The sequence below is a fragment of the Flavobacterium amniphilum genome, assembly GCF_023634845.1.
Classification (GTDB): domain Bacteria; phylum Bacteroidota; class Bacteroidia; order Flavobacteriales; family Flavobacteriaceae; genus Flavobacterium; species Flavobacterium amniphilum.
On the sequence record NZ_JAMLJL010000018.1, the window covers coordinates 1 to 57671 of the forward strand.

52 protein-coding genes and 3 tRNA genes are annotated in these 57671 nt (G+C 34.2%); 30 read left to right on the plus strand and 25 right to left on the minus strand.

Features of this window, described 5'->3' with window-relative positions:
- The 12 genes from NAT51_RS16425 to NAT51_RS16480 all read left to right on the plus strand — a co-directional run.
- Positions 1 to 193: class I lanthipeptide (locus NAT51_RS16425; protein WP_250600607.1), on the plus strand; the 193-nt coding region annotated here is incomplete at its 5' end.
- 5 nt (positions 194 to 198) lie between these two features.
- A complete protein-coding gene (locus NAT51_RS16430; protein WP_250600609.1) occupies positions 199 to 387 on the plus strand; it encodes a class IIb bacteriocin, lactobin A/cerein 7B family in 189 nt (62 codons plus the stop codon).
- A 26-nt stretch (positions 388 to 413) separates the two neighbouring features.
- Entirely contained in the window at positions 414 to 599 is a 186-nt protein-coding gene (locus NAT51_RS16435) for a class I lanthipeptide (RefSeq protein ID WP_250600611.1), read from the plus strand.
- Between the two features lie 5 nt (positions 600 to 604).
- Entirely contained in the window at positions 605 to 793 is a 189-nt protein-coding gene (locus NAT51_RS16440) for a class IIb bacteriocin, lactobin A/cerein 7B family (RefSeq protein ID WP_250600609.1), read from the plus strand.
- Between the two features lie 27 nt (positions 794 to 820).
- Positions 821 to 1003, plus strand: a complete 183-nt coding sequence (locus NAT51_RS16445) for a class I lanthipeptide (RefSeq protein WP_250600613.1) — start codon at positions 821 to 823, stop codon at positions 1001 to 1003.
- 27 nt (positions 1004 to 1030) lie between these two features.
- Positions 1031 to 1216, plus strand: a complete 186-nt coding sequence (locus tag NAT51_RS16450; protein ID WP_250600615.1) for a class IIb bacteriocin, lactobin A/cerein 7B family — start codon at positions 1031 to 1033, stop codon at positions 1214 to 1216.
- Between the two features lie 84 nt (positions 1217 to 1300).
- Positions 1301 to 1468 carry a hypothetical protein gene (locus NAT51_RS16455; protein WP_250600617.1) on the plus strand — a complete coding sequence of 56 codons (168 nt, stop codon included), beginning with the start codon at positions 1301 to 1303 and terminating at the stop codon, positions 1466 to 1468.
- Positions 1469 to 1779: 311 nt separating this feature from the next.
- Positions 1780 to 2934, plus strand: coding sequence for an HlyD family secretion protein (locus tag NAT51_RS16460; RefSeq protein ID WP_250600619.1), 1155 nt, complete (start codon positions 1780 to 1782; stop codon positions 2932 to 2934).
- On the plus strand, positions 2927 to 5086 hold the full coding sequence (locus tag NAT51_RS16465) for a peptidase domain-containing ABC transporter (protein WP_250600621.1): 2160 nt from the start codon (positions 2927 to 2929) through the stop codon (positions 5084 to 5086). Before NAT51_RS16460 ends, NAT51_RS16465 begins: the two co-directional genes overlap by 8 nt.
- 17 nt (positions 5087 to 5103) lie before the next feature.
- The gene (locus tag NAT51_RS16470) at positions 5104 to 8241 is read left to right on the plus strand and encodes a lantibiotic dehydratase (RefSeq protein WP_250600623.1); all 3138 of its coding nucleotides are present in this window, start codon (positions 5104 to 5106) and stop codon (positions 8239 to 8241) included.
- A 6-nt stretch (positions 8242 to 8247) separates the two neighbouring features.
- Entirely contained in the window at positions 8248 to 9333 is a 1086-nt protein-coding gene (locus tag NAT51_RS16475) for an MDR/zinc-dependent alcohol dehydrogenase-like family protein (protein WP_250600625.1), read from the plus strand.
- A gap of 183 nt (positions 9334 to 9516) precedes the next feature.
- Complete coding sequence (locus NAT51_RS16480; protein WP_250600627.1) at positions 9517 to 10800, plus strand: hypothetical protein; 1284 nt, start codon at positions 9517 to 9519, stop codon at positions 10798 to 10800.
- Here NAT51_RS16480 and NAT51_RS16485 read toward each other — a convergent pair.
- Positions 10797 to 11147, minus strand: a complete 351-nt coding sequence (locus tag NAT51_RS16485) for a hypothetical protein (protein WP_250600629.1) — start codon at positions 11145 to 11147, stop codon at positions 10797 to 10799. The genes NAT51_RS16480 and NAT51_RS16485 overlap by 4 nt on opposite strands.
- 20 nt (positions 11148 to 11167) lie before the next feature.
- Positions 11168 to 12142 (minus strand): polyprenyl synthetase family protein, encoded by a 975-nt coding sequence (locus tag NAT51_RS16490; protein ID WP_250600631.1) that lies wholly within the window; start codon positions 12140 to 12142, stop codon positions 11168 to 11170.
- 206 nt (positions 12143 to 12348) lie between these two features.
- Between NAT51_RS16490 and NAT51_RS16495 the strand changes: the two genes are divergently transcribed.
- The 4 genes from NAT51_RS16495 (at position 12349) to NAT51_RS16510 (ending at position 19024) form a co-directional block, all read left to right on the plus strand.
- A complete protein-coding gene (locus tag NAT51_RS16495) occupies positions 12349 to 12948 on the plus strand; it encodes a TetR/AcrR family transcriptional regulator (protein WP_250600633.1) in 600 nt (199 codons plus the stop codon).
- Positions 12949 to 14292: a TolC family protein gene (locus NAT51_RS16500; RefSeq protein ID WP_250600635.1), complete on the plus strand. Its 1344-nt coding sequence runs from the start codon at positions 12949 to 12951 to the stop codon at positions 14290 to 14292.
- Between the two features lie 15 nt (positions 14293 to 14307).
- Complete coding sequence (locus NAT51_RS16505; RefSeq protein ID WP_250600637.1) at positions 14308 to 15447, plus strand: efflux RND transporter periplasmic adaptor subunit; 1140 nt, start codon at positions 14308 to 14310, stop codon at positions 15445 to 15447.
- A gap of 115 nt (positions 15448 to 15562) precedes the next feature.
- Entirely contained in the window at positions 15563 to 19024 is a 3462-nt protein-coding gene (locus NAT51_RS16510; RefSeq protein ID WP_250600639.1) for an efflux RND transporter permease subunit, read from the plus strand.
- A gap of 37 nt (positions 19025 to 19061) precedes the next feature.
- Here the strand turns inward: NAT51_RS16510 and NAT51_RS16515 are convergent, their stop codons facing one another.
- From NAT51_RS16515 to NAT51_RS16525, 3 genes are all read right to left on the minus strand, one after another.
- On the minus strand, positions 19062 to 20015 hold the full coding sequence (locus NAT51_RS16515; RefSeq protein ID WP_250600641.1) for a DUF3078 domain-containing protein: 954 nt from the start codon (positions 20013 to 20015) through the stop codon (positions 19062 to 19064).
- A gap of 84 nt (positions 20016 to 20099) precedes the next feature.
- Positions 20100 to 20173: transfer RNA gene (locus NAT51_RS16520), tRNA-Ala, on the minus strand.
- A 112-nt stretch (positions 20174 to 20285) separates the two neighbouring features.
- Positions 20286 to 20359, minus strand: a tRNA-Ala gene (locus tag NAT51_RS16525).
- 62 nt (positions 20360 to 20421) lie between these two features.
- Here NAT51_RS16525 and NAT51_RS16530 point away from each other — a divergent pair.
- From NAT51_RS16530 to NAT51_RS16565, 8 genes are read left to right on the plus strand one after another with little or no spacing between them, the layout of a single operon-like run.
- Positions 20422 to 20748, plus strand: coding sequence for a 2Fe-2S iron-sulfur cluster-binding family protein (locus NAT51_RS16530; protein ID WP_250600642.1), 327 nt, complete (start codon positions 20422 to 20424; stop codon positions 20746 to 20748).
- A gap of 49 nt (positions 20749 to 20797) precedes the next feature.
- Positions 20798 to 21160, plus strand: a complete 363-nt coding sequence (locus NAT51_RS16535; RefSeq protein ID WP_250600644.1) for an S-adenosylmethionine decarboxylase family protein — start codon at positions 20798 to 20800, stop codon at positions 21158 to 21160.
- Position 21161: 1 nt separating this feature from the next.
- Positions 21162 to 22406 carry a DUF4178 domain-containing protein gene (locus tag NAT51_RS16540; RefSeq protein WP_250600646.1) on the plus strand — a complete coding sequence of 415 codons (1245 nt, stop codon included), beginning with the start codon at positions 21162 to 21164 and terminating at the stop codon, positions 22404 to 22406.
- 11 nt (positions 22407 to 22417) lie between these two features.
- Positions 22418 to 22603, plus strand: coding sequence for a hypothetical protein (locus NAT51_RS16545; RefSeq protein WP_250600648.1), 186 nt, complete (start codon positions 22418 to 22420; stop codon positions 22601 to 22603).
- A gap of 16 nt (positions 22604 to 22619) precedes the next feature.
- Positions 22620 to 22835: a DUF350 domain-containing protein gene (locus tag NAT51_RS16550; RefSeq protein WP_250600650.1), complete on the plus strand. Its 216-nt coding sequence runs from the start codon at positions 22620 to 22622 to the stop codon at positions 22833 to 22835.
- Positions 22828 to 24345: a polyamine aminopropyltransferase gene (locus tag NAT51_RS16555; protein ID WP_250600652.1), complete on the plus strand. Its 1518-nt coding sequence runs from the start codon at positions 22828 to 22830 to the stop codon at positions 24343 to 24345. The genes NAT51_RS16550 and NAT51_RS16555 overlap by 8 nt, the downstream gene beginning before the upstream one ends.
- Positions 24323 to 25954 carry an FAD-dependent oxidoreductase gene (locus tag NAT51_RS16560; RefSeq protein WP_250600654.1) on the plus strand — a complete coding sequence of 544 codons (1632 nt, stop codon included), beginning with the start codon at positions 24323 to 24325 and terminating at the stop codon, positions 25952 to 25954. The genes NAT51_RS16555 and NAT51_RS16560 overlap by 23 nt, the downstream gene beginning before the upstream one ends.
- Positions 25932 to 26939, plus strand: a complete 1008-nt coding sequence (locus NAT51_RS16565; RefSeq protein ID WP_250600656.1) for a hypothetical protein — start codon at positions 25932 to 25934, stop codon at positions 26937 to 26939. The genes NAT51_RS16560 and NAT51_RS16565 overlap by 23 nt, the downstream gene beginning before the upstream one ends.
- 29 nt (positions 26940 to 26968) lie before the next feature.
- Here the strand turns inward: NAT51_RS16565 and bioB are convergent, their stop codons facing one another.
- The 3 genes from bioB to NAT51_RS16580 form a co-directional block, all read right to left on the minus strand.
- Positions 26969 to 28054, minus strand: a complete 1086-nt coding sequence (bioB, locus tag NAT51_RS16570) for a biotin synthase BioB (protein ID WP_250600728.1) — start codon at positions 28052 to 28054, stop codon at positions 26969 to 26971.
- 116 nt (positions 28055 to 28170) lie between these two features.
- A complete protein-coding gene (locus NAT51_RS16575; protein WP_250600658.1) occupies positions 28171 to 28614 on the minus strand; it encodes a hypothetical protein in 444 nt (147 codons plus the stop codon).
- 110 nt (positions 28615 to 28724) lie between these two features.
- A complete protein-coding gene (locus NAT51_RS16580; protein WP_250600660.1) occupies positions 28725 to 29648 on the minus strand; it encodes a bifunctional riboflavin kinase/FAD synthetase in 924 nt (307 codons plus the stop codon).
- A 125-nt stretch (positions 29649 to 29773) separates the two neighbouring features.
- Between NAT51_RS16580 and NAT51_RS16585 the strand changes: the two genes are divergently transcribed.
- The 3 genes from NAT51_RS16585 (at position 29774) to NAT51_RS16595 (ending at position 38952) form a co-directional block, all read left to right on the plus strand.
- Positions 29774 to 32473, plus strand: coding sequence for a zinc-dependent metalloprotease (locus NAT51_RS16585; protein ID WP_250600662.1), 2700 nt, complete (start codon positions 29774 to 29776; stop codon positions 32471 to 32473).
- A gap of 147 nt (positions 32474 to 32620) precedes the next feature.
- Positions 32621 to 35944: a zinc-dependent metalloprotease gene (locus NAT51_RS16590; protein WP_250600664.1), complete on the plus strand. Its 3324-nt coding sequence runs from the start codon at positions 32621 to 32623 to the stop codon at positions 35942 to 35944.
- 164 nt (positions 35945 to 36108) lie between these two features.
- Positions 36109 to 38952 carry a T9SS-dependent choice-of-anchor J family protein gene (locus NAT51_RS16595; RefSeq protein ID WP_250600666.1) on the plus strand — a complete coding sequence of 948 codons (2844 nt, stop codon included), beginning with the start codon at positions 36109 to 36111 and terminating at the stop codon, positions 38950 to 38952.
- Positions 38953 to 38996: 44 nt separating this feature from the next.
- Here the strand turns inward: NAT51_RS16595 and pth are convergent, their stop codons facing one another.
- Complete coding sequence (pth, locus tag NAT51_RS16600) at positions 38997 to 39620, minus strand: aminoacyl-tRNA hydrolase (RefSeq protein WP_250600668.1); 624 nt, start codon at positions 39618 to 39620, stop codon at positions 38997 to 38999.
- On the opposite strand from pth, the gene NAT51_RS16605 reads away from it, so the two are divergent.
- A complete protein-coding gene (locus NAT51_RS16605; protein WP_250600730.1) occupies positions 39562 to 39699 on the plus strand; it encodes a hypothetical protein in 138 nt (45 codons plus the stop codon). The genes pth and NAT51_RS16605 overlap by 59 nt on opposite strands.
- A gap of 54 nt (positions 39700 to 39753) precedes the next feature.
- On the opposite strand, the gene NAT51_RS16610 is transcribed toward NAT51_RS16605, so the two are convergent.
- Both NAT51_RS16610 and NAT51_RS16615 read right to left on the minus strand, forming a co-directional pair.
- Positions 39754 to 40359: a 50S ribosomal protein L25/general stress protein Ctc gene (locus NAT51_RS16610; protein WP_250600670.1), complete on the minus strand. Its 606-nt coding sequence runs from the start codon at positions 40357 to 40359 to the stop codon at positions 39754 to 39756.
- A gap of 107 nt (positions 40360 to 40466) precedes the next feature.
- On the minus strand, positions 40467 to 41408 hold the full coding sequence (locus NAT51_RS16615) for a ribose-phosphate pyrophosphokinase (protein WP_250600672.1): 942 nt from the start codon (positions 41406 to 41408) through the stop codon (positions 40467 to 40469).
- 244 nt (positions 41409 to 41652) lie between these two features.
- Between NAT51_RS16615 and NAT51_RS16620 the strand changes: the two genes are divergently transcribed.
- Positions 41653 to 41732, plus strand: a tRNA-Leu gene (locus NAT51_RS16620).
- A gap of 556 nt (positions 41733 to 42288) precedes the next feature.
- On the opposite strand, the gene NAT51_RS16625 is transcribed toward NAT51_RS16620, so the two are convergent.
- The 3 genes from NAT51_RS16625 to NAT51_RS16635 all read right to left on the minus strand — a co-directional run bounded on the left by NAT51_RS16625 (position 42289) and on the right by NAT51_RS16635 (position 46170).
- Positions 42289 to 44958 carry a TonB-dependent receptor gene (locus NAT51_RS16625; RefSeq protein WP_250600674.1) on the minus strand — a complete coding sequence of 890 codons (2670 nt, stop codon included), beginning with the start codon at positions 44956 to 44958 and terminating at the stop codon, positions 42289 to 42291.
- Positions 44959 to 45038: 80 nt separating this feature from the next.
- Positions 45039 to 45836 (minus strand): GLPGLI family protein, encoded by a 798-nt coding sequence (locus NAT51_RS16630; RefSeq protein ID WP_250600676.1) that lies wholly within the window; start codon positions 45834 to 45836, stop codon positions 45039 to 45041.
- A gap of 28 nt (positions 45837 to 45864) precedes the next feature.
- Complete coding sequence (locus tag NAT51_RS16635; protein ID WP_250600678.1) at positions 45865 to 46170, minus strand: hypothetical protein; 306 nt, start codon at positions 46168 to 46170, stop codon at positions 45865 to 45867.
- 494 nt (positions 46171 to 46664) lie between these two features.
- Here NAT51_RS16635 and NAT51_RS16640 point away from each other — a divergent pair, with 494 nt between their 5' ends.
- On the plus strand, positions 46665 to 47015 hold the full coding sequence (locus NAT51_RS16640) for a helix-turn-helix domain-containing protein (protein WP_250600680.1): 351 nt from the start codon (positions 46665 to 46667) through the stop codon (positions 47013 to 47015).
- A gap of 221 nt (positions 47016 to 47236) precedes the next feature.
- On the opposite strand, the gene NAT51_RS16645 is transcribed toward NAT51_RS16640, so the two are convergent.
- From NAT51_RS16645 to NAT51_RS16690, 11 genes are all read right to left on the minus strand, one after another.
- Complete coding sequence (locus NAT51_RS16645; RefSeq protein ID WP_250600682.1) at positions 47237 to 47470, minus strand: hypothetical protein; 234 nt, start codon at positions 47468 to 47470, stop codon at positions 47237 to 47239.
- 43 nt (positions 47471 to 47513) lie between these two features.
- Positions 47514 to 48743, minus strand: coding sequence for a glycosyltransferase (locus NAT51_RS16650; protein ID WP_250600684.1), 1230 nt, complete (start codon positions 48741 to 48743; stop codon positions 47514 to 47516).
- Positions 48744 to 49064: 321 nt separating this feature from the next.
- Entirely contained in the window at positions 49065 to 49310 is a 246-nt protein-coding gene (locus NAT51_RS19820; protein ID WP_394799707.1) for a DUF6371 domain-containing protein, read from the minus strand.
- A 12-nt stretch (positions 49311 to 49322) separates the two neighbouring features.
- Positions 49323 to 50213 (minus strand): hypothetical protein, encoded by an 891-nt coding sequence (locus NAT51_RS16655; protein WP_250600686.1) that lies wholly within the window; start codon positions 50211 to 50213, stop codon positions 49323 to 49325.
- Positions 50214 to 50381: 168 nt separating this feature from the next.
- Complete coding sequence (locus tag NAT51_RS16660; RefSeq protein WP_250600688.1) at positions 50382 to 51005, minus strand: hypothetical protein; 624 nt, start codon at positions 51003 to 51005, stop codon at positions 50382 to 50384.
- A 280-nt stretch (positions 51006 to 51285) separates the two neighbouring features.
- Positions 51286 to 51600 (minus strand): hypothetical protein, encoded by a 315-nt coding sequence (locus tag NAT51_RS16665; RefSeq protein WP_250600690.1) that lies wholly within the window; start codon positions 51598 to 51600, stop codon positions 51286 to 51288.
- Between the two features lie 182 nt (positions 51601 to 51782).
- Positions 51783 to 52784: a hypothetical protein gene (locus NAT51_RS16670; RefSeq protein ID WP_250600692.1), complete on the minus strand. Its 1002-nt coding sequence runs from the start codon at positions 52782 to 52784 to the stop codon at positions 51783 to 51785.
- 542 nt (positions 52785 to 53326) lie between these two features.
- Complete coding sequence (locus tag NAT51_RS16675) at positions 53327 to 54103, minus strand: hypothetical protein (protein ID WP_250600694.1); 777 nt, start codon at positions 54101 to 54103, stop codon at positions 53327 to 53329.
- A 159-nt stretch (positions 54104 to 54262) separates the two neighbouring features.
- Entirely contained in the window at positions 54263 to 54607 is a 345-nt protein-coding gene (locus NAT51_RS16680; RefSeq protein WP_250600696.1) for a hypothetical protein, read from the minus strand.
- Positions 54608 to 54616: 9 nt separating this feature from the next.
- Positions 54617 to 54979 (minus strand): hypothetical protein, encoded by a 363-nt coding sequence (locus NAT51_RS16685; RefSeq protein WP_250600698.1) that lies wholly within the window; start codon positions 54977 to 54979, stop codon positions 54617 to 54619.
- A 174-nt stretch (positions 54980 to 55153) separates the two neighbouring features.
- Complete coding sequence (locus tag NAT51_RS16690; protein ID WP_250600700.1) at positions 55154 to 57532, minus strand: ATP-dependent helicase; 2379 nt, start codon at positions 57530 to 57532, stop codon at positions 55154 to 55156.
- Between the last annotated feature and the right edge of the window lie 139 nt (positions 57533 to 57671).

Here is a 57671-nt window from a genome sequence, read left to right on the forward strand (position 1 = left end):
TAAGAAAATGAAAAAACAAAATGTAAACAACAAGTTGGCTTTCAATAAAGCTGCTGTTACAGAATTAAATGACGCAATGTTGGTAGACGTAAACGGTGGAGCTACTCCGTTGGTTATTTCTTGGGCTGCTGTGGAAGGATTTGCTCTTTCTGTTGGATTGTATTTAGCTACTAAAGAATTATTAAAAGACTAATTAAGATGAAAAAGCAAAATTTAAACGGAAAATTGGCTTTCAATAAAGCTGCTGTAGTAGAATTAAACGATTCAGATTTATACGATGTAAACGGTGGAGCTACTCCAATTGCATTGGCTGTTGCATCTTCGGCTACATGTGCTGCTTTTGCGAGTGCAGTAATCGGATCATTGGTAGCTTGGGCTTTAGACTAATAATCAATAAATAAAACTATAAGAAAATGAAAAAACAAAATGTAAACAACAAGTTGGCTTTCAATAAAGCTGCTGTTACAGAATTAAATGACGCAATGTTGGTAGACGTAAACGGTGGAGCTACTCCGTTGGTTATTTCTTGGGCTGCTGTGGAAGGATTTGCTCTTTCTGTTGGATTGTATTTAGCTACTAAAGAATTATTAAAAGACTAATTAAGATGAAAAAGCAAAATTTAAACGGAAAATTGGCTTTCAATAAAGCTGCTGTAGTAGAATTAAACGATTCAGATTTATACGATGTAAACGGTGGAGCTACTCCAATTGCATTGGCTGTTGCATCTTCGGCTACATGTGCTGCTTTTGCAAGTGCAGTAATCGGATCATTGGTGGCTTGGGCTTTAGACTAATAATCAAATAAATAAAACTATAAGAAAATGAAAAAACAAAATGTAAACAACAAGTTGGCTTTCAATAAAGCTGCTGTTACAGAATTAAATGACGCTTTATTGGTAGATGTAAACGGTGGAGCTACTCCGGTTATCGTTTGGGCAGCTGTAGAAGGATTTGCTCTTTCTGTAGGATTATATATGGCTACTAAAGAGTTAACAAAAGACTAATCAAACTAAATTAGAACTAAAAGAAAAATGAAAAAACAAAATGTAAATAACAAACTTGCTTTCAATAAAGCAGTTGTTGCAGAATTAAATGACAGTCAATTGTACGATGTAAACGGTGGTGCTACTCCGGCAACTATTATAGCTTCTTCAGCTCCATGTGCTGCTTTGGCAAGTGCAGTAGTTGGTTCAATCGTAGCTTGGATCATTGACTAACTCTTGGATAGTTAATAATATATAGGCTGCAATTCTGTAGCCTATATATTTCTTTTGAATGTATAAAATTAAAAATGATGTAAAATGGGAAATACTGTAAAATTATCAATAGCTGTTCTATTATTGGTTTTCGGATCTGCTTTAGTGGTATACTATTATTTTTTCAAAAATAATTTATCGAACTTAATGCCTATAATAGGATTTTTTACCATCGCGTTTGGTGCAAAAATGATGAAGGATTTAAATTCTTAATCATTTTTGGATAATTGCCAAATTCAGTTTTTAAACCTTTAACAGGTAAGTTTGGGCTATTTTTGTCCACTTAGTGATGTACTGTTTTACGGGATTTTGAATGGGTCAAACGTAGTTTTGAGCTATTTTTTCAGAGATATTAAGGGTTGCATAATTGCAACCCTTTTTTATTGTTTTTCATTATATGCATCTGTAAATCAAACTATTAATATTTATTTAATATTGCTTTTTTTATAAAATTAGGTTACTCCAGTTTTTCCGTTCGTTAAATATTAAGTTCATTTGCCCTGTTAATAATCCAAAAAATTAATATGACAGATAAGAACATTTTTCCAGAAGAGATTTTAAACAGTACGGTGGAAAATCATATCGTAAAGCACAGTAAAAAAACTTCGCTGCTTTTCCTGATTACTTTTGTTGCAGTTGCAACAGCTTTTGTGTCATTGCCGTTTATTGAAATTGATATTTATACAACGAGCCGTGGCACTATTATACCTCAAGATAAAAAATTAAATATCTACGCACCTGTTAGTGGACGCATCGCCTATTTTAATGTGGAAGAGAACAGAAAAGTAAAAAAAGGGGATACTTTACTGATTATTGAGCACAATGTTTTGAAAGAAAGAGAAAATCTGAATTCAATCCAAAGTTCTGAAAATTCTTCATACCTGAGTGATTTGTCAAACCTGATCAGTAAGAATTATTCAGCTGTTAAGTCAGACCATTACCAAAGAGAACTTCTTAAGCATCAGCAGGAGTTGTATAATATGGATGTGATCATTAAGAAGACCCAAAATGATTTCGACCGGACAGAACAGCTTTACAAAAAAGATGTAGTTGCAAAAGCCGAATATGAGAAGATGCTTCTGGAGCTGAATAAAATCAAAAACGACAGGGTTAATCTGATTAAACAAACCGAATTGGCCTGGCAGAAAGAATATACACAATTAAGCCAGACAAACCAAAATATACATTCCAGTCAAAAACAGTTGAAGGAAGAAGAAAACAACTATATCATTACGTCTCCCATTGATGGTGAATTAGTCAACATGCAGGGATTTCATAAAGGGAGTATAATTGCTCCAGGTAATTTAGTGATTGAAATTTCTCCCGATAAAAGCGTAATTGTTGAAACATTTGTTAATCCGGCTGACATCGGGTTCATAAAAGAAAAGGGAAAAGCAATTTATCAGGTGGATGCCTTTAACTCTAACCAATGGGGATTTGGAACGGGTGAAATTATCGAAATAGGCAAGGATGTCCTGGTGATGAACAATATGACTTTTTATAAAGTGAAAAGTTCATTGGATAAAGATAAATTAATGCTGAAGAATGGTTCCATAGGAAAATTAAAAAAGGGAATGACACTTACGAGCCGTTTTTTTCTGACAAAAAGATCTGCGTTCCAGCTGTTATTTGATGAGGTAGAAGATTGGTTTAATCCATATAACAACAAAAATGAGTAAGATAACGATAAAACAACATGATTTTTCTGATTGCGGGGCAACTTGTCTGGCTTCTATTTCAGAATACTATAACCTGAGTCTTCCTATTTCAAGAATCAGACAGTATGCCAATACTAATCAAAAAGGGACAACTTTATTAGGTTTGAGGGAAGCTTCGGTTAAATTAGGTTTCCTGGCTAAAGGGGTTAAACTGTCTCTTGATGGAGTAAAGGATTTACCGTTACCGGCTATTGCCCATGTAATGATTGTTAAAGACGGACATGAGTTTCCTCATTATGTGGTGATATATAAAGTGACCGATAAATATGTACAGATCATGGATCCGGCCATTGGAAAAATGGAGAAAAAGAAATGGTCTGAATTTGAAAGTATTTTTACAGGTTTTGCTTTGATTTTGATTCCTAATGAAGATATTTTCGTCGAGAAAAATGAAAAGTTTTCTAATTTCAAAAGAATCTCGTTTTTGCTGAGACCGCATAAATTTATTTTGGTTCAGGCAATTATCGGTGCTGTTTTGTATACCGTATTAGGTTTCTCTGTTTCGATATATGTAGGTAAAATTACCGATTTTGTTTTGGTCAGCGGAAATAAGAGTTTGCTTAACCTGATGAGTGTAATTGTGATTGCATGTTTGATACTTCAGGTGGTTTATAGTGTTCTGAAAGATGTTTTTATTCTGAGAACGAGCCAGCAAATTGATTCCAGGTTGATTTTAGGGTATTACAAACATTTGTTTACCATGCCACAGAAGTTTTTCGATACGATGAGAATCGGGGAAATCATGTCGCGTATTGGCGATGCGGTAAAAATCAGAACTTTAATCAATGAAACAGCTTTAAGTGTATCGGTAAATATTTTGATTGTAATTTTCTCTTTTATCCTGATGTTTACGTATTATTGGAAACTGGCATTAATCGTGTCTTTAATCATTCCTTTTTACATCGCGATTTATTTCATTGTAAATAAATTGAACAAGAAGGTAGAAAGGGAAATCATGGAGAAAAATGCTTTACTGGAATCCCAATTGGTCGAATCCATTAAAAACATCGGAACGGTAAAACGTTTGTCACTGGAAGATTTTTCAAAGACAAAAACCGAATTGAAGTTCATCGATTTATTGGGAAGTGTTTATAAATCAGGGATTAATGGTATTTTTTCCAGAACATCAACCGATTTTGTGTCAAGATTGTTTACTATCATCTTACTTTGGGCCGGTACTTATTATGCGATTGATGGTGAAATCACTCCGGGAGAATTGTTTTCCTTCTATTCCATTATAGGGTATTTCACAGGTCCGGCTTCACAGCTTATCGGAACAAACCAGGCTATTCAGAATGCAATGATTGCTGCTGAAAGATTGTTCGGTGTGATGGATTTAGACAGGGAAGAAATGGAATCGAAAATTAATCTGACTTCAAATTCACTTGGAGATATTCAGTTCAAGGACATTGATTTCTCGTATGAATTGGGAAGATATATTTTCAAAGATCTGAATCTGGAAATCAAAAAAGGAAGCTTCACGGCATTTGTAGGGGAAAGCGGAAGTGGGAAAAGTACGATTGCCTCTTTGATCCAAAGCATTTACCATCCGTCTGAAGGTAAAATATTGATTGGGGATTATGATTTAAAATATATCACTAAAGAAAGTATCAATAAATTGATTACAACGGTACCGCAAAATGTCGAGCTTTTCGACGGAACAATCGCCTTTAACATCGCAATTGGTGAAGCCGAGCCGGATATGGCCAGAATCATCGATGCCAGTAAAAAAGTTGGGGCTTACGAATTTATTGAAGCATTGCCTAACGGATTTGGTACTTATCTTGGGGAATTTGGAGCTAATCTGTCCGGAGGGGAAAGACAACGTATAGCTTTTGCAAGGGCATTATATAAAGATCCGGATGTTTTGATTCTTGATGAAGCAACTTCAGCACTTGACTCTGAATCTGAAATGGTAATCAAGCAATTGGTTGAAGATTTATCAAAACAAGGGAAAACCATTATCGTGATTGCACATAAACTACAATCCATTAAAAACGCCGATGTGATTTATGCTTTCAAAAAAGGGGAAGTGGTCGAAAGTGGTTCGCACGACACCTTAATGGAAAATAAAAACTATTACTATAAAATGTGGAATAATATAGCTGTTTAATAAAAAAATTTAACAAAATGAAAAACTACTCTTTTACAAAGACTGCTATTGTAAGAACTCCAATTGAGGAGAAGCAAACTAATCTTACCTGGGAAAGAATTCTTGAGATTTTTTCCAAAAAAGAAAACCGTGAAGCACTGTTCTTAGGTTCGCCTAATATCTATAAAGCTTTTGTTGCCTGGGAAAGAGGGGAAATGTTCCAGGAAGAAGAGGATTTGAAAAACCTTCAGGGATCTTTATACAAATATGCATCAAGACTGTCAAACCGAAGTACTCCATTTGGAATGTTTGCCACTGTAGCTCCGGTTACGATGAGCGGGGAAACAAATCTTGATGTAAAAAACAGCGAATTAGGCAGGGTAACCAAGTATGATATGTACTTTTTGGGCCATCTGGTTCCGATATTTACTAAAAACGAATCGGTAAAAAAAGCGCTGAAATATTTTTCAAATAATTCGATGTACAGAGTATTTGATAAATTCAGATATGTTGAATATTATTTCAAGGATAATGTAAGATTCCATAAAATTTCCGAGGTAGAGTTTACCGAATATCTTGATCTGGTTTTTGAGAAGGCTAAAAACGGAGCTTCAATAAGCGAATTGGCATCAGTATTGGTTTGTGATGATATTTCACTGGAAGACGCTGTGTCATTTATCGATACATTGATTGAAAGCCAGTTTGTTGTAAGCGAATTGGAATTTACGGTAACAGGTGAAGATTACTTCGAAAAAGTGTTGAAAATATTCTCTGAAGAGCGATTTGCTTTTTATGAGGCAGAAGTTATAAAAGATTTAATTACCAACTTAAAAACTAAAATAAATGATCTTGATAGAAATGGTGTTAATGATGCTTCGTTATATAATGACATTCATGAGCTAGTTAACGAGCAAATCAGTAATGTTGATATTACCAAATTATTTCAGGTAGATTCCAGCAGAAAGATCAATGAAGGAACACTGAGCTTTAAAACCCTGAAAGCCTTGAGACCGGCCATATCAGCATTGAATAAACTGAATTCAAATTCGGAAAACCCTAACCTGAAAGATTTTAAAAAGAAATTCCAGGAGCGTTATGAAGAGTACGAACAGCCTTTGGTTAAGGTTTTGGATCCGGACATTGGAATTGGTTACGGAAAGCAATCCGGGGCAAAAGCACCATTGGTTGATGAATTGGCCATTGCACCAAAATATGCAACAGAAAAACAAATCAGCCTTGATGCAAAGAAAAGTTTCCTACTGAAAAAATTGATCCATTCTACTGCCAATAATCTGAAAAGTGTCGATTTAACCGATGAGGAAATCAATAAGTTTGAGGAAGATGAGACTTTGTATCCGGATAGCTTTTCAGCATTCGTAAATATTTTTCACGAAGAAGGAAAAGAAAAGATCAACATCAAATCGGTTTCCGGACCTTCGGCGAATGGGTTAATTGGAAGGTTTGCCCACTTGGATCAACGCATCCTTGATCTTTGTAATGAAATTTCAAATGTAGAAAGTCAATTGAATGCAGATGCGGTTGTTGCCGAAATCGTTCACTTGCCACAAGCCAGAACCGGAAACATTCTGTACAGAAATTTCCAGCGCGAATATGAAATTCCGTATTTGGGAGGCTCATCTGTTCCGTCTGAAAACCAAATTCTTATTGATGATTTATATGTGTCTGTTAAATCAGGAAGAATTGTTTTGCGTTCAAAGCGTTTGGGGAAAGAAGTAATTCCGAGATTGAGTAATGCACACAATTACAGTTCAAATGCTTTGCCAATCTATCATTTCCTTTGTGACCTGCAAAATCAAACTACAATGGGATTCGGTTTCAGTTGGGGGGCTTTACAAAATGATTTTACATTCCTGCCGCGCTTAACGTATAAAGACGCTGTTTTGAGCAGAGCAACATGGAATATCAGTCAGACAGATATCAATGCCATTCTTTCAAATGATGAAAAAGATGCGGTTAAAGCTGCACGTGAATTCCAAAAAGAGCGTGAAATACCAAATCTGGTTTACATCGCCCAAGGTGATAACGAAGTGCTGATTAATTTTGAAAATGATTTAAGTTGTAAGGTGTTTTATTACATGATGAAAGGTGAACGGTTTTTACAGTTGAAAGAGTTTTTCTTCGAAGAAGATACCATCACCAATACATATTGCAACGAAATTGTGGTTTCGGCCCACAAAAATGTCGAGAAGAGAGAAGAGAAACAACAGGTAAAGTTTGTTTCGAAAGAAGAATTGAGCGGCGTCCAGGAATCTTTCTCAATTGGTGAAAAATGGTTGTACTATAAGTTTTACTGCGGTGAAAGAGCCGGAGAAGAATTGCTGAATAAAGGAATTAATCCTATTGTTGCCGAATTGAAAGAAAAAGGATTGATTGATAAATGGTTCTTTATCCGATATTATGATGCACTTGGACATCACATCAGGTTCAGGGTGTTGTTAAAAGACCTGACCAAATTCAACGAATCAATCAGAATCATTAAAGAGCACATCAGTCCTTTTGAAAACACTAAAATCGTTTGGAAAACACAAACAGACAGTTATTTGAGAGAGTTGCAACGCTATGGTTACGAGGCAATTGAAACGACTGAGTCTTTGTTTTACAATGATAGTGAATGTACACTGAAATTCGCTGACATGATTGAAGGTGACTTGGGAGAAAAAATCAGATGGCTGTTTGCATTGCTTTCCATGGATCATTTGCTGAATGATTTCGGTATCGCATTAGAAGACAAAGTTAAAGTCATGAATATTGCTAAAACAGGCTTCGGAAAAGAATTTAACCGCGGCGGAAAACTGAACAAGCAAATCAATGAAAATTTTGCCAAGCATGAGTATGAAATCGATTGTTTCCTTGATGCCGGTAATGTTGAAGAAATGTATGAACCGTTATGGGAAATTCTTCAGGAAAGATCAGTGGCTAACCAAGACGTAGTGGCTGTTTTGAAAGAATTGGATAAGGAAAATAAATTCCCGGCGCCTTTGTACCAAATCATATTGAGCTATGTCCACATGGTGTGTAACCGTATATTCCTGACGAAACACAGAATACACGAAATGGTGGTTTATGATTACCTGTATAAATATTACAGTAAAAAACTTCACATGAATGAAGCAGGAGTTGAAGCGGCAGACACTAAAATGGAATTGATAAACTAATTAATTATGAGAGCATTATCAGTAGTTACACCTTCTTTGTTTGATAAAATTGAAGAAGATAAAAAACATTTAATCCAAATTGATGCGCTTCAAATCCCATTGGCCCTGATTGAAGGTGTACAACCCGAATTTGACAGCGATGCAGATCAGTATGCTAATCTTGTATTAGTTAAAAAATCAAGTTTTTCACTTAATTACAGGGATTTAGGGATTATTGAAAACGCCTGGAGAAGATTACAGGAAGTTGAAGGAGATTCGTTTTATCCCATTGGGTCTGATTTTGCAGGCGTTGTTGAAGCTGTCGGTAAAAATGTGAAGAATCTTTCTGAAGGGGATTTGGTGATTGGAAATGGTTTTTACCCGGATTTTGAAAATGGTGCCATGCCGGGAATTCCATCCAATCATGCCAGTAAAGAATATGAAGTGTATCATTTCGGAAAATTGGTTAAAGTGCCGGAATTCATTTCAAAGACTGAAGCCGGAACATTGAGCATAGGTGTGCAAACCGCTAATTCGATGATCAGACGTGCCGGAATTAAAGAAGGGGAAAATGTATTGGTCACTTCTGTAACGTCAAATACATCATTTTTTATTCTGAATGCACTTTGGGAAAAAGGATGTAATGTATACGGTTTGTCTTTCTCAGGGAAGAATACCGAAAAAATAAAAGAGCATTTCCCTTTTATAAAAGAGATTTACTCGATTAAAGAAAATAACATTCCGAAGGATATTCTTTTTGATGTGGTTTTTGATGCCTTTTCGGATACGTATCTGGAATATCTGGTTGATAAAATGAACATGAGTTCAAGATACCTGACTTGTGGGATATTCAATCAGTCTTCTGAAAAAATGAGAGAGGTAAAACCGGCGAACCTTTCTCTTCTTATTGCGAAATTAATGATGCGTAATATAAGTTTAATAGGTAACTGTCTCGGCACAACCGATGATTTGGTAAACGGTTTGCAGAATTATGAAACAAATAAAATGTTCATCGATTCGGTATTTACCGACAATGATAAAATTTCAGATTTTATTTCTAAAACGTACAATTTAAGTAATGATAAATTTGGGAAAGTGGTTTTCCAGTATTAGAAAAAATTTGATTGGTTTTTTTGGTTGAAAAGAGGATGGATAATCCTCTTTTTGTTTTTAAAACAATTGATTTTCAAAAGTTTAACTTTTTTTATGGTTTAACCATAAAATTTTTCTTATAGGGCATTCTACCTTTATATAGAAATTGCAAGATTTTACTGCCCAACAACTAAATCGAATCATATGAGAAACTTAATTCTACTTCTGTTTGTTCTGAATGTAGCCAATTCTTCGGCTCAGGATGTTAAAGGAATTTATGGCGATACTAATTGGTTGCGTACCTGGACCAATTTCAAACCTAAAAGTACAGAGTACAGGGAAAGTAATACATTGCTTACGGGTGTAATCTCGCAAAACACAGTTTTAAAAAACAGCCAGATTTACTTGCTTACCGGTGTGGTTTATGTCACAAACGGCGCAACATTATTTATTGAACCGGGAACAGTAATCAGAGGTGATTCGGAAACAGACGGTTTATTGGTCATTTCAAAAGGGTCAAAAATTGTTGCGATCGGAGATGAAGCTAATCCTATCGTTTTCACTTCGAATAAGCCATCGTCTGAAAGAAAAGCCGGCGATTGGGGAGGTTTGATCATTATGGGTGATGCGCCTACCAATAAATTTTCCAAACAGCTGGAGTTTTCACTTGAAGCAAATTATAGTAGTTATGGTGGTGAAAATGTGGATTCAGATTCGGGTGTATTGAAATATGTAAGAATTGAATTTGCCGGAAAGAAAGGAAAACATAAAAAATGTCTGAACGGTTTGTCATTGGCCGGTGTTGGAAAAAATACACTGTTGAGCAATGTTCAGGTGAGTTTTTCAGGTGATGATTCATTCGAGTTTTACGGCGGTAATGTGAATGTTGATAAATTGATTTCTTTCAAAGCGATTGATGATGATTTTGATTTTACGGAAGGAGTTCAGTGCTATATCAATAACAGTCTTGCCATCAGAAGTTCTTTCATTTCAAGTCCTGAAGGATCAAGAAGTCTTGAAATTGAATCTTACGAATCAGCAACCGAAGTTGATTTAAGCAAAAAACCAACTTATGTTGAGGCTAATTACATGACATTTATTAATGATAACAACGAAGTTCAAAGTATTTCAAATGAAACGGTTTTTATAAAAGAAAGATCGAGTCTGAGTTTAAAAAACAGTATTATTTCAGGTTATAGAATCGGAATCGTTTTTGATGATCAGATTAAAGGAAATCTTGTTAACCTTGAGCCTTTTAAATTTGAAAATATTCTTTTTAATAACTGTACCGAAGGTAATTTTGTGGGTGAAAATAATGCTTATACTACTTTTATTGCGCAAAATTATAAAAAAGAGGAATTGTTTATTGAAAACAACGATGTTGAGGCGTCAGCTTTATTTATAGATGCAGATTTAAAGAAAACACCGGATCTTAGATTCAAATCAGCGATGATTCTTGCCAGTAAAGATATAGCCAAGAAAAATTAGTATCGGTTCCTGAACCATACTTTTTGCCATTCTCTTTTTAAGATTAGAAAAGAAACCTGTTCAGCTAGTTCTACTAAGTCTGAACCGTCAAGCTTTTTTACCTGATCTTCCGAAACATCAATGATGTAAAGTAAGTTTAAATATTCGGCAAACTTATGCTGGATTAAGTTGTAAACTTTGTCGTGTAATTTTAATTTTAAATCAATCGGAGATATTGATGCCGGAAAATCAACGCTTTCATTGGCAAACGTAAAATCTTTATTGATTTGTTCCACCAACTTAATATATAATGCTTCTTTCTGTGCTTCAGAAAGTAATAAATCGGTATTTTGTGGCGCAATATACATATTGATGGATTTGGGTTGAATTAAACGTTTCTGCTCATCAGGTTTTCACCAAATGCTTTCAGGATTTCTTTTTTCTCCTGATCAATTTGCATTTTATCTAACGTTGCAAAAGCTTTGTAGGTATAGGATTTGATGGCTTCCTGTGTTGCCTGGCTGGCTCCTGTTGTATTGAAAATTTCTTTCACAGATTTAATCTTGTCTGTATTGTCTGTAGGTTGTATTGAAAATAAATGCAGTAATTGCTCTTTTTTGTCGTTTTCAGCAAAGTCTTTTGCTTTTAAATACAGATAGGTTTTTTTATTCTCGATGATATCACCGCCAACTTGTTTTCCAAATGTTTCCGGATCGCCAAATGCATCTAAATAATCATCCTGTAACTGAAATGCAATTCCTAAATTCAAACCAAAATCATAAATTAAGTTGGCATTTTCTTCCGAAGTTTCTGCAACAATTGCTCCCATTTTCATCGCGGCGCCAACTAAAACGGCGGTTTTATATTCAATCATCTTCAGGTATTCAGGAATTGTTACATCGTCACGGGTTTCAAAATCCACATCATATTGTTGACCCTCGCAGACTTCCAATGCTGTCTTGCTGAAAAGTTTGGCTAATTCCCGGAAAATTTTTGGTTCATATTGTTCGAAATACTGATAAGCCAAAATCAACATGGCATCACCCGATAATATTCCGGTATTAATGTTCCATTTTTCATGAACGGTTTCATTTCCTCTTCTCAGCGGAGCATCATCCATTATATCATCATGGATAAGGGAGAAATTATGAAATACCTCTACGGCTGTGGCTGCTGCCAACGCTTTTTGATATTCTGCGTTAAATATTTCTGAAGCCATTAAAGTCAGAACCGGACGCATTCTTTTTCCGCCCAAAGACAAAATATAACGGATAGGCTCGTATAAATTATTAGGTTCTTTGGAAATAGACAACGCTGAAAAATGATTCGAAATAATGTCCTGATAATATGAAATTGGATGCATTTTGCTTTTGAAACTTTAAAAATGAAATATTTAACTGTACAAAAATAGTCTTTTTGCAGGACTCACCAACAGCTATGTTTGGGGATATTTACTTAAATGTTAAAAAAATGTAAAAACTCAGGAAACTATTTTAGTGTTAAAAGTTTCCTTTCTATATTTGCACCGAATTTGGATTTTAAATCATTAGTTTCCAGTAAAGTGAGAATATGAAATGTAAGATTATTGAAAAGGCGACTGATATGTTTTTAAAACATGGTTTTAAGAGCATCACCATGGATGATATTGCAAACCAAATGGGTATTTCTAAAAAAACGATTTACAAGTATTATGCAAATAAAGAAATGCTTGTTGAAGAAGCTACTGAATTGACCCATAATAAAATACATGAAGTTTTAGAAGGAATTGTTGCCAAAGACCTGAATGCGGTTGAGGAAAATTTTGCCATCAGAAGAATGTTTGATGATCTTTTCAGTTCGGCAGATTCGACTCCTTTATTTCAGTTGAAAAAGCATTATCCTGAAATATATGAAAAAGTAATCTGTAAGGAAAATGAATCTTGTGATCAGTTGTTCCGTCAGAATATTGAAAAAGGAATAGCGCAGGGTTATTACAGAAAAGAACTGGATATTGAAACGGCAGTCCGGTTTTATTATACGCTTATCCTGAATATCAACGAAACAACAGCTTTGGAAAAAGACAGCCAGGCTTTGGAATTATTGGCTTTGGAATACCATACACGTGCCATTGCCACGCCAAAAGGAATTGAAGAACTTGAAAAACAATTACAAATAAACCATAATAACTAAATGAGAAGAATATTTATATTATTGAATCTAATCTATTTTGTGCAAGTCAATGCGCAGGATAAGGTCAATAGTACTGAAGCTAAACAGGATTATACGTTTAGTCTGAAGCAGGCTATTGAGTACGCAGTGAAAAATAATTATACTTCAATTAACGCCAGTCGTGATATAGAAGCTGCTAAACAAAAAAAATGGGAAACCACAACAATGGGTTTGCCGCAAATTAATGGTAAATTGAATTACCAGAACAGTTTTAAAATTGCATCAAACCTGATTACTGTAGAAGGTCGTCCGGCAATATTGACTCTAGGAGATTATAACTCAGCAGATGCTGGTTTGAGCTTAAGTCAATTGATTTTTGACGGATCTTATCTGGTAGGTTTGGAATCGGCCAGAACGTACCTGAAGATTTCGCAAAACGCACAGAAGAAAACCAGTCAGGAAATCACTGAACTGACAACCAATGCTTATGGTAATGTGTTATTAGCGGAAGAAAGCATCAAAATTGTTGAGCGTAATAAAGCCATCTTGGAGAAAACATTGAGAGAAACAGGTGAAACCTACAAAAACGGTTTTTTGGAAGAAGAAGCGGTTGAACGTATCCAAATCACTTTGGCTTCCGTAAACAGTACATTGGATTATGCAACCCGTATGAGAGCGATTGCAACAAATATGCTGAAATTGTTGATGGGAATCGAATTGAACGAAGAGATTACGTTAACCGATAAATTGGATAATCTGACCACACAAAACATTGATATGGCTTTATTGGGCGAAACTTTTTCAGTGGAAAACAATATCGATTACCAGATTGAGAAAAATGTGGAAGAATCAAAAAGATTATTGTTGAAATTGGAAAGAAGTAAAGCGTTACCATCATTGGGAGCACAGGTAAACTTCGGATATAATACTTTTTCAAGTCGTTTTGGCGATTTGGTTTCTGCTGATCAGAAATGGTACAATTATTCGAATGCAGGTATAGCATTGAATGTTCCAATCTTCAGTTCATTCGGTCGTAGTTCGAGAACACAGCAGGCTAAAATTGCTTTCGAACAGGCTAAAACCAAAGTATTGGAAACTGAACAAACACTGAAACTGCAATACCAAAAGGCAAAAAGTGACTATGAATACAGTGTTGCACAATACAATTCGGCTAAAAGCACATTGAATCTTTCAGAACGTATCGAAGGTAAACAACAGGTTAAATTTAAAGAAGGTTTGTCGACCAGTTTTGAATTCACAGAAGCACAACGTCAATTATATACAGCTCAGCAAGATTATTTGCAGGCGATGGTCGATATCATCAACAAAAGAGCTGCCTTGGAGAAAATTATCAATAAAAACTAACTTAACATATTAAAAATGAAAAAAGTAATCTTACTTTCTTTAGTTTCTATAGTCCTTTTTGCTTGCGGAAGCAAAGAAAACGGAACCTCGGTTGATACGCTCATCGAAACTAAAAATATAAACGAATTAAAGAACAAGCGAACTGCATTACAGGCTGATTTGGCAAAAATTGACGAAGCTTTGGCTTCCCTTGAAAAGAAAACCGATGAAGCTTTAGTGGAAGTAATGACTGTGAAAGACACCGTATTCAATCATTATCTTGAAATTCAGGGTAACGTTGATACAAAAGAAAACATCTTGATCCAGCCGGAAGTACCGGGAGCTTTAGTGACTTTGAATGTGAAAGCCGGACAAAGTGTTGGAAAAGGACAAATTCTAGGCCGAGTGGATGACGGAGGAATGAGCCAGCAATTGGCCAGTATCCAAACGCAGTACGAATTAGCGAAAACTACTTTCGAAAGACAAAAAAGATTGTGGGATCAGAAAATTGGTTCTGAAATCCAGTACTTACAGGCACAAACCCAAATGGTGAGCTTGCAGAAATCGGTTGCGCAAATGAAAGCACAATTAGAGAAAACGGTAATCAGAGCGCCTTTCACAGGAGTTATTGATGAGGTATTTGTAGAAAGAGGGCAAATTGTATCGGCTAATCCTCAAGGTTTGATGCGTATCGTAAACCTGAGCAGCATGTATGTAAGTACGCAAGTACCGGAAACCTATGTAGGTAAAGTAAAAGTTGGAACTCCGGTTCAGGCTGACATTACTTCGGTAGGAAAAACATACCAAGGTAAAATCCGTCAGGTAGGAAAAAGTATCAATCCGGCTAACAGAAGCTTCGGTATTGAGGTTAGTGTTCCAAATCCGGAAAGTTTGTTAAGACCAAATCAGGTTGCTAAACTTAAAATTGTGGATTACACTAATAAATCTGCAATAGTAGTACCGGCAAGTATTATCCAACAGGATGCTGAAGGAAACAAATTTGTCTATGTGGTAAACAATGCAAGCGGAAACACCGGAACAGCTAAGAAAGTAATGGTTAAATTAGGACAGTCGTCTAATAACTTTACTGAAATCTTATCAGGAATAAACAAAGGAGAAGTGGTTGTGTCTGAAGGTGCAAATACAGTTTCCGAAGGAATGAAATTAACATTTTAAGCATAAAGAAAAAGAAGAGGTTAGTACAATTTCATTTTCTAAGAATTTTGTTGGTCCCAAATCTTATACATAAATGAGACTAACCTTTTTCTTTATCAACTAAAACTAACAAAACATGGCTCATCAAAGTAAAGAATTTGGGATATCCAGTTGGGCGGTAGACAATAGGGTTACCGTTTATATTCTCACCTTTATCATTGTAATTACCGGTATTTATGCCTATGTTACAATGCCCCGTGAGGATTTCCCCGAAATTATTGAGAATAAAATATATGTTTCATCTATTTTCCCTGGTAACTCAGCGGAAGATGTTGAAAAACTAATCACAAAACCGCTGGAAGATAATATTAAGAATATCAGCGGTATTCAAAAAGTAACATCAAGTTCGTATCAGGATTACGGAATGATCATCGCCGAATTTGATGATGATATTCCTGTCGAAGAGGCAAAAGCTAAAATTAAGGATAAAGTTGATTTGTCCAAAGCTGATACCGATTGGCCAAACCTGGACAACGGAAGTAAAGTTGAACCAAGTGTTTTTAACGTAAATATCGCTGAGGAAGTTCCGATTCTGAATATCAATCTGAAAGGAAATTATACAGCACAACAGTTAAAAAAATATGGAGAATACCTTGAAGACGAAATTGAAGATATTTCAGAAGTTAAAGCAGTTGACGTTTTAGGGGTTGATGACAAAGAAGTTGAAATTGCCATCGATGTCTATAAAATGAATGCAGCACAGGTAAGTTTTGATGACATTGCCAGTGCGGTTCAATATGAAAACATGACGCTTTCGGGAGGTAACCTTATTGCACAGGGTTCAAGAAACAACATCCGTATTGTGGGTGAAATTTCAAATCCTGATGAACTTAATAATATAATTGTAAAATCGTACGGTGGTTCGGTATACCTGAAAGATATCGCCACAATCAGATTTAAGGAAAAGGAAAAAACAACCTATGCCCGTGAAAGAGGTGATGAAGTTGTGATGCTGAACGTGAAAAAGCGTTCAGGACAAAACATGATTTCTGCCATCGAACAGGTTAAAGAAGTCGTGAAAAAAGCGCAGGAAAAAGTTTTACCGAAAGACCTGAATATTACCATGACTAACGATCAGTCGTCACGTGTAGAGCATCAGGTGGACGAGTTATCTAACCATATCATCTTCGGGGTTGTTTTGGTAATGATCGTATTGATGTTTACCATGGGATTACGTAACTCATTATTCGTAGGAGCGGCTATTCCGTTGTCGATTTTCATTGCATTCACATTATTGTCAGCAATCGGAGTAACCATGAATACGATGGTGTTGTTTGGTTTGGTTATGGGGCTGGGAATGCTTGTGGATGACGGTATTGTGGTCGTCGATAACGTATTTGCCAATATGCAGAAAGGAATGCCGCGTATTGAAGCGTCAAAAATCGGTATTGGTGAAATCGCCTGGCCGGTTATTTCTTCAACGGCAACTACGTTGATGGCTTTCTTACCGTTTGCTTTATGGCCCGGTACGATGGGTAAATTCATGATGTATTTCCCAATGACATTGTCGGTAACACTAGGAGCGTCATTGTTTGTGGCGATGGTTGTAAATGCTGCCATGACGGGAGGTTCGATGGATACGATGGACAGAAATATTTCAAGAGCGTCTGCTAAAAAGAACACAATTATATTTCTTATTATTGGGTTGTTGTTTGTAATTCCAGGTAATTTAATGGATTCCAAATTAATGCGCGGAATTGGGCATTTGGCCTTGATTTCAATTGGATTGATGTGGTTGTACCACGCTAAGTTGTTCCAATGGACACAGGATTTCCAACATGATTTCTTTCCAAGAATGGAGGAGAAATATAAGCGGATGTTAGCCCGTATCTTGAATGGAAAGTCAGCGTGGAGAGCTTTCATACTTATCGTTTCAATGATGTTTTTATCATTCCTATTGTTGGGAATATTCCCAAGAAAAACATTGTTCTTCCCGAATAATATTCCAAATCAGGTAATTGCGTACATTGAGTATCCGGAAGGAACCGATATTGAAAAAACGAACAAAGCAACCCAGTTTATTGAGAAGCAGGTAATCAGTGTGCTTGATAAGTATATAGATACAAAAACGAATAAAAATTACCTGGCAGAGTCAATTGTGGCCCAAGTAGGTGTGGGTGCTACCAATCCTCAGGTTGATTTAGGATCACAGTCGGAAACACCTCATAAAGGAAAGGTGACCGTAAATTTTGCTGAATTCAAATTCAGAAGAGGTGTGAATACCGAAGATGTGATGGAAGAGGTACGTTCTAAAATCAAAGCAATTCCGGGTGCTTCGGTTACCGTTGAAAAAGACGCTGCTGGACCGCCGGCCGGTTACCCGATCAGTATTCAGTTAACCGGAACCGATTATAATTTAATGTTGAAAGAAGCAGATAAAATGATTGCTTTCTTGAATACTAAAAACATTCCGGGTATTGAAAAACTAAAAGTGGATATCAATAAGGAAAGTCCTGAATTAGAAGTGAAAATTGACCGCGCTAATGCGGGAAGTTTAGGGGCTTCAACGGGAATGGCAGGTTTTACGTTAAGACGTGCGGTGTACGGACAGGAGATTTCTACTTATAAAGAAGGAAATGACGATTACAATATTGTGATGCGCTTACAGGAAGACCAACGCAAAAATGAAAATGTGTTGTTCAACCAGCCGCTGACTTACCGTAATCCGAATAATGGACAAATCATGCAGGTGCCAATTTCGGCTGTTGCGACGACTGAAAAAACCAAAACTTACAATCAAATCAAGCGTAAGGATTATAAACGTATCATGACGATTTATTCAAACGTATTGACTGATTACAACGGAAATGAAATCACTGAAACAATCCAGTCCGAATTAAAAGATTATGATTTGGCAGGTGATATTACATATTCATTCTCAGGTGTACAGGAAGAACAAGGTAAAAACCAAAGTTTCTTATTCTTCGCATTGTTCTTGGCTTTGGCAGGAATCACGACGATTATCGTACTGCAGTTTAACTCGGTTTCTAAAACATTGGTAATTATGTTTACCGTATTGCTGAGTTTCAGTGGTGTTTTCTATGGTTATGTGATAGCACAAATGGATTTCATCGTATTGATGACTATGATGGGAATCATTTCACTGGCCGGGGTTGTGGTGAAAAACGGTATTGTATTGATGGACTTCTTTGTCTTGTTGATGGATAAAAAAGTAGCGGATAATAATTTGAGATCGCATGATGATTTGACATTAGACCAAATCAAAGAAGTGATCATCGAATCAGGTAAATCACGTTTACGCCCGGTATTATTAACGGCTTTGACAGCTGTATTGGGATTAATTCCGTTGGCAATCGGATTGAACTTTGACTTCTTCGGATTGATCACAGATTTCAACCCTCATTTATATATGGGTGGTGATAACGTTATCTTCTGGGGACCATTGGCATGGACAATCATCTTCGGTTTGACATATGCTACGGTATTAACTTTAGTTATCGTGCCGGTTATGTTCTACCTTGTTAAGAGAACTAAATATTGGTTGCGTGACAGAAAACTAGCCCGCAAACAAACTTAATGCAGAATAATAAAAATGCCCCGATAAGGGGCATTTTTTATTTAAAGGTATAGGTTAAACCAACACCTAAAATTTGTTTGAGCTGTATTTTCGGACCTACAGTAACCTGCTCGCCGTTTACTTCTTCCTTGGCTTTAATGTCGTCATCATAAATTAAATGGGTTCCAATGTTTGCGCTTACATATTCATTGACAACTAAATCGAGTTGCAATTGCCAGTTTATATCGATATTTCCGAAATTTTTTAAGTAATCAGAATAAAGTGATAAACGGTTTTCCAAAAACATGTTCCTGAAAATTTCATCTTTATGCTGCGCAGTAATCAAAAATCCTAATTCTGTTCTTGATTTGTGTCCTTTTGAAATCAGATTACCAAATTCATCATAAACTGCTTTTTTTACACCATAAGCTCCTTCATTAGCTAAACGTTGGTTTAAAACTAAAGTTGTTTTTTGGGTTAAAGGAGATAAGTATAATTTTAATTTGGCTTCTTTGTTGATATATTCGGTACCAACGCCCAGAAAGATATAAGCGGGCGCGAAAAATTTCGAAATGGCTGTTTCGGTATCAGGATAGGCAAAACCATCTGTGAATTGTGTATTGAAATTCAGTTTAGCCGAATAAAACCAATTCGAAACAGTGTCTTTTCTGAATCCAAACGTAGAATTGAATACCAATGCATCATCTGTTTTCCGAAGCCTCACACCGTCTTGTTTGTTTACACCGTAACGAACAATTAATTCATTGTGCCATTTTAGATTTTTATAGTCGTAAGTTCGGGTAAAATTTCCTTTGAGTAATCCGGAAATAGAGTTGTTTCCTCCTGCATTCCAATTTAAGAAAGCCGTTTCACTGATGTCAAAGCCAATTTTATTGTTCTTTTTCCAATAACTTGTTGAATCAGGAAGTTGGGTGATGATTTTGTCTTGTGCGAAGGAGAAATAATTAGCAAACAGTAGGAATAAAGCAGAAAAGGCTACTTTCGATTTCATTTTAATTTTAGATTAGGGGCTATTAAAAAACGCCTCTGCAAAGCGAGAGGCGTTTTTCTTGGTTTTTGGTTTTTGGTTAATTTGTGGAGAATATCGGAGTCGAACCGATGACCTCCTGCGTGCAAGGCAGGCGCTCTAGCCAGCTGAGCTAATCCCCCAGAACGAAGCCAAATATACTATTTTTATTTAAAAACAATTATTGGGTTGTAAAAAATAACAAATCAAAACGGTTCTGTTAATTTTAAGCCAATATGTATACCAGGGCTTTTGTGGAGAATACCGGATTCGAACCGGTCGCCTCTACGCTGCCAGCGTAGCGCTCTAGCCAAATGAGCTAATCCCCCAAAAAGTTTTCCAAATATACTCTTTTTGTTCAATAATTGATACTTTTGCTAAAAAAAATAGTATGGACATTACCATAAAGATAACTGACCGTGAAGGAGTGATTCATGAAGTGAAAGCTCCAACAGACATGAACATGAATATTATGGAATTGGTAAGGGCTTATGAACTTGCTCCTGAAGGGACTATCGGTATTTGTGGAGGAATGGCAATGTGCGCTTCGTGTCAATGCTATGTTTTGAATAATGTTGAACTTCCGGAAATGGGACAGGATGAAGAAGCAATGCTTTGGGAGGCCTTTAATGTAAAAGAGAACAGCCGTTTGGGTTGCCAGATTCATATTACGCCGGATATAGACGGACTGGAAGTCGAACTGGCCCCGGAAAGTTAATTGTAACTTTTTGCAGAATGATCCGTATAAGGATTATAAATACTACAAAATGCAATCTGAACAGAATTTACTGGGATTACACATTCTGCTGACTTTAGAGACTCAATCACAGGAAAAACTTAAAAACTTTGATGGATTTAATGTTTTTGCCCATGAATTACTTGAAAAATATAACCTTGATAAGGTAGGGGAGTCATTTCATGTTTTTGAAAATGAAAGTTTTACATCGGCTTTGTGCTTGATGGAATCACATTTATGCATACATACCTGGCCGGAAATTAGCCGTCTGACAGCGGATATCTATTTGTGTAATTATTCACGGGATAATACCGAAAAAGTCAAACAGATTGCCAGGGATATTACCTGTTATTTTGAAGGAGATATTGTTAAATTAATTGAAGTTGAACGATAGTATGCATTCATTTACCTGCCCAAAATGTAATAAAGTTACTGCGATCAGTGTTTCTTATGAAATCACCAGTTTTGGATGTTCTGACTGTAAATCATTGTTTTCTGTCAAAGACGGTGTTTTGGATTTTAAGAATAAGTACCAGTATGAGCCTGCATATCCCTTATTACCTGTTGGTCTGAAAGGAAATTTTGACGGCGCCGAATACGAAATAATCGGTGTTTTGGTCAAAAAAATAACCGACTCGTTTTTTTACATGAGGGAATATACGCTTAAGTCAAAATACGGTGAATATCTTTACTTGTCTGAAGCAGATGGACATTGGATTCTTTTGAAAGATGTATCTTCAGAAATTTCGATTGAAGAAAAACCTTTGTCAGTACTATTCGATGGTATAAACTATGATATTTATGGGTATACAATATCACAGATAGTAGGAGCTTATGGTTTTTTTGATATTTCAATACCAACAGTAAATGTCAGGGCGCTGGAGTATATAAAACCACCATTTATTTTATCAAGAGAGGTTGTTGATTCAGTAACCACAGTCTATAAAGGTGAGCATATTTCAAAATCTCAGGTAAAAAAAATATTTAATTATAATCATTTGCCAATTCAATCGGGAAAAGGACTTGTTCAGCCTTTTTACTTTGATTTATACCATACTGTTATTATCTTTTTGATTTCCATATTGGCTATCTTGGGAACACATATGTTGCTCAATGAAGAAAGAACAGATTTTTTGGTTTTGGATGATTATCTGGTGTTTTCAGATTATGTTTCAAAAGAATTTGTTTCGCCTTCTTTTGAATTGAAAGGAGGTTCGGCTCCACTTAAAATCACTTTGAATTCCAATGTGAATAATTCATGGGCTTATACAGGGGTTTCATTGGTCAATGAAATTACGAATGAAGAACGTTTTGCCGAGAAGGATCTTGAATATTATCATGGTTATACCGATGGAGAGAGCTGGACAGAAGGAAGCCAAAGCAATGATTTCAATATTTGTGGGGTTGGTCCCGGGAAATACCATTTGGTCATTACTCCTTCCCATCAGGATACAGATATTGAGAATCCGGGTATAAATGTAAAAGCTGAGTGGGCATCAGCATCCAGTTGGAATTTCGGTGTTTGTATAGTGATTTTAGTTGTATTGATTATAGCGCTTCTTATTTGGGAGTACCATTTTGAAAAGATGCGTTGGATAGACAGCGAATATTCGAAATATGATTATGGAGAAGATGAATAATATATAGCGACATGGAAATTAAAGAATTTATAGTTAAAAATAAATGGGCACTGTTGTTAGGTGTTTGTGCCTATACTCTTTTCTTGTATTTTTCCTATTCAGGAAACAGGATATGTGATTGCCAGAGTACCGAAAAATATAACGAACCATCTTCCAGAAACGGCAGATCACACGTGAACAGATTCTATCATAAATAAATTAAATAAGCATACTATGGAATACTTAAACTTACACCCAATCATCAATTCAGTTGTGTTTTCAGCTATAGGAATAATCATTTTGATTTTAGGATACGTCTTAATCGAAAAAATAACACCTGAAAACACCTGGAAAGAAATAGTGCAAAATAAAAATATTGCCCTGGCGATTGTTTTCGGAGCTTTAATAATTGGAATTTCCTTAATTATCAGTGCGGCTATTCATGGGTAAAAAAAAACTCAATTTTGAATACTTGCTCTTATTTGCTGTTTTTATCATTGCCACCTGTGGCTTGATTTATGAACTTGTTGCAGGAACATTAGCGAGTTATCTTTTAGGTGATTCGGTGAAACAGTTTTCATTTATAATAGGAGTTTACTTGTTCTCAATGGGGATAGGTTCTTATTTTTCAAAATTTATCAAATCAAACCAACTTAATACATTTATTGAAATTGAGATTCTTGTTGGTGTCATTGGGGGTTTGAGTTCAGTCATTCTTTTTGTTCTTTTTGAAAAGGTTGACTATTTTCAGTTTGTATTGTATTTATTGGTTTTTATTACCGGTTGTCTGGTTGGTTTGGAAATTCCGCTCTTAATGAATATACTCAAAGACAGGGTAGCTTTCAGTGATTTGGTTTCCAATGTGTTTACTTTTGACTATATAGGTGCTTTACTGGCATCGGTTTTATTTCCGTTGGTGCTTATACCTCAATTGGGAGTGATGAAAACCTCTCTGTTTTTCGGGATGATTAACATGGGGATCGCTATTGTGCTTTCTTTTGTGTTGGCAAATGAAATTAAGAAGCCTTTTTTGCTTAAAGCCAAATCGATTTTATGTTTCATAATTTTGCTCATGGTATTTGTTTTTTCTGACCGTATTTTGTCTTATTCCGAAGAAAAACTATATGGTGAAAATATTGTTTTTACACATACAACACCCTATCAGCGAATCGTGTTGACGCATACTAAAAATGATTATAAATTGTATCTCAATAATAATCTTCAGTTTTGTTCCACTGATGAATACCGTTACCACGAAGCATTGGTTCATCCGGTAATGGAATGTGCTCCATCGGTGAATAAAGTTTTGGTTTTGGGTGGAGGTGACGGTCTTGCAATAAGGGAAATTTTAAAGTATAAGGAAGTAGATTCCATCACTCTTGTTGATCTTGATGAAAAAATGACTTCGATGTTTACCGTAAATCCAATTTTGAAAAATTTCAACAAAAATTCTTTTTCTGATCCGAAAGTAAAAGTGTTTAATCAGGATGCGTTTTTATGGTTAAAACAGACCCGCAAAAAGTTCGATGTTGTGATTGTTGATTTTCCGGATCCGTCTAATTATAGTTTGGGGAAATTATATTCCCAAAAATTTTATGAAAGATTACAGGATGTGTTAAATCCTGATGCTGTGGTAGTGGTTCAAACCACTTCGCCTTATTTTGCGCCAAAATCATTTTGGTGTATCAATAAAACCATTGGGCAGAGTTTTGTGAAAAAAGATGCTTACCATGTCTATGTGCCTTCTTTTGGAGAATGGGGATATTCGATTGCTTCCAATGATTTAACATTGGATTTTAATCACGTCAGAAGAAAAGTGGACGGACTAAGATTTTATGGTCATAAATTTTCCAAATTAAATCATTTTTCGAAAGATATGATAGTAAAGGATGTTGAAGTTAATCGATTGGATAATCAGGTTTTAGTTCGTTATTTTGATGAAGAATGGGGTAAGTTATAATTCTTTCACTAGAAGGACTTTTTTAAAATCGTTATCGGTTTTAGCGGTATTTGCATTGGTTCCAACTGTCATTACTGCGTGTAAAAATGAAGTTTTAAAATGGATTTTTAAAGTAACAGGAGCGAACCACATTTTAGGACACCGGCTTTGGACTAAAGATTTTCCCAAACCTTCCGAAACAGTAAATGTTCCGGTACTTATTATAGGCGGGGGAGTTACCGGTTTATCAGCTGCCCGACAACTTGTTAAAAAAGGATTTCAAGACTTTTTTATTCTGGAACTGGAGAAAAAGATTGGCGGAAATTCAGCGCATGGTGAAAATAAACTTTCGAAATTTCCACTGGCAGCGCATTATCTTCCTTTACCTAATCCTGATGATGTTGAACTTATTTCTTTTCTGAAGGAATCAGGTGTAATTACACATTTTGAAAATGATTTGCCGGTCTTTGATGAAGAGCAACTTTGTTTCCAGCCACAAGAAAGGCTTTTTATTCGGAATGCCTGGCAGGAAGGATTGGTTCCAAAGTACGGAAACAGTGTAGAATCAGCTAAAGAGACAGAGCATTTCTTTAAATTGATGGAAGTGATAAGAGGTGAGAAAGGTTCTGACGGAAAGTATTTTTTTGATATCCCGTTGCGACAATGTTCCGATGATGCAAAGTATCGTTATCTTGACTCAATAACTATGAAAAAATGGATGTTGGATCAATCTTTTCAAAGTGAGGAGTTGTTTGAATATGTTAATTATTGTTGCCGGGATGATTTTGGTTTTGGAATAGAAACAGTTTCGGCATGGGCTGGGATTTTTTATTTTACCGCAAGGAAAAATCAAGTCTACCAAAAAGATGTTGTATTGACATGGCCGGAAGGTAATGGCAGATTGGTTAAGCATCTGTCAGAATCGTTCAAAGAAAAAATTAAGAAGCAACAAATCGCTTTTGATGTCAAGCATGTAAATAATACTGTTGAAGTTTTGTGTTTTGATGAAATCCAAAATAAAACAATTAAATATGTAGCCAAAAAAGTTATTTGTGCCACCCCGCAATATGTCAATGGTTATTTGTTTACGGGCCGTGGGAAATTTGGGAAAGGATTCCAATATGCACCTTGGTTTACAGCAACAATTACATTGGATTATAATTTTAATCCGGATAATCATCCATTGAGCTGGGATAATGTAATTTACAAATCCGAAGGATTAGGGTATGTGTATAACCAGCATCAATCTTTAGGGCAGGAAGTAATGATGAAAGTAATTACTTATTATTACAGTTTTTCTTCCGGAGATACAGCAAAGAGCAGAAAGTTGCTGTACAAAATGAGTCAGCATGATTTTGAAAAAAAGATTATAGAAGATCTTTCAATTGCCCACCCGGATATCGCTTCCTGTATTAAATCGGTTGAGGTTTATAAAATTGGACACGGGATGGTGAGCCCCGGAGTTGGTTTTATGTTTGGAAAAGCTAAAATCAATGCTCAGGAAAGTCTAAATAATAACGTTTTTTTTGCACACACTGATTTATCGGGAATTTCTATTTTTGAAGAGGCTTTTCATCAGGGAATTGCAGTGGCTAACAGAGTATTAAATGAAGAAGTTTTGGATTCATAAGGCTGGCTTTGATTTGGTATTTATTATATCTCCGCCGTTTTTGGTGTTGGGGTTTGTTTTGTTGTTTCAGGACAAAATTCAGTTTTGGCAGGAGAATTATTCTTTTTTAACTTGGTTAATCCTGATTGTTTTTATTGATGTGGCCCATGTTTATGCAACACTTTATAAAACGTATTTCAGTGAAAGCGGCAGAAAATACTATCAAAAAAAGTTGTTGTATGTTCCGTTGTTTTGTTTTGGTGTCAGTCTTTTTCTGTATGCTTTAGGATATCAGGTTTTCTGGTCGGTTCTGGCATATGTTGCCGTTTTTCATTTTATCAGGCAGCAGTATGGGTTTATGCGGTTGTATGCCAGGAATGAGCCTCAGGTTAAAAAATGGATTGATAATTTAGCGATTTACAATGCTACTGTTTATCCAATGTTGTTTTGGTTTTTCAGTCCAAAACGGAATTTCACATGGTTTGTTGAAAATGAATTTCTTGGATTTCCGAGTGAAACTATTGTTGACGGATTGACTTTCGGTTATTTTTTGGTGATAACTGCGTATGTATTATATGTGCTGTTTAGGTTTGTAAAATACAATCAGTTTAACTTGCCTAAGTATCTCCTGATTTTAGGAACTTATCTTTCCTGGTATTTCGGGATTGTTTACTTTAATAATGATTTGGTTTTTACATTGCTCAATGTGGTTTCCCATGGTATTCCATATATTGCTTTGATGTACTTTAATCAAAGGACAGAAAATCATTTGAAGTTTTTGCCAAAGCTTTCGACGATAGGCGGATTGATGGTTTTTCTTTTTGTCTTTTTGCTTTTGGCCGTGCTTGAAGAGTTTTTATGGGAAATATTTGTGTGGAATGAGAACATTTCGGTTTTTTCAACTGTAAGTTGGTTGGAAGAATGGCAAATTTTAGTAGTGCCTTTGTTGATGGTTCCGCAGTTTACACATTATGTTTTGGATGGGATTATCTGGAAAAAGCAATAAAAAAAGCTCCTAAACCGGAGCTTTTGATTTTATTTTCCTTTAATGGATGCTTCTACGTTTCTTTCAATAGTATGACCCGGTCTGCTCCATCTTGGTTTCTCGCCTAATGATTGGAATTCTGAATCAGATGCTTCCACGGTTTCGGGTTGCATTTTCTTGATAAATGGTTTTTGTGGTTGTAACCCAAGCATTTCAAACATTTTCATATCTTCATTTACATCCGGGTTAGGAGTGGTTAAAAGTTTGTCTCCTGCAAAAATTGAATTGGCTCCTGCAAAGAAGCACATGGCCTGTCCTTCGCGGGTCATATTAGTTCTTCCAGCTGATAAACGAACCTGGGTTTCCGGCATTACAATTCTTGTAGTGGCTACCATACGGATCATTTCCCAGATTTCAACCGGTTTTTCTTCTTCCATTGGCGTTCCTTCAACGGCTACCAAGGCATTGATTGGCACCGATTCAGGTTGTGGGTTTAAGGTTGACAGTGCAACAAGCATTCCTGCGCGGTCTTCAACACTTTCTCCCATTCCGATGATACCTCCGCTACAAACCGTAACATTGGTTTTGCGTACATTTTGGATTGTTTCAATACGGTCTTCAAATCCGCGTGTTGAAATAACTTCTTTATAATATTCTTCAGATGTGTCTAAATTGTGATTGTATGCATATAAACCAGCTTCTGCTAAACGTTGCGCCTGGTTTTCGGTTAGCATACCCAAAGTACAACATACTTCCATGTCTAGTTTGTTGATGGTGCGGACCATTTCAAGAACCTGGTCAAATTCAGGTCCGTCTTTTACGTTTCTCCAGGCTGCTCCCATACAAACTCTTGAAGATCCCGAAGCTTTAGCTCTTAAGGCTTGTGCTTTAACCTGTTGAATACCCATTAAATCATTTCCTTCTATGTCGGTATGATAACGTGCTGCTTGTGGGCAATAACCACAATCTTCGGGGCATCCGCCTGTTTTAATCGATAATAAAGTAGATACCTGAACTACGTTAGGATCGTGATGTTCTCTATGAATACTGGCTGCTTCATAAAGTAAATCCATTAATGGTTTATTGTATATTGCTATAATTTCTTCTTTAGTCCAATTATTTCTTGTTATACTCATAACTCCTTTTTTGTATGCGTCAAAAATAAGGATTTCAGGTTGAATAACCTTCATAAACAAAAAAATGTTCCCAATAAAATAATCGGAAACATTTTTTCTCAATATATAATTGAATTCTAAAAACTCTTAACCCGTCTGTCTTTCCAATACTGCATCAACGTAAAGGTTATAATTATTGATGAAGCGATACCTTCAAACAACAAACCGATGCAATACTGATACATAGATGGCTGTCCGCCGCCAAAAAGGAAATTTTGGGACAGTTTTGCGAGATACGCATCCCCGCCCTTCATGGAAATGTAGGCAAGCAAAGCTGCAACGCTCAGTGCAACACCGATAAGTGATGTTAAACTACCCGAAATGATATTGTCTAAATAGGCTGTTTTTCCTTCTGCGTAATTTGATTTTATGGTTTTATTGACAAAATAAACTACAATTACTATGTTTAGCAGTCTTAATAGGAAAATGTCTGATAAGCCTAATAATTCCATGGTAAGGAAATAAAGTCCAATACCTATGAAAATCATAATACCGTTGTATACTTCTCTTGAGATGTGCATGGCCGATTATTTTATGTTAAACAATAGGAAGTCTCTTATGACTCATTCTCAAAGTTATATAATATAACATTGATTTCCAAATATTTAACAAACAAATGGCTCGTATTTGTTTAGTTGAAATAAGTTAAAGAAGCTTTTTTGTCTAAGAATATTTGATTTTTTAATGAATCGAGTGAGTCGAATTTCTGTTCGTTGCGGAGATGATGTAAAACAGAAATTTCGATTTCTTTTCCGTATAAATCTTCGTTAACATCAAAAAAATTAACTTCAATCGACAGGTTTTTTCCATCGATGGTAGGTTTTGTCCCGATATTCATCATTCCTTGATGTAACTTGTTGTTCCATTTTCCGGTAACTACATAAACTCCGTTTCCAGGTATAATTTTCAAAGGATCATTGATTTGGATATTCGCTGTTGGGAATCCAATTGTGCGTCCCAGTTGGTTTCCTTTTACAACTATGCCGGTAAAAGAATAATGGTAGCCTAAATATTGGTTGGCCAAATCAATATTTCCCTGTCCGACTGCGTTTCTTATTTTAGTAGAACTTATGGTTATTTCGTCAATTTCTTCTGCAGAAATCTGTTCGACATCAAAATGGTATTTTTTTCCGAAATTGATTAAATCGTGTATGTCTGAAGATCTGTTTTTTCCGAAGCGATGGTCGTATCCTATAATTATTTTCTGAAGATTTAATTGGTCGACCAAAATTGTTTTAACAAATTCTTCACCTGATAATTCGGATAAGGTATTGTCGAAATTAAGGATGATTAAATTGTCAATTCCGGTTGATTCCAGTTGGTGTATTTTTTCCGGTGTAGTGTTCAGGAGGCTCACACTTTCTTTTGAGTGTAGTACATTCCGCGGATGTTGTGCAAAAGTAATCACGGCAGTTTCGAGATCGTCAATCCGGGCATTCTTCAGAAGTTTGTCGATAATTTTTTTATGACCTATGTGTACGCCGTCAAAAGTTCCTAAAGTTATAATTGTTTTGCCCTTGGGCTTGAAATCAAAGATGGAATGAAATACTTTCACTTTAAAAGTTTTGGCAAAGATAAGATTTGTTTCGTTGGGAAGATAATAAAAACGGAGTATTGAAAAAATTTAGATATTTTTTTAAAATATTTTTTTAAATTTGTTAAAAATCAAACAACTTTAAAATGAAAAAAGAATTACTAACGCTATTTGCTTTACTTTCATTAGGTCTTGCGAATGCTCAAACAGGAAAGTATTGGGCAGTAAACAAGGAATCTAAAGCTAATGTGGCGGCTAATAATGCAGCTGCCAGATCAAACTTTCCAAAGGAATTTAAATTATTCGATTTAAATTTTCAATCACTTAAACAGGAATTAGGAAGTCTAACAGGAAAAGGGTCAATTTTGATCACACTTCCTAGTGTTGAAGGGAGAATGGAGCAATTTGAATTGTATGAAGCTTCCAACTTCGATGCTGAATTACAGGCACAATTTCCTGAAATCAGAGCCTATTCAGGAAGAGGTATTACGGATAAGTATGCTACTTTAAAAATGAGTATTTCTCCACAGGGAATTCAAACAATGGTTTCGAGAGTTGGGAGTGATACTGAATTCATGGAGCCATATTCCCAGGACAGAAAAATTTATGCAGTATACCGCTCAGCCGGGAACGGAAAATTGAGTGTTAATTGTACTACAGATGATAAAAAAATGTTCAGTGATTTGTCTGATCAGATTAAATCTACCCAAAGATCAAGTGCAGGGCAATTAAAGACGATGCGTTTGGCGCAATCTTGTACCGGTGAATATTCGGTTTATCATGCAAATGCCATTGCAGTTGGTACTACACCGACAGTGGCAATTTCTCTTGCGGCAATCAATGCGTCTTTGACTCGTTGTAATGGGGTGTATGAGAAAGACTTAGGGCTTCACCTTAATTTAGTAGCGACTTCTACTAATGTTATTTATACAAATGCGGCAACAGATCCTTATGGAGATACTGATGCTAATTATAATTCTGAATTACAGGCTGCTTTGGATGCAGGTGGAGGTGTAGGAAATGCTAATTATGATATTGGTCACTTATTCTCTGCTATTGGAAATAATGGGAATGCCGGATGTATCGGATGTGTTTGTGGAACAGGTAAAGGAAGTGGTTTTACAACCAGTACTGCTCCTGTGGGAGATAATTTTGATATTGACTTTATTGTTCATGAAGTGGGGCATCAGTTAGGTGCAAATCACACATTCTCAATGAGTAATGAAGGCAGTGGTGTTAACATGGAGCCTGGTTCAGGTGTAAGTATCATGGGATATGCCGGTATTACGAGCTATGACGTTGCGCCACACTCTATTGATAAATTCCATGCGGCTTCTATCAACCAGATACAGGTTAATCTTGCGTCAAAAGCATGTCCAATTACAACTAATATTGCGGCAAACAATGCAACACCTGTTGTTAATGCAGGTGCTGATTATACAATTCCAAGAAGCACACCTTTCATGTTGACAGGTTCCGCTACAGATGCTAACGCAGGTGATGCATTAACTTATCAGTGGGAACAAATCGACAATGCCGGAGCGGCTCAAACCAATGCAAACAGTGCTGCAATTGTAACTAAAGCAACAGGTCCTAACTGGAGATCATACGACGCGGTTTCTACCCCAACAAGAGTTTTTCCTAACATTGCATCGGTTCTAAATGGCCAAGTAACAACTGCAGGTGCAGATATCAATGTGGAGGCACTTAGTTCAGTTGCGAGAACATTAAATTTCAGATTAACGGTTAGGGATAATGCTCCTTTTAGTTCTTCTGCGCCGGTAAAAGTAGGTCAGACTAATTTTGATGATGCAGTTGTGACTATTGATGCTACAAGAGGGCCATTAACAGTAACTTCTCAAAATGTAGATAACCAATCATGGAATCAAGGAAGTTCACAAAACATTACATGGGCAGTAAATAATACAAACGCATCTGCCGGTGGTGCAAATGTTGATATTTTATTGTCTACTGATGGTGGTTTGACTTATCCTACTGTATTACTTGCAGGTACTCCAAATGACGGATCACAGTCTATTACTGTTCCTAATATTACAGCTCAACGTTGTAGGGTAATGGTTAAAGCAAGCGGAAGTATTTTCTTTAACGTGAATACTAAAGATATTGCTATCGGTTATACGGTAACTTCTACTTGTAACAGTTATCCAATTACTCCTAATGCGGCTATTCCTGATAATACGCCTTCATTCCTGACTCATGGAGTAAATGTTCCGACTACTGCTGCTATCACTGATGTTAATCTTGCCGTGAATTTAACACATACATGGATTTCGGATATCACAATCGCCATGTTAAGCCCGCAAGGAACTCAAGTTAACGTATTCAACCGTTCATGTACCAGTAATGATAATATCAATGCTACTTTTGATGATCAGGGATCGGCAATTGTTTGTGCTGCAACAATTACAGGAAATGTTGTTCCTGCTCAGTCTTTATCTGCATTAAACGGACAAAACCCTAACGGGACATGGACGTTTGGTGTTATGGATCAGGCTGCTGATGATACAGGGACAATTGTTAGTTATAATTTGACAGTTTGTTCTAAACAGTTTACTTTAGGAAATGATGACTTCGCATTTGAAGGATTTGAATTATTCCCTAATCCGAATAATGGTAATTTTACATTGAAATTTAATTCTAATACAGGAACTGATGTGAAAGTTACTGTTCATGACTTGAGAGGAAGACAGATTTTCGACAAATCATACGTAAACAATGGTGCTTTCAACCAAATAATTGGTTTAGACCGCGCTCAGGCTGGAGTTTATTTACTTTCAGTTGTAGATGGTGGAAAGAAAACAGTTAAGAGAATAATTGTAGAATAAGTAAAATTGTTTATTCAATAGTAAAAGGGTGGTTTTTTTAAACCACCCTTTTTTTGTGTTTAAAATATTTACAATTAACTTTTTGAGATTGCATTTTATTATATATTTGTTAAAATTCTAAAATTCTACTAAACTAAAAACATTTTTATGAAAAGAAAATTACTTTTGATTTTGTTTTCTGTGCTTTATTCAATAGGAGGAAACTCTCAGGGAAATAAGTATTGGAATCAGAATTCTGAAAACAGAAGTCAACTCAAGGCTTCCAAAATTGCCAAGAGGCAATCATTTCCAAATGAATTCAAATTGTTTAACCTGAATTCTGAAGCATTCAAGCAATTGCTTTATTCGGCTGTTTCGGTTAGCGGAAAAAAAACTACAATTATATCATTACCAAATGCCAATGGAGGCATCGAGGAATTTGAAATTTATGAAGCTTCAAATTTCGAACCTGCATTACAGGCACGTTTTCCTGAAATCAGAGCTTTTTCCGGAGTTGGTGTAACCGATAAAAAAGCGACTCTGAAATTAAGTGTTTCGCCTTTGGGTATTCAAACGATGGTTTTCAGAACGGATAAGGAAAATGAATTTATGGAGCCTTTTTCTGAAGATGGTAAAGTGTATGCTGTTTTCAATTCGAGAAGAGAAAGAGGAAAGTTGGCATGGACTTGTACGACCGATGATATAAGAACATTTGATAAGCTTAGTTCAGATATTCAGGGTAAAGTATCACGTTCAAGCGGGCAGTTTCTGAGAACAATGCGTCTGGCTCAGTCATGTACGGCAGAATATTCAAACTATTTTGGTGCTACATCTGTTGCTCAGGAAAATTTGGTTTTAGCTGCTTTCAATAATACAATGACAAGATGTAACGGAGTCTATGAAAAGGAATTGGCTTTACATTTAAACTTAATTGCAAATACTACCAGTGTTATTTACTATGATGCAAATACGGATCCATATTCGCCTGCAGCTCAAATGGCTAACTGGAACGGACAATTGCAAACAGCATTGACTAATACAATTGGTGATGCTAATTATGATATTGGTCACTTATTTGGTGCTACCGGTGGTGGTGGAAATGCAGGTTGTATAGGTTGTGTTTGTGATTCAGGAAAAGGTAGTGGATATACATCGCCGGCTGACGGTGTTCCGTCCGGTGATAATTTTGATATTGATTATGTGGTTCACGAAGTAGGTCACCAATTAGGCGGTAATCACACTTTTTCCCATAACAATGAAGGAAGTGGTGTAAATGTAGAGGTTGGTTCAGGAATTACAATCATGGGATATGCAGGTATTACGGGGCATGATGTGGCTCCTCATTCAATTGACGTTTATCATGCTGCAACCATTGCTCAAATTCAAGGAAATTTAGAAGGTAAAACATGTCCGGTTAAAATCGCTGTTGCAAATCAGGCACCTGTGGTAAATGCCGGAGCAGATTATTTGATTCCGATCAGTACTCCGTTTATGCTGAACGGATCGGCTACTGATCCAAACGGAACTTTGACTTATTCTTGGGAACAAATGGATGACGGTGTCGGACAAACAGGAAATAACAGCCGTGCAAGAATAGCAAAACCTACAGGGCCAAACTGGGTTTCATATCCTGCAAAAAATGTTCCTTACAGATATATGCCGAATATCAATTCGATCATTGCTAATTTGGCTACAACTTCCGGAACAGGAAATGAAATTATTAATATTGAAGCTTTGAGTTCAGTGGCAAGAACATTGAATTTCAGATTGACTGTGAGAGATAACGTTCCATATTCGTTGGCTACACCTAGTGTTGCCCAAACTAATTTTGACGATATGAGAGTTACGGTTGTGAATACCGGAGCAGCTTTTGCGGTTACTTCACCAAACACAGCAGTTTCTTTGGTTGAAGGATCTAATTTGCCTGTGACCTGGAATGTTTCTGGAACTACTGCTAATGGTATTAATGCTGCTTATGTTGATATTTATTATTCAAATGACGGAGGTCTTACGTATCCTATTTTATTGGCTAGCAGAGTGCCAAATGACGGAAGTGAAACTGTAACGGTTCCGGTTTCTGTTGATAGTGGAAGAGCAGGAACACAAGGACGTGTAATGGTGAAAGGAAACGGAAATATTTTCTTCGATATCTCAAATGCGAACATTACAACTACAGTTGGTGGAAATGACTTTGCAGTTAGTTTTAATGGAGTTGCGGGAGAACAAAATAAAAGTAAGTGTCAAACTGCGACAAATGATATTGCCTATACATTCAGATATGATGCGATGGGATCTTTTAATGCTGTGACTAATTTTAGTGCGACAGGAGTACCGGCTGGAACAACGGTTAGTTTCTCACCAACTTCATTGTCTGCCGACGGAACTGTTGTGATGACAGTTACCACTTCAGGTTCAACACCGGTAGGAATGCACAATATTATTGTCAATGCAACTTCAGGAGCTACAACTAAAACAGTTCCTTTTTATCTTGAGATTTTCAGTAGTAATTTTGGAGCAGCATCTTTAACTTCTCCAGCTAATAATGCTACAGGAATGAATACAACAGTTAACTTGACGTGGGCAGCGATTACAAGTGCGACATCTTATAATGTTCAGGTTGCTGCCGATGCTTCTTTTACGAATATAATTGCTTCAGGAACTACTTCTGCAACAAATTATTCCGTTAGTGGATTAAGTCAGGCGACTAATTACTATTGGAGAATTATGCCTAAAAATGACGGATGTGATGGTTCATTTAGTGCAGGTAACAGATTTACGACCGGTGTTATCAATTGTGCTTCTGTAACAAATAATACAGCACAGACAATTTCGAGCAGTGGGGCGCCAACAGTTACTTCTACTATAAATGTTCCGGCTGGATTGACGATCAATGATGTGAATTTAAGTGTGAATATTACGCATACATATGTTTCAGATTTGACGCTTACGCTTACAGGGCCTACAGGTGCTTCAGCAATTGTGTTTAATCAATCATGTGGATCGGGACAAAATATAAACGCTGTTTTTGATGATTCAGGAACTGCTTTGAATTGTTCAGGAAGTCCTGTTGTTAACGGTTCGGTTATTCCATTGAATGCACTTACTGTTTTTAACGGAACTTCATCAACAGGTACATGGACTTTGACTGTAAAGGATAATTTCAATCAAGACGGAGGAACATTGAACAGTTGGGGATTGAATATCTGTGATCTTCAGCCTTCATTGTCTAATCCGGAATTTGAAATGACAAATGTGAGAATTTACCCAAATCCAAATAAAGGTAAATTCACGTTGCAATTCCTTTCAGAGTCTGGAAACAATGTCGAAGTGAAAGTGTATGACTTGAGAGGAAGACAAATCCTTGAAAAATCATTTGCAAACACAGGATCATTTAATCAGGAGATAAGTTTGGATAATGTACAATCAGGGGTTTATTTGGTGAATATCAATGACGGTTTGAAAAAAACAGTTAAGAGAATAATAGTCGAGTAAGGTAATACCTGTTAAAAAATAATGATAAAAGCGCAGAAAATTATTCTGCGCTTTTATTTTTTAAATACTACTCAATAAACTTGTTAATTTTAACAGATTTACTCTAACAAATTACAGATGATTTGTTATATATTTGCCGACTAAATTTTCCAAAAAATTATTTAATGAAAAGAAATACTACAAATCTATTGAGTTTGTTGGCTTTTTCGTTTTTGTCTATGAATGCTATTGGGCAGGAAAAACATTTACAAGAACTAACGCCAAGCGGGCATATCAGATGTTACACAACAGAAAATGAGGAACATTTGAGAGCTAAACATCCGGAACGTGCAACAACAGAAGAGTTTGAGAAGTGGTTAGCTCCTCAAATTGCGAAGATTAAAGCTGACAGGGCTGCCGGGAAAAATATACAGGCGGTTTATAATATTCCGGTTATTATTCATATTGTTCATGACGGTGATTGTATAGGGACGGGTGAGAATATCACAGATGCCCAGGCTATTTCTCAAATTACTGTAATGAACCAGGATTACAGAAGAATGGCCAGTACACCCGGAGGGGCTAATACAACAGGATTAGCAGTTGACTGTGAAATTAATTTCGTTTTGGCAAAAAGAGATCCAAACGGAAATCCTACGACCGGTGTGGTAAGACATCAGATTGCTCCTTATAATAACGATGTGGCAGACGGTGTTGGTGGTCCTGACTGGGAAACAAATGGCGATGTCGAATTAATGAAAACCAATACTATCTGGGATCCAACAAAATATTTAAATATGTGGACAATTCGTCCAGGCGGTTTGCCATTGGATCAAGGAGGTTTAAGCGGATTGTTGGGATATGCACAATTTCCTGATGCAACAGGACTGGCTGGCTTAAGTGCTTCTGGTGGGGCGGCTAACACTGATGGTGTTGTTGCTGGTTTTGATGCTATGGGAACTAATGCTTTAAACGACGGTACCTTTATTTTAAATCCTACTTATAACTTAGGAAGAACAATGACCCATGAAGTAGGTCACTGGTTGGGGCTTCGTCATATTTGGGGAGACAATACAGCTTGTCCGGGAACAAATTCGAATGCAGATAAAGATTATTGTGCAGATACTCCTGCTGCAAATACGGCCAACTATACTTGTAACTTAAGTGCAAATACTTGTGCTTCAACACCTGGTAATGATATGGTGCAAAACTATATGGATTATACCAATGACGCTTGTATGGATACATTTACCGCTGATCAAAAGTCAAGGATGCAAACCATCATGGCAGGTGCTGCCAGAAGAAATACTTTAAATGCTTCGAATGGTGCAACTGCTCCGTCTGCAGGTATTTATTTTAATAAAGGAGTTAACTATTGTTCAGTTACTGAAGGAACTAATTGTAGTTATACGGACGTAAATTACGCTGTTTCTGTAATAAAAGCGCCAACGGCAAATGCGGTTGTTACTTTTAATGTAAATGGAGGAACTACTGCAACTAATAATGCAGATTTCCAGATTATGACACCAACAGTTACGTTTAATTCGGGTTCAACAACTTCACAAACGTTAACGATCAGATATTATAATGACGGTATTGCAGAATCAGCTGAGAATGTTGTGATTGGAATGACTGTTAACGCTGGTGGTGGAGATGCGGCTATCATTGCAGGTGATGATACTGCTTTATTGTCGGTTTCAATTGTAGACAATGATGTAGCTCCAACAGTAACGCAATCGGCTACTATTTTATCTTCAGATTTCTCAACAGCGGGTGGATGGACAGTCCTTGATGGAGATGGCGACGGAAAGAATTGGGGAACACTTACTCCTACTTCGCTTAATGGTTTTGGAACAGCTCCAAATACGATCTCTGGATCATGTAGATATTCTGAAAAAAGTTTGACATATCTTGGGGGAACCGGAAGTGCAACACCGAATAACTTCCTTATCAGTCCGCAAATTACTATTCCGGCAGGTGCATCTGCTGCAACGTTGACATATATAATTGGGGGTTATCATTCAGCTGCAACTGGTTCTGCGGGTGAGTATGCGGTTTATTTTACAACAAATCCTTCGTCAATAGCTAATATTACCTCAGGAACTGTGGTGAAAAACTTGTCAACTGTTGTTAATAGAAGTACTGAATTGCAGACTCAGAGTTTATCAGCTTTGGCTGGACAAACAGGATATATTGTTTTCAGACATAATAACAGAAATGCTTCTACGGGATTGTTGATATTAGATTCTGTTTTGGTTACGGCGACTGTTAATACAGAAGTTCAGGCGGTTGTTAATACAGGTACGCAATATACGGCTGCAATTCCTTCTACAGGAACTGTATATGCTAAAGATGCAACTAGTGGAAGATTAATTGCTGATATTACAAGCAATACAAACTTTAATTATGGATGTACTACTGTTGCTGTAACAAGAGACCAGGCTACTGCAGGAGCAGCAGCTGTTAATTTCGGTTCGAATACAGCTAATAATCTGAAAGTGACGGCTAAATCGGTTACGGTTACACCGGCAACAAATAATGCATCAGGAGCGGCTACATTGAAATTCTATTTTACGGAGGCTGAAATTGCTGCATGGGAAGCTGCAACCGGAAACAACAGATCGGCTTTAAGAGTTATTAAGCAAGGTGGTACTACTACTTTGGCAACAACAGTTGGTACTTTTGGTGCCAATACAACATTAACTGCAAATGTAGCTAATGGTATTGGTGGTGTTTACTATTTCGGTGTTCAGAATACATTAAGTAAAGATGATTTCCAATTCGAGAATTTCTCTTTATATCCAAACCCGAACAAAGGAAACTTCACAGTAAGATTTAATCCTTATACTTCTGATAATGTTGTAATCAATGTATATGACATGAGAGGAAGACAGATTTTTGAAAAATCATATGTAAACAACGGCGCTTTCAATCAGGAAGTTAACCTTGAAAAAGCTCAGTCAGGAGTTTATTTGATCACGATTGCAAATGGTGGTAAGAAAACAACTGAACGTATTATTGTTGAGTAGTTCTAAGTAATACAACTGAAAAGGGAAGCATTTGCTTCCCTTTTTTATTTTCCGTTAAATATATTCATGGTATTTCCTAATCCTGCCAAGGCAAAAGATTCAATTGCCTGGACTGAAACTTCGAGTCTTTCCTGAAGTTTGGTTTTTTCTTCTTCATCCCATTCACCTAAAACATAATCAACTTGTTTGCCTTTCTTGAAGTCATCGCTGATTCCAAAACGGAAACGCGGATAATCGGCTGAATTTAACAGTTGCTGAATACTTTTTAATCCGTTGTGTCCTCCGTCTGAACCTTTCGGTTTGATGCGGATGGTGCCAAAGGGTAGATTCAGGTCATCGGTAATGATTAAAATATTTTCTTTTGTGATTTTTTCTTTTTCCATCCAATACTGAACGGCTTTTCCGCTCAAGTTCATGTAAGTATTCGGTTTAAGGAGAAGTAAAGTTCTTCCTTTGACTTTGTGTTCGGCCAGGGAGCCTAATTTAACAGTTTGGAAATCCAATGATTCTTTTTTGGCAAGGAAGTCCAAAACTTTAAATCCGATATTGTGTCTGGTGTTGGCATATTCGGCTCCAATATTGCCAAGGCCAACAATTAAAAATTTTTTCATGTCAGTTTCTGTTGGTTCTGTCTTGTGTGCGAACAGATTTTTGATCCAATTAATCATGGAAACAAAATTAATTGAATTAAACGGATTACAAAAAAAAGATACGGTTACTGCTGAATTCTTTCCGTTTGTTAATTAGAAGGTATAAAAAAAGCACCCCGTTTGAGGTGCTTTTGTATAGAGTGTAAGAAAATTATTTTTTCTTTTTTCCACCTTTTTCTGCTTTTGCAGCTTCTTGAGCAGCTTTCATCGCAGCACGTGAAATTCTTACTTGACACACTACAGTGTTGTCCGGGTGTAAAAATTTGTAGTTATCAGATGCTAATTTAGTAATGTATAATTTATTACCCATTTCTAAAGAAGAAATGTCAGCATCGATAAAGTCAGGTAAGTTAGCAGGTAAAGCTTTAACTTTCAATTTACGTTGGTTTAAACGTAAAACACCTCCTAATAATACACCTGGAGAAGTACCAACAACTCTTACTGGAATTTCCATAGTAACTTCTTTGTTTTCAAACAACTGGTAGAAGTCAATGTGTAAGATTTTGTCAGATACAGGGTGTACCTGGATGTCTTGTAAAACTGCATTGAAAGATTTACCGTTTTCCAATTCAATCACAACTGTGTGTGCGTTTGGAGTGTAAACCAAGCTTTTGAAAGCTTTGTCTTCTGCTGAGAAATGTACAGGTTGATCTCCTCCGTATAAAACGCAAGGAACCGCTCCAGCATTACGTAAGGCTTTAGTAGCAACTTTGCCCACGCTTTCTCTTTCTGATCCTTTGATTGTAATCGATTTCATTTTAAAAAAATATAGTTATTAAATATTTTACTTGCTTTTGCATGAAGCTGTTAGCTTTATGCGTAATGAGCCGGCAAATGTACAACTTATTATTAAGTTGACAGCCTTTACATTAAAAATTTTCCACTGATGGAATTATTGTGGTGAACCATGTGCATTACTTCTGCAAAAAGAGAAGCGCAGCTTACCACTTTTATTTTACTTGATTCTTTCTTTAAAGGAATAGAATCGGTAACGATTAATTCGCTCAATTGTGAGTTTTCGATTTTTTCGTAAGCACTGCCTGATAAAATCGCGTGTGTGCAAATTGCTCTCACACTCACGGCGCCTCTTTCGATCATCAAGTCGGCCGCTTTGGCTAAAGTTCCTCCGGTATCAATCATGTCGTCCACAAGGATTACATGTTTCCCTTTTACTTCACCAATCAATTCCATCGATTCGATTATGTTAGCGGCTTTTCGTTGTTTGTAACAAATCACCACGTCAGATTCTAAGAATTTAGAATACGCATACGCTCTTTTTGAACCTCCCATGTCCGGTGATGCAATCGTTAAGTTTTCTAAACCTAAACTTTTTACATACGGCAGGAAAATGGTTGAAGCAAACAGGTGATCCACCGGCTTTTCGAAGAACCCCTGAATCTGGTCAGCGTGTAAATCCATGGTCATGATGCGTGTAGCACCGGCACTTTCCAATAATTTTGCAACCAGTTTAGCTCCAATCGGTACTCTGGGTTTGTCTTTTCTGTCCTGACGGGCCCAACCGAAATAAGGAATAACAGCAGTAATATGTCTTGCTGAAGCTCTTTTGGCAGCATCAATCATTAATAACAATTCCATTAAGTTGTCAGAACTTGGAAAAGTCGAGCAAACGATAAATACTCTCAATCCGCGGATTGATTCTTCATAAGACGGCTGAAACTCACCATCACTGTATTGCGAGAACGTTACTTTCCCCAGCGCAACACCGTATTTTTCGGCGATTTGCTCGGCTAGGTAAACACTTTGTGAACAGGCAAATATTTTTGCTTCGGGTTCTAGGTGCGGCATTAAAATGTTGTTTTATGTCCCGAAACTTATAAAATCCGACTTTTATGGTGATAAAAGTTTTAAAAATATAAGCGCCTCGGGTGTAGTTAGTTATGTGTCGTGTGCGATTAACGCGGTGCAAATTTAGGAATAAAATCGGACTGGGAAAGATAATTTCTAACTATTTTTTTTATGATTTGTAAAATTTTTGTTTACATTTGCACCCACAATACTGAAACACGAATCCGTTTTAGTTTCATCCTTAGCCCGGATGGCGGAATTGGTAGACGCGCACGACTCAAACTCGTGTACTTAGGTGTGTGGGTTCGATTCCCACTCCGGGTACTTTTAAAATCCTTAACAAGCTGATTAATAGCAAGTTAAGGATTTTTTATTTATATTTTTGCCGAGAATTTGCCGAAAAATTCTTTCTTTTTTAAATCTTTCAAATAAAAAAACTGATAGTAAAAAAAGAAAAAAATCATTCTCCCTTAAAGAAATAGAAAAGGTTGTTAATGAATATCTATAAAAATTTCGCTTAACTTAAACTATAATTTTTTGCTTGCATATTAAAAACTGGTTTCTTTTTTTATAGTTATAAAATAAGAGATAAAGTAAAAAATCAATGCAATCAATATATTAGATAAGTTAACTTCTGTTTTGTCCTTATTTTAACTCATTCTCGATTTGGTTAAAATTAGTTTTTTTTCAACTGGTTTTTATGATTATAAGTGTTCTAAAAAATCTTATTTAATTGCTAATTAAAAGTGTTTAAAAATAAAGTGTCAAGCTTTCATTTTAGTTGAAACTAGTTTCAGTATTTAATCATAATTGCTTTAATGTAACATGAAAATTAAGAAATGGCACTACATATTAATATAGACAAAGTAAAAAAACTTAATTAAAAGCGATATTCCATTTTTAAAAGCACATATCTTGGCTGTAATCGATATTCAGTTTTGGAAATATTAATGTCTGATATACTATAATTTCTAAAAGTTTCTGTGTTAAAAAGATTATTTCCTGAAATAGAAAAAGTTAATTTATTTTCTTTTACAACATAACGGGCTTCTAAATCTAAAAAATAATACTTGTTGTTTTCTTTTTCAATATTCCCAAAAAGATAACGCTCTGTCTGAATCTGTACATTCATTTTTTTACTCATTACAAACGACAAATCAAGAAATGACGTATTATCAGTAAAAGAATTTTTAATTGTTGTTTGTATTTGATTATAATTCCATTTTGAGCCAAAATGGTAATTAAAAATTCCCTTAAAGCTAGATCGTAATTCAAAACCATAGTCGCCTTGTGAAATTTTCACTTCTCTTGGGTGTGTATTATTTACAATATTTTTAAAATTACTTTTTGCCGCACCTAACGTGATTTTTAAATTTGATTTTACTGGTTTAAAATATCTGTCAATACTTGATGAAATTGAGAAAGATTGTCTATCTTTCATAATTATTTTTTCAGATTGTGAATAGTTTTGTGTTACAATGGAATTAGTGCTAAAAAAATCGTTGCTTTTGGAATACAAAACAAATGTATTAGCAAAGAACTTATCGCCCCAACTACCATAGGTGTAATTTAAAATGATATTTGAGGAATTAAGTTGATTAAAATCCCCTAATCCTCTTGAAAATGAGCGAAATCCTGTATGAACAAACCCTGAATAAACATCTTGAATTCCTGAATTTGTGGCATTGTAAGAATAAGAAGTTAAAATTTTATTCACTTCGTTTATCTTCCAGTCTAAACTAATGCTCGGAACAATAAAAAAAGGGTTCTGATGACTTTTTGTGCCAAAATTCTCTAATTGATTGAAAATTTGATGAAAATCAGATTGTGTTAGAACAGTAAAATCACCAAACTTAAAATGATACTTTGTTGATAGATATAAATCGTTAGAAATATAGGTTAAATCATTTTGATAACCATTAGGAAATGCAAGGCTATTGTAGTTGTTAAGTAACTCAAAACGAGTTTTCAAGTTGTCTGTTCGTAATTGATTTCCAATTTTTATTTCCAGTAAATCCCCACTATCGTTTCTATTTAATAAGTGTGCTTCAACTCCTGCAAATTGCATTTGATTTTGACTATACTGTTTGGTATTATTAGCATTTTCAGTAAACAAATCGCCGAAAATGAATTGATTTACCGAATAATTTTGAGGTGTTTTTTCATTGATATACCTGCCTGAAAGAAGAAAAACTTTGTTGTCTTTAAATTTATTAGTCAAAACTATTTTATGGTCAAAAAGTTGGTTGTCGCTATTTAGTCTTTCGTTTAAAAAATCATTATTAAAAACTAAATTACTTCTGTTTTTTTCATTAGTATTATTGAATTTTCCAGTGTATTCTAACGTTTTATTTTTAGAAATATCATAGATTAAATCAATTTTACCAAATCCAGTGATTTGTATTTTTTTGCCAAAAAAATCTTCTGTATTTTGAAAAGTAGTTGTTCCGACTGAAAAGGATTGAAAACTATTTCTAAAAAAATCATTTTCATCTGTATTTAAAAAACCAATGGTTTTCAATTTTATTTTTTTTGAAATGGTAAAAATGCTATTTAGTGAAAGCATTTCTGCGTTATTAAAATTAACCCTTTTGGGTTTTAGATTAAGTGAATTTGAATTTAAACCTAGTAAAGTATTTACGGTTTGGTTATCACCAATACTCCCAGGTTCATCCGAACGGTAAGGTCTAATAAGATGATTGATGTCTCCAACAGCATCGTTGCCAACATTATTAAGATTGGTTAAAAAATAATATTTACTTTTTTTTCCAAAATTCATCAAATTACTCCTTACTTCATATTGATTTTCTGAAACAAGTCCATAGGCTAAAGTTGCATTACCAAACCATTGGCGTTTGTAATCTTCTTTTAAAGTTAAATTTAAGGCAACCTTATCACTGTTTTCAATTCCTTTTAGAAGCTTGTTGTTAGAATAATTTTGATATATCTCTATTTTATCAATAGGATTTACTGGCATATTTTTAGTTACTAATTTGTACCCTTTTTCAAAAAAATCATCACCATCTATCATTACTTTCTCCACTTCTTGGTTACCTATTTTTATAGCACCATCAGAAGTAATATTTAGTCCAGGAATTTTTTTTAGTAGATCTTCTACAACTTGCTCATTTCCTTGCAAAAAAGATTTTGCGTTAAAAACAATTGTATCGTTTTTAACTTTTATTGGTTTCTCTGCCTCAACTATTACTTCATTTAAGGCTATCGGTTGATAAATTAATTTAACGTTTTTCTCAATTTCCTTTGTTTTAGATAAGATTTCAATTTCAATAGATTTTGTTTCAAAATTCAATGAAGAAAAAATAAGTGTAAAAGAACCATACTTATCTGTTTCCAAAATATAGGTGTTGTCTGAGTTTGAAATTGAATAATCAATTGTTTTATCTCCTTGTTTTAATATTACAGATACAGAATTCGTTTCTTCATTATTCCCAAAGTCGATTTTACCTTTTATTGTTGTTTGTGAAAAAACAAAAGTATTCGTGATAAGTAAAAATAAAAATATTAACTTGTTAGAGATTGAGGTATTCATCGATGATATGCTTTCTAATAAAAGAAGAAGTTATCATTCAAGATAACTTCTTCTTTTTAATTATTGTTTAAATGAGATTATTAATCAAAATCTTTCTTGTTTCTCCATTCATTTACAGGTTCTTTCTCTTGAAATGTTGAGTACGAGTAACCAGCTGACATTCCATCTCTATTTGAACTTCTTGCCCTGATTGTTTCAATTTTATTCTGTATTGCCTCAATACGCTTTTTGTCAAAATCTTTGTAAGAAATACTCTTAAATTTTGGGTTATCAGCAGCAATCTTATTAAAATCGATTTGCTTTCCTTTATAAGGATAAGTAATCGATTTTACTTCCCATTTATATAGCCCTTCTTTATCTGATACAGATAAGATTAAGCCTGGCAGTCCGTTAAATTTCCACGGACCTGACGAGACAGGAATTTTCTCTGTAAACCATGCAGTATAAGTTCTTCCTCTAAATGTTATTTGTGCTTTTTTGCACAGAAAATTTTTAATTTTTTTTTCTCCATCTAAAATTTTCCATTTCATTACAGGAAAACTTTCATAAACGGCATAATTTTTTTTTAAAAAAATATCTTCATACAATCTTTCAGTAAGTTTTTTTTCTTTATTATTAATAATAATTTCTGAAAAATCTTTAACCTTTTTTGTATCAACAATAATAGTCTCAGAATCTCCACCAGATTCTTTCCTTTCAATCTTAGTAGATTCTAAAACATAATATGAGAAATCTTTTGAAACATAAAGTGCATTCAGATTTTTTTTAACTATTGAAGGAATTAACGTAATTGTCTCATTATACTCTACTCTTAAATTGTTTCCTATTTGCGAAAAACATGATGATGAAAAAACTAATAAAAATATGATTAATCTCATTTTACGATATAAATAAATTTAAAAAATATTAATGAGCGTCATTATAACTGAAAATTGCTATTTGTTTAACAGCTGGCAAACCACAATCCATGTCCGCTGGCACGTTATAGACACTCCAATTCCCCAAATAGTCCCCATCTGCATTATACATTCTGTAAGTACAAGTATGCGATGGATACACTATAGCCTCTGACTTAGTATTTTCTACTTTTACTGGAACTACTGCACTCCCTTTTTCAGAAGTTACTATCGGATTTTTTGGATCAATTAACCCGTTTGAAGCAAAACTAAAGCTTCCTACTAACATAACAAGTACTAAAAATAAATTTTTCATCTTTTTCTTTTTTTAGATAATTAAACAATATTTGTTTTTCTTCTTCTATTTCGGCATACAAGAATCCTCCTATTCTTTTTGTTTTTCTTTGGGTTTTTAAGACAGTTTCCCTCAATTCGTAGCTACTAGAATATTTTACATGATGTTTTTCCCTTTTTAAGGAATAATTTAAAAACAACTGATATTATTTCATTAAAGATCATTACAACCTCATCAGGATATTATTTTGTACTGTATATCAAACAGTTACATAAATTTACTTTTTTAACTAATAATTTAGTTCTAGCAAGGATTTTATGCGGCAACAATACAAATAATAACGTGATTTTCATTACGGTTTTTCCGTACTAATTGTTAATTTTTTCTTACAAATAATCATTTATTCCTACAAAAATATATAGATTAAATTTAATTCCCTATTCCTTTTAAGGGCAATATTGCCCTAATTTTGCATAACAAAATCATTATATTTGTAAATCTGATAAGTCGTAATTATGAATAATATTATAGGAAACAAACTTAAATCACTTCGGAAACAAAAAGGTTTTTCACAAGAACAAGTTAGTGGATACTTACATATATCACAATCTGCCTATGCCCGAATTGAAAATGGTGACAGTCACTCATGGTCAACTCACATTGATAAAATATGCGAAGTTTTTGAAATTACGCCTGAAGAATTAGTTAAGCAAGAAAATATTGTAGTAAACTCAAATCAAACTGGAGGTCATTCTACAAATGCAATAGTTGTCAATCAACTTTCCGAAAGACTTATTGAACAATACGAAAAGCGTTTAAAAGAAAAGGATGAAATAATCGAACAATTAATGTCTAAAATAAAATAAAAAAACATTTAATTGAAAATAAGTCTATAATTTAAAAAGATGTCTCTCTCAACAGGAGCAAGACATCTTTTTTTGTGTAAACTTTTTTCAGGATGATAAAAATAAGTATTTAAAAGTATTGCTTTAGTTGTTTAATGTGAATACAGCCTATTTTCAAAGGATTGTAGAGAATATTGCAATGCCATTGCAATGGTTTGTAATTATAATTGCAATAAAAAATATTAGATAATTGCATTCCTAAAAAAATCCTCCAAATCATTATTGTAAACTCCTTCGAGTTTTAATTGTTCATCCGTTTTACCCTCAGTCATATCCTTTATTTTGACATTAATTCCCATTGAAATAAGGAGTGACATTTTATTTGAAATTATATTGACTGTATTTTCGCTTATATTAGGAATGATTAACACGTTATGACCATTTAAACAACTTGCTTTATTTTCTGTTAGTTTCATGAAAGCTACCCAACATATTAAAAAAAGTAAACTTTTTTGGCTGTTAACTGTGATTTTTTTCTATTTCTTCAATTGTTTTTTCAATTCCATTTTCACTATTAATCAGCATTTTTATTTGAACCGCATTTTTATACAATTCTTTGTTCGTCAACAATTCCTTTATACTACTTATAAATTTTTCTTCATTCATTTTACTAACAGGTATTGGTTTGACAGCAATTTTTTGCTTGTACGCAAGTTGTCCCCAAAAATTTTGGTCACCAATTGGATGAAGAATAGGACAAATAAAAAAAGGTTTTCCAGCTCTTAAACATTCTGCGGTAGTTCCTATACCTCCGTGATGAATAACTGCTTTTGTTAATGGAAAAAGTTTTTCATAGGGTGCAGAATTTATCACTTTTATTTTGGGATTGTTGTCAAGTTTTTCCGTTTTGTCAAGCCCCCAACCTTTAACTACAATTATTCTTGTGTTAAGTTGTTCAGTTAGCTTTATAATTGCTGTTTGCAAATCAAATTTGCTTTTAAAAGGCATACTTCCAAAAGTCAAAAGAAGTGGCGCTTCACCACTATTTATGAATTCTAATATGTCATTTGATAATGTGTCATTTGAAATTCCAAACCAGAAACCATTAAAAGTCGATTGACTTGAAAAATCTTTAGGTAAAGATAAAAAACTTGAACTTAAACCATAGATATTTTTAACTTTAGGAACTTTGAACTTTTTTGGTAAATCAAATTCTGTCCTGAATTTTCCAATTGGTTTTGATAATAAATTTATGCTTAAATTAGAAAGCGTATAGCTAATTCTATTTAAAAACTTTGGCAAAGGCAAACCGCTAAATGATGGATTTAAAAATTCTCTTGTTGGTTCCACAATAGGTAATACAGATGCTCTTATCATTTTTTCGGGAAATTGGTCTGCAAAACTGTCTGCTAATGTTTTAACGTGGAATAAAACCAAATCACTTTCTTTTGCTAATTTGTAAAATTCAATTAATGAATTTGTGATTAGTGGATATATCCAAGTATTTAGATTACGTCTTATTGCAAAAGGATTTCCTTTCATCATTTTTTTCCCTTCGTCAGAGTCCAAAATTGCTTGAAAATCTGCTTCTACAGGTACAAAATCAATACCGTATGATAATATTAAACTTTCAAAATTTTTAGCTGTTGATAGGGTTACTTGATGCCCTCGTTCTTTTAATGCTTGTCCTAAAACCGCATAAGGCTGAATATCTCCCCGAGTTCCAAGTGTTAATAAAGCTATTTTCATTTTATTGTAGTTGTTTTAAAATCACAGCTAATTTATTTATATGTTTGATAAAATAATAGAAGAATATTCGTTCATGTTTAGAGTTCTGTGATTAGTAAAGTAGCTTCAAATATATAATAATTGTCAAAAATAAAAGATATGAAAGAGAGTAATCTGGCTTTACTTTTGCAAAAAACAAAAAGTTAGAGGGAGGAAAAGTATATTTTAAAGGGATTGAGAGAATATTGCAATGGCATTGCAATGGTTTGTAATTATAATTGCAATAAAGAATAATTAGATAATTCTTTTTCTGAAAATATCTTCCAAATCATTATTGTAAACCTATACAAGTCTTAATTGTTCGTCAGTTTTACCCTCGGTCATATCCCATATTTTAACATTGATTCCCAATGAAATAAGAAGTGGTATTTTATTTAAAATTATACTTACTGCGTTTTCGCTCATATCGGAAATGATTATCACATTATGACCAATTAAACAACTTACTTTATTTTCTGTCAATCCGTTAATTCCACCATAAGCCACCCAAACATATTGAGGGAGTAAAATGTAGTCTAATATTCCGATATTATCGGTTCGTTATTTTTTAATATCTTGTTTTGCTTCTCTTGTATATCCTTTCTTTTTATAGTCTTCTATATAAATCAATTTACTTTGACTATTATCTTGTCCGTAATTCTGCAAACGAAAATGTCCACTTACTCCAAATTCTCCTGTTCTAATAATCTTTGTGAAATAGTTTGTATCAATTATTTCTATATTGTTTTTGGTATCGTTTAAGTATTTCTCGTTATCAATTTTCACTTTACGTTGCAAACCAGTTTCCGCACCATAAATGATTTTATTTTCTGTCTCGGTAAAATTGTAAAAAATTAGATAGGAAAATATATAATCTAAAAGATTTCCATAAGCATCCCAAGCTTCATGTCCGTGAATGTCACCAAATTCTTCACTTACACAAATATTTGAGTCTCGGATACAATATTTTATTTTCCCGTTTTGAATTGGAAACACAAGAAGCCATCGTCCTGCTAAATAATCCTTTCTTTCCTCTTCATCTTCCATCATATCTTCATCTAATTTTCCCCAAGCGTTTAAATCGTGAGTTTCTTGTGTTATAAAAGCAAAAAGAACACTGTCGTATTCAAATTCATTAAGGTCATAATCCTCTGTATCTTTTACTAATTGAGGCTTGAACTTTTCTGGTAAAATTGCATAACCATAGGTTTCTGGAATATTCTGTAAAAGTGTTTTCGCTTTATGAAAATTTTTAATGTCTTTCAGTTTTTGATGAATGGGTTTAGTTATGTAGCTAATGTCTAATTTTAGTTTGTCAAAAAGTTTTAATTGTTTTTCAATGTCATCACGCATTAAGTCCCATTCTTCAGGTGAAATTATCGCTTGAGGATTTATTAAAAAGTTGTTTCTGCAATTTTCTAAAAGAGGAAATCTTTTTTCGTTAATTTTCATTTTTCTATCTATTGTTTATAATGACCGCTAACGTAGCACTACTAAAGCAGGTTTGGAACTAAATTAATCTCTATTTTTTGATTTGCCAAATCATCCCAAATACAAAACCAATTTTCATTACCCAAATTCGTTGTAGTAGCTGTTATAGGTTTTTTCTTTGTCTTTCAGTTATTTACTCTCAAAGCTTTTCCAAATGTTTAATAATTCTTCAATCTCTTCTTTACTAAAATATTTATCCCAAAGTTCGCAGTTACTCATATAAGCCCAACATTCTCCAAATTTTAAATATTGTGACTGTGGAATTTCTTTTTTTCGTAAACACTTTCTTAAAATTTCAAATCGTGTATTTTCATCTTGGTCAATGATTAAATCAACTTTTTCAATATTTTCTTTTGAAAATCTTTTCTTTATTGAATCAAATTCTTTAATTGCAGACCAATCTTTTCTTGCACCGATTCCAATTTCTACTCTTCTGAATCTACCTTTTTCTAATGCAAAATTTAATTCGTCTTTTCTTTCAAAGTCAATATTGTTTTTTTGTAATTCAGTCCAAAATAATTCAGTATCGATGCCAATACTTTCTCTCCAATATGTTAGGATTTCACTTGCTATAGATTTTAAAGAAGTAAGTGTAAATGATTCTTTTCCAATTCTATCAATCCAATAATTTCCTAAATCCACAAATGCTTCTTTAGTACTATTGTCAAAATAATTTGAATTACCAACAAGTTTATTATGAATTTCAATTGTCTTTAGAAGTTTTAGTTTAAATTCAATTTTTATGTCTGTCATATTCTGTCGGTTCTTTAAAATGCCCTATAACGTCCTGCTACTACAGCTGGTTTGGGACTAATTAAGCCCATTTCTAAAATCCCTTGTAGTAGCTGTTGGTGGTTCGGTTGTTTTAGTCGAAATTACAATTACAAACCTATTTTTTTAGTTCTGTTTTTCAAATTGCCGTTGGCAAACTCAAACATTTACAATTAGGTTTTTCATATTCCAACTTTCAAGTTTCTACAGTAAAAATACTTTTTTTGTATTGCAATTTTTAAATGAGAAAAAGATTTTTTATTTATCCTTTTTTTAGAATTGCATTTTTGATTGATTCAAGATAAACTAATAATTCAGTTTTGCTTATCGGATTTTGTGAAATAAATCCATTTAGAAAATTTTCCATCATGATAAGATTTATTCTACTATAATTTATAAAATTTTCATTTCGAGTCATTAATATTTTATTCATCAAATTTTCATCATCAGTCAATTCATTTTCACTTGTAGTGTAAAGTTTCTTAATTATATTTCGTATATCTTCATTTTTGTATATTCTGTAAAAACGAGTTCTCTCGGAAGCTTCTATTTCGCTTTTTGTTAACTTTTTTTTCATAATTTAATTACGTTTTTTTTTCTGCGTAAGTTCTGCTCCAACTAACCTCCGATGTTTCTCGCATTTACGCAGGTGTGGAAATAGGAGCTCAGTTTTCTTTGCTAAGATAAATTTTTCTTGGTTTTGACAAATGTTCAATCATCCAAAAACCAACTCTTGCTTAAATGCTGTGTTATGGGCTATTACTCTTGATCCCAAGGAAATTTTATTTGTCCAGGATTCCAAAAGAAAATTTTGTTATCCATTTCAAATGATATTGGTTTCTGTGATTCTATAGTCGCAATGCTATTATTCGAGTGCATCATCTCGGTCATTTTAATATTTACCAATTCATCCATTTTATTTTTAATTTCTTCAAGTTTGATTGGAATATTTCCAATCCATTCACCCATAAATATTGCATACATATCCCATCCATTTGTTTGCATTTTTTGTGAAAAAATATAGGCAAATTCAATAGTTTGAGTTTCTCTATTTAAAATGTCTACAACCATTTCTTTAAATAATTCGTGAGGAAGACTATGAAGTCCCGTATTAAATAAAATTATTCCTGCACTTTGCATATTATTTTCGACTCGATAGGTTTTAATTTGATTGCTTGCAGACTTAAAGTTATTTTTTATTGTGTTTTTGATAAGTTTGTGATAGCCGTGAGTAAGTTCACCGAAATCTAAGGAAGGATCAATATTGATGGAGAAACTTACTATATTCTCGAAATGCTTTGCAATACTTTTTTGACGTTCGTTATTTTCTAAACTTTCTTTTTGTAAGTCTTTAAATTCTAAAAGTATATCATCTAAAAGAAAGTCTGGAGTTCGCGTCGTTGTTTCTGGAATTTTCTTGCCTCCCAAAGATTTAATGATTTCTTCAAAATCATTTTCACCAAAACGTGGAACACGATAAAAATTCATATTTAAACTTCCTGAATCAGGAAAAGCTGTAAATGAAAAACCATCTTTTTTGGAAAGTTGATATGCATTTAGGAAATCTCCGACCTCTTGCTCACACAAATGATTTATTAACTTATCAACTTTAATTTCAGAACAGATGTAATAACTATTTGAAATCGAAATTTTATTAACTTTTGATATATTAAAAAATTGCTCTTGAATTAATATAAAACATTTTGCAAACTGATTAGTTTCTCTGTTATAACCGGAAAACTGAACTCTAAATATGTTCATGCGATTGCGGATTTTCTGTAATAGCCCATAACTTGTTTATATGTATGATAACAATACAAATACATCTGTTTAAGTGTAGATATGTATGATTAGCATAATGTTACACATTCAAATATATAACAATTGGTAAAATGAAAGATATAAAAGAGAGTATTTTGCGTTTTACCTTCACTAGAAAGACCTAAGGTTAAAGTGAGAAAAAGACATATTTTAAAGGAATTGAGGGGATATTGCAATAAAAATGTTAGATAATTGCATTTCTGAAAATATCTTCCAAATCATTATTATAAACACCTTCGAGTTTTAATTGTCCGTCAGTTTTACCTTCGGTCATAACCCATATTTCAACATTTATTCACAATAAAAATAAGAAGTGGCATTTTATTTAAAATTGTCTATTGCATTTTTGCTCAAATTGAAAATGATTAACATATTAAGACCAATTAAAAGGCTTGCTTTATTTTCTGTCATATATTAATTCCACCACAAACTCTTCAAATAGAATGATAAAGTAAATATATCCATACTGCTGTGAGTGATAGTTATTTTTTGTTGAATTCGAAAATTTTATCTCCAACTTCAATTAATGTTGGTATTCCAGAGTTTAATAACGCTAGGGAAAGATCAAAAGGTTCATCTGAATTCTTTGGTTGAAAAGCAACAAAAACTTCTGTTCCTTCGTAGAAAGTCATAACCATTCCAATTAATCCGAATTTATCAGGCTCAAAAAATTGATATTTAAAAATAGTTGGATTTTCTCCCTTTATTTCATTTGAAATTTCGTCAACAATAAATTTCTCTTTAACCATTTCAGTCATCGTTTGAGTATTTTTATCATTGTAAATTATGAATCCTAACAACATTTTTATAGTGCCTTCAAATCGTTCACCAAACTCATGAAAATAAATTCCATAAGAAATATGTTCAAAGCAGTTTACTAATCTATTATAATTTGGATTTCCATAAAGAACTGGATATTTTTTACCTGTTTTTGATTTTAAAGTATGATACTTATAGTTTTTAATAATTTCTTTGTTTAGAAAATCTTTACTTTTTCTCCTAATTGCTCTGTCAACTTTAGTTTGGGTTTGTAGATAAGCAATAAGATTGTTACCAACAATTCCCGATATTGAGACCATTAAAAATTCATCATCGTGTGATTTTTTTGAGTTATGTTCATCGCAAGAAGGAACAGTAATTAGGTCTTTTCTAAAATTTAATCCAATAACATCTTTGGCTTCTGGAAATAAACATATAGGAGGTACATGTTCTCTTGAAGTTGCAATGTAACCACACTTGTAGCAAAATTTATTTTCCATAAGTGAAATTCAAAGATATTATGATTGATAATTACGGTTAACGTCCCGCCGGTTTTAAGAGGTTGGGAGTTTTTGTTTCTAAATCATTCCGTAGGGACAGAAGTCAAATATATGAGAAGCTTGTTTGATTAAACACTCAACCTCAATTTCTTAAAGCTTCTATTCAATTGTTAAATTGTACAAATCTGGATCGTCGGATAAGCATTCCCAACTCATTTCTAGCAAATTATTACTGTTAAATTTCGTTACCACAATATGACTAATATTATAGTTTTCCTTTTCTATTAAACTTGAACTAAATTTTAATCTATTTGGTTGTTGCCAAAGGTTGAATAAAGTTTTGTACTCATCTTCAGTTAGATTTTTGAAAGTGATAAGTAGATAAAAATCACTTCCTTCATCTAATCCCAAAGTTAAATCTACTGAAAATTTATAAATATCCTCAATTTGAATAATGTCTGATTTGTTTTCAAATACAATTACTGGATCATTGTTTTTTTTCATATAACTAAATTAATATTTTGATATTTCTTCTTTGTATAAATCTAAATCTCTTTCAAGTTTAAAACTTAGCCTTAAATCTATTAGCTTTTTATCTTCTATTTTTGAGTCCAAAAAATCTTTTTCTGAATTAGCAATAATCTTCCAAAAGTCAGCGTGAAAATCATATTTTTTCAGGTTATCAAAAGTCGGTATGTTAAAAGCTAGAAATACATTATCCGATAACTTTCTATAAAACAAGGGCATTTTTATTGAAAAATTTCCAATTTTATCAACTGTTTCAATGAATCCTTCATTTTTTACAAAAGCTATAAATTTATCGCAAAGTTCAATTTGTTTTTCCTTGTGTAGTTTTAATATTTCTGTTTTAGTCATTTGATGTTTATTTAGATTTTTGGTAGTTTAAACTGATAGCTAACATTTCTTGGCTTGGAGTAGTGGTGTATTTTAGGCTTAAAGATGTGAAGATACTGAAATTTAAGCCTGCTCAATTCAGGCATTAAAAATATACTCACCCATTAAACCAAATCGTTGTTATATGTCCGAGCATTATTTGTCATATTTTTCTTTAAGCTGTAACTTTTCAATTCTTGCATTGATACCTCCTAAATTTCGTCCGAATATTTCTGAAAGTTCATACGGCTTTTTGCCTTTAGAATAAAGCAATTCCAATTTTTCGTCATCTTCCTTTGTCCAAGGTTGATATGCTTGGGAGTGAGTTTTCCTAATTTCATCAATAGAATATGCTTTTTCGTTTTCTTTTTTTTCTTCAAAGTTATCCTTCACTTTCTGTCCACAGTAAGGACAATAAACGTGAAGTTTCTCTAATTGACTGAAACAACTGTCACAAAGAATTACTTTGTCAACTATTTGCTTTATTGAATTAGTAGTTCTAACTGTATATGCAGACGGAATTTCTTTTAAAAAACTTGATTCATTGCCTTTTTGAGTGATTAAAAAAAGTTTATCTTTTGCTCTTGTAATGGCAACGTAAAACAAACGTCTTTCTTCTTCCATTAGCAAGTCGTGATTTGCCTTTTTTATAACTTGGAAAATTCTGTCTTCAAGCCAAATATCAGGAAAGCCACCATTTCCTTCTGCCAAGCCTATGATGAAAACAACTTTGGATTCCAGTCCTTTAGAAGCATGAATTGTTTTGTTTTGAACACGAATATTTTCATTTTTAAATCTGTAATAATATGGTGTAAACATTTTGCTTCTTCTGTACAGAAATAAAATTTCGTCATTATTTATTCCTTCTTCTAATAGCTCTTTTATTTTGTCAAAACAGAATTGTATATTCTCTTCTTCTGTGTTACCCGAATAAACAACAATTTTGTGTTCAGATTTTTTTGATGCTTGAACGTCTTTATCAACTTTGAATTTGTTATGTTTGATGACCTCATTACTTGCTCCAACAATGTTTTGTGTACTACGATAATTCAAGTTGAGTTTAATAGTTTTTACGTCTGAAAAGTGTTTTTCAAATTCAACAATATAGCTGACATTTGAACCTCTGAAACCGTAAATACTCTGCCAATCGTCTCCAACACAAAAAAGTTGTGTATTGTCAGTAAGTAATAATTTGATGAGTTCAACTTGCAGTTTGTCTACATCTTGAAATTCGTCAACTAAAATGTATTGGAATTTTCCTTTGTACTTATTTGCAATATCTTCATGATTTTGAAACAACAAAGTACTTCTTGAAATCAAGTCGTTAAAGTCAAGAAAAGATTTGTCAGTACAATAGTGAACATATTTTTTTACGATTGGTATTGCCAATTCATAAAAATTACGAACTCTTTCATGTTGGTCTTGTCTGGCTTTTTGTAAAACAGTATCAACATTGATGTTTTCAACTTTAATCATATCTGTGATACGCATAATTTGTTGAACAAAATCTTTTACGTTCTCATGATGGCCATTGAATTCTTCTTTAAAGTTTATAGAAATTGTTTTGTGATAGTCTGAAGGTAACCGATTTTTAACAATTTTGTCAAGCGTATGATTGAACAACGCTGAATCCGTTGTCATACTATCAAAAGTTTTCACTAACAACAAATTTCCTTTTTTAAATTGCTCTTCTTTATCTTTAGTTGAAAAGCTTTTATCGCTGATATGCTCGATGTAAAGATTTGCTTCTGGAATATAAAAATCAGGATGAAAAGAAAAATCTTTAACATTTAGCAAAGGTTCATATTCAAATTTGATACTGTGACGGTAAAACCAATCAGCAATAAATTGTTCTGATTTTGAGCGAACTTTTGTTCCATTAAGTGTTGTAAAGTATTTTCCATCTTTTGGTAAATAATTAGGGGCAATCTGCTTTAAATGAATTTTGTCAATGATGTAATCAAGAATGTAGCGTTTTAGTTTTAATAGATACTCTGTGTCTTCACATTCTTTAATTAGTAACTTGTGAAATACTTCAAAAACTGTTTCAGGTGCAGCATGCTTTGAAAACCCATCTTCTTCAACACGTTTTTTTTCTCCTATGATTTTAAATTTGTTATCAAATTCGTTTACTCCATAGTTACGTAAAACACTGTAACAAAAACCGTGAAATGTTTTTACTGTAAGTCCGTCAATCCAAGTGTATTTTTTCTGTTGTAAATTTCTTTCTTTCTCTTTTTCTACGAAACTTTTCCGCTTATCAAAAAGTTGTTTTTCATATTCACCACTCTCATCTGCTGAAATAATAAGCCTATCTATCATCTCGTTTGTTGCGTTTTTGGCAAATGTGATTGTAAGAATATTCGAAGGACTTACGCCTTTTTCTTCGATTAAATAAATGAGTTTTTGTAATAGCGTTTTTGTTTTTCCAGAGCCAGCGCCCGCAAGAACTAAAAGGCGTTTGTCTTCACTAATAACAGCATCTTGTTGTCTGTCATTTAAAGCATTTAGATTTGTCTTGTTCGATGTTGCCAATTTTATACTTTATTTATTCTATACTATTGTACTTGCTTTATACATTACATTCTATAGTTTTGTGTTAGTAGCAGAGTCAGCGAGTGCATTATTTTTTTTAAAGATAAAGTTTTTTGTAAGAAAAAACATTAAAACAACC

Bases quoted from the DNA above. Each gene is read 5' to 3' on its own strand.
- NAT51_RS16430 (WP_250600609.1), top strand. From the start codon at position 199: ATGAAAAAGCAAAATTTAAACGGAAAATTGGCTTTCAATAAAGCTGCT.
- NAT51_RS16435 (WP_250600611.1), top strand. From the start codon at position 414: ATGAAAAAACAAAATGTAAACAACAAGTTGGCTTTCAATAAAGCTGCT.
- NAT51_RS16440 (WP_250600609.1), top strand. From the start codon at position 605: ATGAAAAAGCAAAATTTAAACGGAAAATTGGCTTTCAATAAAGCTGCT.
- NAT51_RS16445 (WP_250600613.1), top strand. From the start codon at position 821: ATGAAAAAACAAAATGTAAACAACAAGTTGGCTTTCAATAAAGCTGCT.
- NAT51_RS16450 (WP_250600615.1), top strand. From the start codon at position 1,031: ATGAAAAAACAAAATGTAAATAACAAACTTGCTTTCAATAAAGCAGTT.
- NAT51_RS16455 (WP_250600617.1), top strand. From the start codon at position 1,301: ATGGGAAATACTGTAAAATTATCAATAGCTGTTCTATTATTGGTTTTC.
- NAT51_RS16460 (WP_250600619.1), top strand. From the start codon at position 1,780: ATGACAGATAAGAACATTTTTCCAGAAGAGATTTTAAACAGTACGGTG.
- NAT51_RS16465 (WP_250600621.1), top strand. From the start codon at position 2,927: ATGAGTAAGATAACGATAAAACAACATGATTTTTCTGATTGCGGGGCA.
- NAT51_RS16470 (WP_250600623.1), top strand. From the start codon at position 5,104: ATGAAAAACTACTCTTTTACAAAGACTGCTATTGTAAGAACTCCAATT.
- NAT51_RS16475 (WP_250600625.1), top strand. From the start codon at position 8,248: ATGAGAGCATTATCAGTAGTTACACCTTCTTTGTTTGATAAAATTGAA.
- NAT51_RS16480 (WP_250600627.1), top strand. From the start codon at position 9,517: ATGAGAAACTTAATTCTACTTCTGTTTGTTCTGAATGTAGCCAATTCT.
- NAT51_RS16485 (WP_250600629.1), bottom strand. From the start codon at position 11,147: ATGTATATTGCGCCACAAAATACCGATTTATTACTTTCTGAAGCACAG.
- NAT51_RS16490 (WP_250600631.1), bottom strand. From the start codon at position 12,142: ATGCATCCAATTTCATATTATCAGGACATTATTTCGAATCATTTTTCA.
- NAT51_RS16495 (WP_250600633.1), top strand. From the start codon at position 12,349: ATGAAATGTAAGATTATTGAAAAGGCGACTGATATGTTTTTAAAACAT.
- NAT51_RS16500 (WP_250600635.1), top strand. From the start codon at position 12,949: ATGAGAAGAATATTTATATTATTGAATCTAATCTATTTTGTGCAAGTC.
- NAT51_RS16505 (WP_250600637.1), top strand. From the start codon at position 14,308: ATGAAAAAAGTAATCTTACTTTCTTTAGTTTCTATAGTCCTTTTTGCT.
- NAT51_RS16510 (WP_250600639.1), top strand. From the start codon at position 15,563: ATGGCTCATCAAAGTAAAGAATTTGGGATATCCAGTTGGGCGGTAGAC.
- NAT51_RS16515 (WP_250600641.1), bottom strand. From the start codon at position 20,015: ATGAAATCGAAAGTAGCCTTTTCTGCTTTATTCCTACTGTTTGCTAAT.
- NAT51_RS16530 (WP_250600642.1), top strand. From the start codon at position 20,422: ATGGACATTACCATAAAGATAACTGACCGTGAAGGAGTGATTCATGAA.
- NAT51_RS16535 (WP_250600644.1), top strand. From the start codon at position 20,798: ATGCAATCTGAACAGAATTTACTGGGATTACACATTCTGCTGACTTTA.
- NAT51_RS16540 (WP_250600646.1), top strand. From the start codon at position 21,162: ATGCATTCATTTACCTGCCCAAAATGTAATAAAGTTACTGCGATCAGT.
- NAT51_RS16545 (WP_250600648.1), top strand. From the start codon at position 22,418: ATGGAAATTAAAGAATTTATAGTTAAAAATAAATGGGCACTGTTGTTA.
- NAT51_RS16550 (WP_250600650.1), top strand. From the start codon at position 22,620: ATGGAATACTTAAACTTACACCCAATCATCAATTCAGTTGTGTTTTCA.
- NAT51_RS16555 (WP_250600652.1), top strand. From the start codon at position 22,828: ATGGGTAAAAAAAAACTCAATTTTGAATACTTGCTCTTATTTGCTGTT.
- NAT51_RS16560 (WP_250600654.1), top strand. From the start codon at position 24,323: ATGAAGAATGGGGTAAGTTATAATTCTTTCACTAGAAGGACTTTTTTA.
- NAT51_RS16565 (WP_250600656.1), top strand. From the start codon at position 25,932: ATGAAGAAGTTTTGGATTCATAAGGCTGGCTTTGATTTGGTATTTATT.
- bioB (WP_250600728.1), bottom strand. From the start codon at position 28,054: ATGAGTATAACAAGAAATAATTGGACTAAAGAAGAAATTATAGCAATA.
- NAT51_RS16575 (WP_250600658.1), bottom strand. From the start codon at position 28,614: ATGCACATCTCAAGAGAAGTATACAACGGTATTATGATTTTCATAGGT.
- NAT51_RS16585 (WP_250600662.1), top strand. From the start codon at position 29,774: ATGAAAAAAGAATTACTAACGCTATTTGCTTTACTTTCATTAGGTCTT.
- NAT51_RS16590 (WP_250600664.1), top strand. From the start codon at position 32,621: ATGAAAAGAAAATTACTTTTGATTTTGTTTTCTGTGCTTTATTCAATA.
- NAT51_RS16595 (WP_250600666.1), top strand. From the start codon at position 36,109: ATGAAAAGAAATACTACAAATCTATTGAGTTTGTTGGCTTTTTCGTTT.
- NAT51_RS16605 (WP_250600730.1), top strand. From the start codon at position 39,562: ATGTCAGTTTCTGTTGGTTCTGTCTTGTGTGCGAACAGATTTTTGATC.
- pth (WP_250600668.1), bottom strand. From the start codon at position 39,620: ATGATTAATTGGATCAAAAATCTGTTCGCACACAAGACAGAACCAACA.
- NAT51_RS16610 (WP_250600670.1), bottom strand. From the start codon at position 40,359: ATGAAATCGATTACAATCAAAGGATCAGAAAGAGAAAGCGTGGGCAAA.
- NAT51_RS16615 (WP_250600672.1), bottom strand. From the start codon at position 41,408: ATGCCGCACCTAGAACCCGAAGCAAAAATATTTGCCTGTTCACAAAGT.
- NAT51_RS16625 (WP_250600674.1), bottom strand. From the start codon at position 44,958: ATGAATACCTCAATCTCTAACAAGTTAATATTTTTATTTTTACTTATC.
- NAT51_RS16630 (WP_250600676.1), bottom strand. From the start codon at position 45,836: ATGAGATTAATCATATTTTTATTAGTTTTTTCATCATCATGTTTTTCG.
- NAT51_RS16635 (WP_250600678.1), bottom strand. From the start codon at position 46,170: ATGAAAAATTTATTTTTAGTACTTGTTATGTTAGTAGGAAGCTTTAGT.
- NAT51_RS16640 (WP_250600680.1), top strand. From the start codon at position 46,665: ATGAATAATATTATAGGAAACAAACTTAAATCACTTCGGAAACAAAAA.
- NAT51_RS16645 (WP_250600682.1), bottom strand. From the start codon at position 47,470: ATGAAACTAACAGAAAATAAAGCAAGTTGTTTAAATGGTCATAACGTG.
- NAT51_RS16650 (WP_250600684.1), bottom strand. From the start codon at position 48,743: ATGAAAATAGCTTTATTAACACTTGGAACTCGGGGAGATATTCAGCCT.
- NAT51_RS16655 (WP_250600686.1), bottom strand. From the start codon at position 50,213: ATGAAAATTAACGAAAAAAGATTTCCTCTTTTAGAAAATTGCAGAAAC.
- NAT51_RS16660 (WP_250600688.1), bottom strand. From the start codon at position 51,005: ATGACAGACATAAAAATTGAATTTAAACTAAAACTTCTAAAGACAATT.
- NAT51_RS16665 (WP_250600690.1), bottom strand. From the start codon at position 51,600: ATGAAAAAAAAGTTAACAAAAAGCGAAATAGAAGCTTCCGAGAGAACT.
- NAT51_RS16670 (WP_250600692.1), bottom strand. From the start codon at position 52,784: ATGAACATATTTAGAGTTCAGTTTTCCGGTTATAACAGAGAAACTAAT.
- NAT51_RS16675 (WP_250600694.1), bottom strand. From the start codon at position 54,103: ATGGAAAATAAATTTTGCTACAAGTGTGGTTACATTGCAACTTCAAGA.
- NAT51_RS16680 (WP_250600696.1), bottom strand. From the start codon at position 54,607: ATGAAAAAAAACAATGATCCAGTAATTGTATTTGAAAACAAATCAGAC.
- NAT51_RS16685 (WP_250600698.1), bottom strand. From the start codon at position 54,979: ATGACTAAAACAGAAATATTAAAACTACACAAGGAAAAACAAATTGAA.